This is a genomic window from Lysobacter stagni (assembly GCF_030053425.1).
Lineage (GTDB): Bacteria > Pseudomonadota > Gammaproteobacteria > Xanthomonadales > Xanthomonadaceae > Lysobacter_J > Lysobacter_J stagni.
Map to the genome: position 1 here is coordinate 457,484 of NZ_JASGBI010000001.1, position 53,676 is coordinate 511,159.

Genomic DNA, 53,676 nt, shown 5'->3' on the forward strand with positions numbered 1-53,676 from the left:
CGTCGATCCGGAAGAAGACATCGGCAAGCTGCTGTCCAAGGTCGGAAAGTTGGCCGACAACCTCAATGACGCAAAGCGCTTGTACCCGCAGGCAGTCGCCCCCTAGTCGTTCTTTCGCGCCGAGGCAACCTTCGCGCCGCAAAGCGCTGTTCGATAGCATTCGCCGGTTGGCATTGTCGGGGGGAGAGTGCGCTGATGCTGCTTGGGTTGATAGTGGTGCTTCTGGTGATCTTCGCCGTCGTCTTGCTGGGGCAACAGGATCGGGCGGCCAGTTGGCCCCGGACCCTGGCATCGCAAGCGCTTCTGCGCAGGGCGACCTTCCTCGCGATGCCGTTGTTATTGCTTCCGTTCGCCCTGTCGGTGATCTTCGAGGCTGGCACGCGTCACTTGCCAAACGTGCTCGCAAACATCCTGTTCTTCGCCGGGCGCCTGTTGCTCCCGTTGGCGTACCTTCATACGCAGGATGCGGATGGGCTGGCGCCCATCATTCAATCCGGCACCCATCTGTGGGATGTGATGGCGTGGCTGTCGATGAGCATCGCGTTCGGACACTTCGTTCGGCGCCTGCGCTTCCGTCATGCGCTGGCCCTCGCAGCGCCGACCATCGTCTGTGTCGCCGCGATCGCCCACTTCATTGCGTCGTCCGCCGGACTTGTCTTCTGGGGTTTGCCGTTCCGGGTCGTCGGCTGACGGCACGGACCGGAGGCGGATGTTCGATACCTGCTGGCCCGGCGGGTCACCTGGGACGTGAATCGGTATCAAGCCCGGCAGCAAGCCAAGGGACGACAGCGGTCTGCCTCATCCCCGCGTCACACGCGACGTAGATTGCGCTCCTCAAGTGGGCTGGTCGGACCAGCCACTCCTGAGTGCCGATGTATTCGGCAACGCGTGGTTACTCCACCGTCACCGACTTGGCCAGGTTGCGCGGCTTGTCGACGTCGGTGCCGCGCGCGAGCGCAGCGTGGTACGCCAGCAGCTGCACGGGAATCGCATGCAGCACCGGGGAGAGCACGCCGACATGGCGCGGTGCGCGGATCACGTGCACGCCCTCGGACGGGCCGAACTGGCTGTCCTCGTCGGTGAACACGAACAGCTCGCCGCCACGCGCGCGCACTTCCTGCATGTTCGACTTCACCTTCTCCAGCAGGCTGTCGTTGGGCGCGATGACGACCACCGGCATCGCCGCATCCACCAGCGCCAGCGGGCCGTGCTTCAACTCGCCCGCGGGGTACGCCTCGGCGTGGATGTAGGAGATCTCCTTGAGCTTGAGCGCGCCTTCCAGCGCGATGGGGTAATGCACGCCACGGCCGAGGAACAGCGCGTGCTGCTTCGGCGCGAAACGCTCCGCCCAGCTGACGATCTGCGGTTCCAGGTTCAATGCGTGCTGCACGCTGCCGGGCAGGTAACGCAGGGCGTCCAGGTACGTGCCTTCCTGCTCGACCGTCAGGCGGCCCTGCAGCTTGGCCAGCGTGGCTGCCAGTGTGAACAGCGCGACCAGCTGCGTGGTGAACGCCTTGGTGGATGCGACGCCGATCTCGGCACCGGCGCGGGTGTAGTAGACCAGACGGCTGGCGCGCGGGATCGCGCTCTCGGGCACGTTGCAGATGGACAGCGTGCGGTCGTGGCCCAGCGACTTGGCGTACTTCAGCGCTTCCATCGTGTCGAGCGTTTCGCCCGACTGCGAGATGGTGACGATGAGGTGCTTCGGGTTCGCCACCGCCTTGCGGTAGCGGTATTCGCTTGCGATCTCGACCGAGCACGGCAGGCCGGAAATCGCCTCGATCCAGTAACGCGCGGTCAGGCCGGCGTAGTAGCTGGTGCCGCAGGCGAGGATCTGCACGCCTTCCACGTCGCGCAGCACTTCTTCGGCCTTCGCACCGAACAGCAGCGGGGTGAACGTGTTGGCATCCATCACCGCTTCGATGGTGTCGGCGATCGCGCGCGGCTGCTCGTGGATTTCCTTCTGCATGAAGTGGCGGTACGGGCCCAGCTCCAGCGAGGCCAGCGACACGTCGGAGACATGCACGTCGCGCTCGATGGCCGCGCCGCCGATGTCGAACACGCGCACGCCCTCGCGCGTGATTTCCGCGGTGTCGCCCTCTTCCAGGAAGATCACCTGGCGCGTGGCCTGCACGATGGCGGACACGTCGCTGGCGACGAAGTTCTCGCCTTCGCCCAGGCCGACCAGCAGCGGGCAGCCCATGCGCGCGGCGATCAGGCGACCGGGCTCGTGCTTGCTGACCACGGCGATGGCGTAGGCGCCCACGAGCTCGCGCACCGCGCCCTGCACGGCGGCCAGCAGATCCGCACCCTGCGACTGGTAGTGATGGATGAGGTGCGCGATGACCTCGGTGTCGGTCTGCGACTCGAAGGTGTAACCCTTGGTCTTCAGGTGTTCGCGCTGCTCATCGTGGTTCTCGATGATGCCGTTGTGCACCACGGCCAGTTCGCCGTAGCTGATGTGCGGATGTGCGTTGGCTTCGGTGACACCGCCGTGCGTGGCCCAGCGCGTGTGGCCGATGCCGAGCGTGGCGTGGAACCCCTCGGCCTGGGCGGCCGACTCCATCTCCGAAACGCGGCCGGTGCGGCGCACGCGGCGCACGTCGTCGCCGTCCAGCACGGCGATGCCGGCCGAATCGTAACCGCGGTATTCCAGGCGCTTGAGGCCTTCGATCAGCACCGGAACGACGTCACGACCGGCAATCGCACCAACAATTCCGCACATGGGGGAGGTTGCTCCTTCAGGGTGGTGGACAGTCTAACGGGGAGCTCGGCCTCGGGCGTCCGCGGACACCTGCGCTGTCCGCGCGGACGCCCATCTCGGGCGCGCCATCTCTTTCAAATCAAATGGTTACGAGTGGCACGGTTTCTGCGTCACTGAAGGCAGGCCCAACCACCGTCCGCCCGCATGAGCATCCGCGACACCTCCGCCCAGGACCGCCCGGTCGCCACCGCCGCCCAGCGCCATGACCCGCGCCGGCGTTGGCTCCTCATCGGTGGCGCCGGCGTAGCCGCGCTCGCGCTGGTCGCCTGGCTGGTCTCCGGCTGGAGCGCCGGCGGCCGCTCGTTCGATGGCTCCCGGGTGCGCATCGCCGAAGTGACGCGCGGCGATCTGGTCCGCGACATCGCCGCCGACGGCCGCGTGATCGCCGCCAACAGCCCGGTGCTCTACGCCATCTCCGGCGGCACGGTCACGCTGAAGGTGGTGGCCGGCGACGTGGTGAAGAAAGGCCAGGAACTGGCCGAGATCGACAGCCCCGAGCTGCGCAGCAAACTGGCGCAGGAAGAATCCACGCTGGCCAGCCTGCAGGCCGAAGCCAGCCGCGCCGAACTCGACGCACAACTCGCTCGGTCGGCCGCGACCAAGGCGCTGAACCAGGCCGAGATCGACCGCACCGCTGCGCTGCGCGACCTGGAACGCCAGCAGCGCGGCTTCGACGGCGGCGCGGTGTCGCAGATCGAACTGGCCAAGGCGCAGGACGAACTCAAGAAGGCCGACATCGGCCTGGCCCACAGCCGCCAGGACGCGACGCTGCAGGGTCGCGGTGCCGGCCTGGACACGCGCAACAAGGCGCTGCTCGCCGACCGGCAGAAGGCCGTGGTCACCGAGCTGCGTCGCCAGGTGGACGCCTTGACCCTGCGCGCGCCGTTCGACGGCCAGGTGGGCCAGGTGCAGATCGCGCAGCGCGCCAACGTCGCCGCGAACGCGCCGGTGCTGAGCGTCGTCGACCTCACCGTGTTCGAAGTCGAGATCAAGGTGCCCGAGAGCTTCGCGCGCGACCTGGGCATCGGCATGCCCGCGCAGATCACCAGCGGCAGCGGCCAGGCCTTCGCCGCGCAGGTGTCGGCGGTGTCGCCGGAAGTGGTCAACGGCGAAGTCACCAGCCGCCTGCGCTTCACCGGCAAGCAACCGCCTGGCCTGCGCCAGAACCAGCGTCTGAGCGCCCGCATCGTGCTCGATACGCGCCGCAACGTGCTCATGGTCGAGCGCGGCCCGTTCGTCGAACAGGGCGGCGGCAACCTCGCCTACGTGATGGACGGCAGCACGGCGATCCGCCGCCCCGTCCGCACGGGCGTGAGCAGTCTCAATGCCGTCGAAGTCCTCGACGGTGCCCAGCCCGGCGACCGCATCGTGGTTTCCGGAAGCGATCTGTTCGGCGATGCCGAACGCGTACGCATCTCAGGAGAATGACCATGTCCGCCCGCACTTCCAACCGCTTCCCGCTCACGCACTGGAACGCACAGGAACTGGCCGATGCCGTGCCGCTGCGCCTGTTCGAACTGATCGACTTCGACGCCGATGTCGCCCACGCCGCCAACCACACCGCGCCGACCCGGCCGCAGTGGCGCCAGGGTTTCATCGCCACGGCCGCCCTGCCCGCGCTCGTGCGCGTGCGCTGACCTTCCACTTCTCTCCACGCCACCGGAGCCCGCCATGTTGCACATGCAAGCCGTCACCAAGGTCTACCGCACCGAACTCGTCGAAACGCACGCGCTGCGCTCGCTCGACCTGCACGTCCGCGAGGGCGAGTTCGTCGCGGTCACCGGCCCGTCGGGCTCCGGCAAGACCACCTTCCTCAACATCGCCGGCCTGCTGGAGACCTTCACCGGCGGCACGTACCTGCTCGATGGCGAGGACGTGAAGGGCATGTCGGACGACGACCGTTCGCGCATGCGCAACCGCAAGATCGGCTTCATCTTCCAGGGCTTCAACCTGATTCCCGACCTCAACCTGTTCGACAACGTCGACGTACCGCTGCGCTACCGCGGCATGTCGTCGGCCGAACGCCGCCAGCGCATCGAGGAAGCCCTCTCGCGCGTGGGCCTGGGTTCGCGCATGAAGCACTATCCGGCCGAACTCTCGGGCGGCCAGCAGCAGCGCGCGGCCATCGCGCGTGCACTGGCCGGCAGCCCGCGCCTGCTGCTCGCCGACGAACCCACCGGCAACCTCGACTCGCAGATGGCGCGCGGCGTGATGGAGCTGATGGAGGAGATCAACGCCAGCGGCACCACCATCGTCATGGTCACGCACGACCCGGAGCTCGCCGCACGCGCGCAACGTAATGTGCATATCGTCGACGGCATGGCGACCGATCTTTCGGTCGAGTCGAGCCTGATGCGTGCCCGCCAGCTCGCCGATGCGGCCGAGTCCAACCCGATCGCCTGAGGAACCGCCCATGTTCGGTTACTACTTCGATCTCGCGCTGCGCAGTTTCCGGCGGAACAAGATGCTCACCGCACTGATGGTGGTCGCCATCGCGCTGGGTATCGGAGCGTGCATGACCACGCTGACGGTGTTCCACGTGCTGTCCGGCGATCCGATTCCGCAGAAGAGCAGCCGGCTGTTCTACGTGCAGCTGGACCCTCGCAACATGGATGAATACACGCCTGGGCAGGATCCCAACTTCCAGATGACGCGCTTCGACGGCGAAGCGCTGCTGCGCGAGAAGCGGGCCGATCGCCAGGCGCTGATGACCGCCGGCAGCGTCGCGGTCGAACCGCAGCGCCAGGGCGTGGTGCCGTTCCTGTCGAGCGGTCGCTACACCTCCGCGGATTTCTTCCCCATGTTCGACGTGCCGTTCCAGTACGGCGGCGGCTGGAAGCCTTCTGACGACGAAGGACGCGCGCGCGTGGCGGTGATCTCCCGCGACTTCAACGACCGCGTCTTCGGCGGCGGCAACAGCGTCGGCAAGAGCCTGCACCTGCAGCAGACCGAGTTCCGCGTGATCGGCGTGCTCGACGACTGGAGGCCCTCGCCGCGCTTCTATGACATCACCGGCGACCGCTTCGGCAAGGACGAGGAAGTTTTCATCCCGCTGTCCACGTCGATCGCGCTGAAGATGGGCAACGACGGCGACATGACGTGCTGGGGCGACAGCAACAGCGACGAAGAGGGATCGCACGGCCTGAACGCGCCCTGCGCGTGGCTGCAGTACTGGGTGGAACTGCCGACGTCCGAGAAGGTCGCCGCCTACCGCCAGTACCTGGGCAACTACTCCGACCAGCAGCGCCAGGCCGGCCGCTTCGTCCGCCCGACCAACGTCGCCGTCACCGACGTGATGGGCTGGCTGGAGAAGAACAACGCCGTGCCCAGCGACGTGCGCATGCAACTGTGGCTGGCCATGGGCTTCCTGCTGGTGTGCATCGTCAACACCATCGGCCTGCTGCTGGCGAAATTCCTGCGCCGTTCCGGCGAGATCGGCGTGCGTCGCGCACTGGGTGCGTCGCGTCGCGCGATCTTCGCGCAGTGCCTGGTCGAAGCCGGCACCGTCGGCGTGGTCGGCGGCATCCTCGGCCTGGGACTGGCGATGGTCGGTCTGTGGGCCGTGCGCCAGCAGCCGGTCGGTTACGCCGAACTGGCGCACCTGGATCCCACCATGCTGATCGTCACCTTCGTGATCTCGGTCGGTGCCGCGGTCCTGGCCGGCCTGTTGCCGGCCTGGCGCGCCTGCCAGGTCACGCCCGCCATCCAGCTCAAGAGTCAGTGAGGCCTGCCATGGACATCCGACCCATCCTGACGACGCTGCGTCGCCACAAGACGGCCGCCGCGCTGATCGTGCTCGAGATCGCCCTGAGCTGCGCGATCATCTGCAACGCGATTTTCCTGATCAACCAGCGCGTCGAGCAGATCAACCGCCCCGGCGGCATCGCCACGGACGAGATCGTCCGCGTGCAGCTCACCAGCATCAAGGACGAAAGCGCGGCGGCCACCACGAAGTCCGACCTGGCGGTGCTCCGCGGCCTGCCGGGTGTGAAGGCCGCGACCGCGCTCAACCAGGTGCCGTACAGCAACTCGTCCTGGAACAGCGGCGTCAACCTGGCCCGCGACCAGAAGTTCCCCACGCTCAGCGCCACGACCTACATGCTGCAGGAGCAGGGACTGCAGACCCTTGGCGTGAACCTCGTCGCCGGCCGCGACTTCGGCGCCGACGAGTACATCGAATGGGATCTGCTGAACAAGCCCAACACCAACGTCGCCATTCCCAGCGCCATCGTGACGCGCGCCGTGGCCGAGAAGCTCTTCCCCGGCCAGAACCCCATCGGCAAGTCGTTCTACAGCTGGGGCGACGAGCCGACGAAGATCGTCGGCGTGGTCGAGCACCTCGTGCGTCCGGGCAACCGCGATCACGCGCAATGGGACTACTCGGTGATGTTCCCGATTCGGGTCACCTATGAGGTGGGCGGCAACTATCTGCTGCGCGTGGATTCCTCGCGTCGCGCAGAAGTGCTGAAGGCCGCGGTCGCAGCGCTGGAGAAGAACGGTCCCACCCGCATCATCCTGGACAAGAACACCAAGACGATGGCGGAGATGCGCGAGGACTTCTATCGCCAGCCGCGCACGATGGTGTGGCTGCTGACGGCCGTGTGCGTCGCGCTGCTGGTGGTGACGGCATTGGGCATCGTCGGCCTGGCCAGCTTCTGGGTGCAGCAGCGGACCAAGCAGATCGGCGTGCGCCGTGCGCTGGGTGCGACACGTGGCCAGGTGCTGCGCTACTTCCAGACCGAGAACTTCCTGCTGGCCACGGTCGGCATCGTGATCGGCATGCTGCTGGCCTACGGCATCAACCAGTTGCTGATGGCGCGTTACGAACTGCCGCGTCTTCCGGCCATGTACCTGCCGGTCGGTGCGCTGGCGCTGTGGCTGCTGGGGCAGCTGGCCGTGCTCGGGCCCGCGCGTCGCGCGGCATCCGTGCCGCCGGCCGTCGCGACGCGCAGCGTCTGACTGCTTTAACGCCGGTCGGGCCCGGGACGCTTCCACGGAAGTCCCGGCCCCGGCCGTGCGTCCTCGCGTTGGACGCCTTGCAGGCGCACCGGCAAACTCACCCCGCTGACGCATTTCGACCCCCGCCACCTCGCCGGTCCTTCATGCCCACTGTCCTGGTCATCGACGACAACCCTTCCGTTGGCACTGCCCTGGACGTGCTGTTCGGCCTGCGCGACCTCCGCACGCTGGTCGCGCATTCGCCCGAGGCGGGCCTTGCGGTGCTGGAGCGCGAGGACGTGGATCTGGTTGTGCAGGACATGAACTTCCGCGCAGACACCACCTCCGGTGAGGAAGGTGTGGCGTTGTTCCGTGCGATCCGGGCGCGGCACACGGACCTGCCGGTGATCCTGCTGACCGCGTGGACGCATCTGGACACCGCGGTGGAGCTGGCCAAGGCCGGCGCGGCCGATTACCTGGCCAAGCCGTGGGACGATCGCAAGCTGCTGGCGTCGGTCGAGAACCTGCTGGAGCTGTCGGAAAGCACGCGCGAGGTATCGCGCCTGCACGAGCAACGACGCCGTCTGCATCGCGAGCTGACGGAGCGTTTCGACCTGCGTGGTCTGGTGTTCGCTTCCGACGCGATGGCGCGCGTGATCGAACTGGCCGGCCAGGTAGCGCGTGCCGACGTGCCGGTGCTGATCAATGGCCCCAACGGCGCAGGCAAGGAACGCATCGCCGAGATCATCCAGGCCAACTCGTCGGTGAAGGCCGGACCGTTCGTCACGCTCAACTGCGGCGCGCTGCCGGGCGAGCTGATCGAAGCGGAACTGTTCGGCGCCGACGCGGGCGCCTACACGGGCGCCAACCGCGCGCGAGAGGGCAAGTTCGAAGCGGCCGACGGCGGCACGCTGTTCCTCGACGAGATCGGCAACCTGCCGGCGGCGGGCCAGATGAAGCTGCTGCGCGTCCTGGAAACCGGGCGCTTCGAGCGGTTGGGTTCGAACCGCGAGCGGCAGGTCAAGGTGCGCGTGATCAGCGCGACCAACGCCGACCTGCCGGCAATGATCCGGGACGGACGATTCCGCGAGGACCTGTACTACCGCCTCAACACCATCCAGATCGACATGCCGCCGCTGGCGCAGCGTCGCGACGACATCCTCCCGCTCGCGCGCCACTTCCTCAACGACGGCAAGCGCCTGGGCGAGGATGCCGAACGCGCGCTGCTCGCGCATGCCTGGCCCGGCAACGTGCGCGAACTGCGCAACACGCTGCAACGGGCGATGCTGTTGACGCGCGGCGACGTGATCGGCGCGGCCGATCTGGGCTTGCCATCGGCACCGCACCACGAGCACGCGATCAGCTTCGGCCCGGAGCCCGACCGTGCCGCGATCGAAGCGGCGATCGAACGCAACGGCGGTGTGCTCGCACAGGCCGCCAATGAGCTGGGAATGTCGCGCCAGGCGCTGTACCGCCGGCTCGACCGCCTCGGCATTCGCCGCGACTGAGGGACACCGTCATGCGTCGGCTGCGCCAGATGTCCCTGACCGTGCTGATCTCCGCGCTGGTGCTTGCCTACATGAGCGCGGCGGCAGCACTGGCGGTGTGGCTGGCGACCTTGCTACCGCACGCATGGCACGCCATCGCCATCAGCGCAGGCGTGCTGCTGCCACTGGCGATCTACCACGTGCGACGCACGCTGGCGCCGATGCACTCGCTGTTCCGCGCGCTCGCCGGCACCGTCGCCAGCTACCGCGACGGCGACTACAGCTTCGGCCTGGCCTGGAAGGGCAAGGGCGAGCTGGGCGACCTGGTTGCCGCGCACAACCTGCTGGGCGAAGCGTTGCGTGAGCAGCGGCTGGCGCTGGTGCAACGCGAGCTTCTGCTCGACACGCTGGTGCAGAACACGCCGGTGTCGATGGTGCTGGTCGATCCGGGCCGGCATGTGGTCCTTGCGAACCTGGCCGCACGCAAGATGCTCGGCGACGGCCGCCGCCTGGAAGGCCACGATTTCGACGCACTCGTCGCACAGGCGCCGGAGGAGTTCCGTGACGCGTTCGAACGCGGCGGCGATGGCATGTTCAGTGTCGGCGAGCAGGACCAGGAGGAGATCTACCACCTTGCCCGCCGGCAGTTCCGCCTCAACGGACGTCGCCACGAGCTGATCCTGCTGCGCCAGCTCACCGCCGAACTGCGCCGTCAGGAAGTGCAGACGTGGAAGAAGGTGATCCGCGTGATCAGCCACGAACTCAACAACTCGCTGGCGCCGATCGCCTCGCTTGCGCATTCCGGCGCGGAGCTGCTCAAGCGCGGACAGCATGACAAGCTGCCCACCGCGCTGGCGACGATCGAAGAGCGCGCACGCCATCTGGAAGGCTTCATCCGCGATTACGCACGCTTCGCCAAGCTGCCGGCGCCGCGACTGGAACCGGTCGAGTGGTCGCGCTTCATCGAGCGCCTGCGCGCGCAGGTGGAGTTCCACTACGAGCATCGCGTGGGCGACGGGATCGTGCGCCTCGATACCGCGCAGTTCGAGCAGGCCATGCTGAACCTGATCAAGAATGCGCATGAATCCGGCTCGTCTGCCGAGGAAGTCAGCCTGACCCTGCGGCGCATGCCGGAGGCGTGGCGACTGGAGATCCTCGACCGCGGCAGCGGCATGAACGAGGCGGTGCTCGCCAATGCGCTGCTGCCGTTCTATTCGACCAAGCGCCACGGTACCGGCCTGGGCCTGGCGCTGACGCGCGAGATCATCGAAGCGCACGGCGGCCGCATCGCGCTGCTCAACCGCGTCGGCGGCGGCCTGTGCGTGAGCCTCACGCTGCCCGCGTAACCAAACGCGGGCGTGTCGCCTTATTTCTTCTTCGGACGCTGCCAGCCATCGATGGTGGTCTGTCGCGCGCGAGCGAGCGTGAGCTTCTCGTCCGGAGCGTTGCGCGTGATGACCGAACCGGCGGCGATGGTCGCGCCCTTGCCGATGGTCACCGGGGCCACCAGCGACGAATTGGAACCGATGAACGCGCCGTCACCGATGACGGTGGTCGACTTGTTCACACCGTCGTAGTTGCAGGTGATGGTGCCCGCGCCCACGTTGACGCCCGCGCCGATGACCGCATCGCCCAGGTAGGTGAGGTGGTTGGCCTTGCTGGTGACGCCGATGCGGGCGTTCTTGGTCTCGACGAAATTGCCCACGTGCACGCCGTCGGCGAGCACGGTGCCGGGGCGCAGTCGCGAGTACGGTCCGATCTGCGCGGCGCCTTCCACGACCACGCCATCGAGATCGCAATGCGCGCGCACTTCGGTGCCGGAGCCGAGCGTCACGTCCTTCAGGCGGCAGAACGGACCGATGCGGACGCCATCGCCCAGTTCGACCCTGCCTTCGAACACGACATCGACATCGATCTCCACATCATGCCCGACCGTCACGCTGCCGCGCTGGTCGTAGCGCGCGGGATCGGCCAGGCGTGCGCCCTGCAGGCAAAGCGCGTGTGCGGCACGGCGCTGGTACGCGCGCTCAAGCTGCGCGAGCTGCCACGGGTCGTTGGCGCCTTCGACCTCCATCGCATCGTGCACGTGGACCATCTCGGCGGCGTTGAATTCATCCGCCGCGAAGGCGAACACGTCGGTCAGGTAGTACTCGCCCTGCGCGTTGTCGTTGCCCAGGTGCTGCAGCCAGCGACGCAGCGCTTCGCCGTCGGCGACGAGGATGCCGGTGTTGACCGTGCGGATCTCGCGCTCCTCGTCGCTGGCGTCCTTGTGCTCGACGATGCGTCCGACGCGACCCTGCGAATCGCGCACGATGCGGCCGTAGCCGGTCGGGTTGGCCATGTCGGCCACGAGCACGGCGATGCGCCCCGGTGCCGCGAGCAGGCGCTGCAGCGTGTCGGCGGCGATCAGCGGCACATCGCCGTAGAGGATGAGCACGCGCGCATCCTGCGGAACGGCCGGCATCGCCTGCTGGACCGCATGGCCGGTACCCAGACGCTGCGCCTGCTCGGTCCAGTGCAGATCGGTCTGGTCGGCGAAGGCGCTGCGCACCTGCTCGCCACCATGGCCGTAGACCACATGGATGCCGGCGGCGCCGAGCTGCCGTGCGGTGTCGATGACGTGCGCGAGCATGGGACGACCGGCGACCTTCTGCAGCACCTTCGCGGTGGCCGACTTCATCCGCTTGCCCTCGCCCGCGGCGAGGATCACGACGTGCAACGGGTTCATGCGTTCTTCCTGTCCTGGGTTTGTCTTCCACCGGCGTGGCGGAATCTTAGCAACCGGCTTCATTCCGGGCATCGGGCAACCGGAGACTGAAGGCCATGTTCACGCGGGGGAGCTGTGCCCCGCCATGTTGTCTAGAATTCCCGCATGCGTAGATGGCTCAACGGCTCCCCCCTGATCCGCCAGAGCGGGAGTTACATCGTGGTCGGCGTGGCCCAGCTGCTGGTGGACTGGGCCACGTTCGTGATGCTCAGCGCCTCCGGCCTGCCGGTGGAACCGGCGAACGTCGCCGGCCGCATCAGCGGCGCCACGCTCGGGTTCTGGCTCAATGGTCGCTTCACGTTCGCCGGCGAGGACACCGCGATCGGTCGCCGCCAGCTCGCGCGTTTCCTGGCGATGTGGCTGGTCACCACGGTGGTGAGCACGTGGGCCGTCGGCCATATCGACGACACGGTTGGCCTGCGATGGACCTGGCTCGCCAAGCCCGCGATCGAGCTGGTACTGAGCATCGCAGGCTTCCTGCTCTCACGGCACTGGGTGTATCGCCGCTGAGCCTGGCGTTGCGTTGAAACAGAAACGCCGGCGCGAGGCCGGCGTTTTCGTATCCGAAGGCCTTCGGCCAATGGATGTCAGTGCTTCATGTTCTTGCGCAGACGCTCCAGCGCGCTGAGCTGGGCGATGCTCATGGCCAGCTGCGACTGGGCTTCTTCCATGCTCATCTTCGGATCCTTCTTGGACAGGATCCGCTCGGCTTCTTCCTTGGCGGCGCGGACGGCGGCTTCGTCGATGTCCTGCGCGCGCACGGCGGTGTCGGCCAGCACGGTGACGACGGTGGGCTGCACCTCGAGGATGCCGCCGGAGATCGCGAAGTCCAGCTGCTCGCCGCCCGGCAGGGTCACGACGACCTTGCCCGGCTTGAGGCGGGTGATCAGCGGCGCGTGCTTCGGCGCGATGCCGAGCTCGCCGATCTCACCGGTGGCGACGACCAGCTCGGCCTCACCGTGGAAGATCTCCTGCTCGGCGCTGACGATGTCGCAACGAATCGTGGATGCCATTTAGAAACGCCTTTCAACTTTGTCCCCCTCCCCCGCGAGCGGGAGAGGGCTGGGATCGGGGAGAGGTCGCCTTGCGCCCTCGCCCCGGCGAAGATCAACCGGTGATCTTCTTGGCCTTCTCGACCGCTTCCTCGATGCCGCCGACCATGTAGAACGCCTGCTCCGGCAGGTGGTCGTACTCGCCTTCGACGATGCCCTTGAAGCCGCGGATCGTGTCCTTCAGCGCGACGTACTTGCCCGGCGAACCGGTGAAGACTTCGGCCACGTGGAACGGCTGCGAGAAGAAGCGCTCGATCTTGCGGGCGCGCGACACGGCCTGCTTGTCTTCTTCCGACAGCTCGTCCATGCCCAGGATCGCGATGATGTCCTTGAGCTCCTTGTACTTCTGCAGCGTCGCCTGGACCTTGCGCGCGACGTCGTAGTGCTCGTGGCCGATCACGTTCGGGTCGAGCTGGCGCGAGGTCGAGTCCAGCGGGTCCACGGCCGGGTAGATACCCAGCGAGGCAATGTTTCGCGACAGCACGACGGTGGCGTCGAGGTGGGCGAAGGTGGTCGCCGGCGACGGGTCGGTCAGGTCGTCCGCGGGCACGTACACGGCCTGGATCGAGGTGATCGAACCGGTCTTGGTCGAGGTGATGCGCTCCTGCAGGACGCCCATTTCCTCGGCCAGCGTCGGCTGGTAACCCACGGCCGACGGCATGCGGCCCAGCAGCGCCGACACTTCGGTACCGGCCAGCGTGTAACGGTAGATGTTGTCGACGAACAGCAGCACGTCACGGCCCTTGCCCGAGGCGTCCTTCTCGTCGCGGAAGTACTCGGCCATGGTCAGGCCGGTCAGCGCGACGCGCAGGCGGTTGCCCGGCGGCTCGTTCATCTGGCCGTACACCATCGCCACCTTGTCGAGGACGTTGGAGTCCTTCATCTCGTGGTAGAAGTCGTTGCCCTCGCGGGTACGCTCGCCCACGCCGGCGAACACGGACAGACCCGAGTGCGCCTTGGCGATGTTGTTGATCAGTTCCATCATGTTGACGGTCTTGCCGACGCCGGCGCCGCCGAACAGACCGACCTTGCCGCCCTTCGCGAACGGGCACATCAGGTCGATGACCTTGATGCCGGTTTCCAGCAGGTCGTTGGCCGAGGACTGGTCCTCGTACGACGGAGCGGCGCGATGGATTTCCCAGTGGTCGGAAGCGGCGACGTCGCCGGCTTCGTCGATCGGGCGACCGAGCACGTCCATGATGCGGCCCAGCGTGCCGGCACCGACCGGAACCGAGATGCCCTTGCCGGTGTTGTTGGCGACGAGGTTGCGCTTGAGGCCGTCGGTGGAGCCCAGGGCGATGGTGCGGACGACGCCGTCACCGAGCTGCTGCTGGACTTCGAGCGTGATGGCGGTGTTGTCGACCTTCAGCGCGTCGTACACCTTCGGCACGGACTCGCGCGGGAACTCGACGTCGACGACGGCGCCGATGATCTGAACGATCTTGCCCTGACTCATGGTGGTTTCCTCTAACTTGAATCTGTTGTGCGGTCGCGGATTGGCGCGCCCGCGCGTGTGTGGTTAGACCGCGGCGGCGCCGCCGACGATTTCCGAGATTTCCTGCGTGATCGCCGCCTGGCGGGCCTTGTTGTAGACCAGGTTCAGCGTGCCGATCAGCTTGGTGGCGTTGTCGGACGCGGCCTTCATCGCGACCATGCGCGCGGCATGCTCGGAGGCGACGTTCTCAAGCACCGCCTGGTACACCAGCGACTCGACGTAGCGGTTGAGCACGTGCTCGAGCACGGTCGCCGCGTCGGGTTCGTAGATGTAGTCCCAGTCGTGCTTGGCGACCTGCGTCTCGGCCGGCGGCAGCGGCAGCAGCTGATCGAACGCTGCGCGCTGGGTCATCGTGTTGACGAAGTCGTTGTAGCAGATGAACACGCGGTCCAGGTTGCCGGCGCTGTAGCCGTCCAGCATCACCTTGATGACGCCGACCAGCTGTTCCAGCTTCGGCTGGTCGCCCAGGTGCGTGACCGAGCCGACCATGTTGACCTTGATGCGACGGAAGAACACCGACGCCTTCTGGCCGATGGTGACGACGTCGATCTCGACGCCCTGCTCCTGCCACTTGCGGAACTCGCCCAGCAGCTTGCGGAACAGGTTGTTGTTGAGGCCGCCGGCCAGGCCGCGATCGGACGACACGATGATGTAGCCGACACGCTTCACGTCCTGGCGCTCGACCAGGTACGGATGCTGGTAGTCGGAATTGGCCTGGGCCAGGTGGCCGATGACCTGCTTCATCACGCGTGCGTACGGACGCGAGACCTTCATGCGGTCCTGCGCCTTGCGGATCTTGGAAGCCGAGACCATCTCGAGCGCGCGCGTCACCTTGCGGGTGTTCTGCACGCTCTTGATCTTGGATTTGATTTCGCGTCCGCCTGCCATGCTGCTCTCGTCTGCTTGGATTCAACGGCGCGGACCGGAGTCCGCGCGGATGACCGACTTTTCGTCGCTTACCAGGTGCCGGTCTGCTTGAACTCGGCGATGCCCTTCTTGAAGGTCGCCTCGATCTCGTCGTTCCAGTTGCCGGTGCTGTTGATCTTGCTGATCAGCTCGCCCTGCGTGTTGACGAAGTGGGCGTGCAGGCCCTCTTCGAACGCCAGGATCTTGTTGACCGCGATGTCGTCGAGGTAACCCTCGTTGACGGCGTAGATCGACAGGGCCTGCAGCGCGATCGGCATCGGCGCGTACTGCTTCTGCTTCATCAGCTCGGTGACGCGCTGGCCGCGCTCGAGCTGCTTGCGGGTGGCTTCGTCCAGGTCGGATGCGAACTGCGCGAACGCAGCCAGCTCACGGTACTGGGCGAGCGCGATGCGGATGCCGCCCGACAGCTTCTTGATGATCTTGGTCTGGGCCGCGCCACCGACGCGCGACACCGAGATACCGGCGTTCACGGCCGGGCGGATGCCGGCGTTGAACAGGTCGGTTTCCAGGAAGATCTGGCCGTCGGTGATCGAGATCACGTTGGTCGGCACGAACGCGGACACGTCGCCGGCCTGCGTTTCGATGATCGGCAGCGCGGTCAGCGAACCGGTCTTGCCCTTCACTTCACCGTTGGTGAACTTCTCGACGTACTCCTCGGACACGCGCGCGGCGCGCTCGAGCAGGCGGCTGTGCAGGTAGAACACGTCGCCCGGGTAGGCTTCGCGACCCGGCGGGCGCTTGAGCAGCAGCGAGATCTGGCGGTACGCGACGGCCTGCTTGGACAGATCGTCGTACACGATCAGCGCGTCTTCGCCGCGGTCCATGAAGTACTCGCCCATCGTGCAGCCGGCGTACGCCGAGATGTACTGCATGGCGGCCGACTCGGACGCCGTGGCGGCGACGACGATGGTGTGCGCCAGGGCGCCGTTCTCTTCGAGCTTGCGCACGATGTTCGCGACGGTCGAGGCCTTCTGGCCGATCGCCACGTACACGCACTTGATGCCCGTGCCCTTCTGGTTGATCACCGCGTCGATGGCCAGGGCGGTCTTGCCGGTCTGGCGGTCACCGATGACCAGCTCGCGCTGGCCGCGGCCGATCGGGATCATGGCGTCGACGGTCTTGTAGCCGGTCTGCACCGGCTGGTCGACCGATTTGCGCCAGATCACGCCCGGGGCGACGCGCTCCACCGGAGCCGTCAGCGAGGCGCCGATCGGGCCCTTGCCGTCGATCGGCTCGCCCAGTGCGTTGACGACGCGGCCGAGCAGCTCGCGGCCGACCGGCACTTCGAGGATGCGGCCGGTGGTCTTGGCGACGTCGCCTTCGCGCAGGTGCTCGTAGTCACCCAGGACCACGGCGCCGACCGAGTCGCGCTCCAGGTTCAGCGCGAGCGCGTAGGTGCTGTTCGGCAGCTCGATCATTTCGCCCTGCATCACGTCGGCCAGGCCGTAGATGCGCACGATGCCGTCCGACACCGAGGTCACGGTGCCTTCGTTGCGCGCTTCGGCGGTCAGCTTGACCTTCTCGATGCGGGTCTTGATCAGTTCACTGATTTCGGACGGGTTGAGCGTGGTGGTTGCCATGGGTGAGTCCCTTGATCCGGCGTTACCCGGAATTTGCAGATGAATTCGTTATTGCGAGAGCGTCGACTGGAGGCGTTCGAGCTTGCCCTTCAGCGAGCCGTCGATGACCACGTCGCCCGCGTCGATCACGGCGCCGCCGATCAGCGAGGCGTCGATCGCGGTCTCGATCTCGACGTCGCGGCCGAAGCGCTTCTTCAGCGCGACCTTGATGGCCTCGAGTTCGGCCGCGGGCAGTTCGCTGGCAGCGGTGACCCGAGCCTTGACCACGCGCTCGGCTTCGGCGCGCAGGTCTTCGAACAGGCCGGTGATCTCCGGCAGCAGCGCCAGTCGGCGGTTGTCGGCCAGCAGGCCGAGGAAGCGGGTGAAGGCTTCGTCCGCACCGTCCATCGCCAGCAGACCGACGGCGTCGGCCGGGTTCAGCAGCGGGTGGCTGAGCAGCGTCTGGGCCTGCGGGTCGGCAGCCACGCGCGAAGCGAAGGCGAGCGCCTGCGACCACGCAGCAGTGCGACCACCTTCGCGCGAAAGCGCGAAGGCGGCACGGGCGTACGGTCGGGCGAGGGTCAGGGCCTGGGTCATTTCAGATCATTCCGCTCGATGCACGCGCATGGATCAAAGCTGAGCCGCCAGCTCATCGAGCAGCGCCTTGTGGGCGTTGGCGTCGATTTCGCGCTTGAGCAGCTTCTCGGCACCGGTCACGGCCAGCGTGGACACCTGCTTGCGCAGTTCCTCGCGGGCACGGTTCGAGGCCGCGGAGATCTCGGCTTCGGCCGCCGCCTTCTGGCGGTTGGCTTCGGAGACCGCATCGTTCTTGGCCTGGTCGATGATCTGATTGGCGCGGTGATGCGCCTGTTCAATGATCTCGTTGGCCTTGGTACGCGCGGAGCGCAGCTCGGCATCGACGCTCTGCTGGGCCTGCGCGAGGTTCTTCTGGCTCTGCTCGGCAGCAGCCAGACCCTCGGCAATCTTGTGTTGACGTTCTTCGATCGCCTTGTTCAGCGGCGGCCAAATGAACTTCATCGTGAACCAGATCAACACGATGAACGTGATCGCCTGGCCGAAGAAGGTCATGTTGAGATTCATGACAGCTCCGATGGAACGCTTTTTCTGTCGGGCGGTATGCCCGGGAGAGCCGCCCGGCCTGGGCCGGACGGCTCAACGGTTGCTTGTGCAGCGATTACTGCGCGGCGCCGGCGACGGCGGCCGAAGCGTTCTTCACTTCGCCCAGCAGCGGGTTGCCGAAGGCGAACAGCAGGCCGACGGCCAGCGCGATGATGAACGCGGCGTCGATCAGGCCGGCCAGCAGGAACATACGGCCCTGCAGCATCGGAACCAGCTCCGGCTGACGGGCAGCCGACTCAAGGAACTTCGAGCCCATCAGCGCGATGCCGAGGCACGCGCCGATCGCGCCGAGGCCGACCATCATGCCGATCGCGATAGCGGTCAGGCCCTGCACACTGGCGATGAATTCCATGGTTTTCTCCTACTGAAACGTTTTGGTTTGGACTAACGGGAAGGGTGAAGCGGAAACGGTGACACGAGGTTCTGGAGCAGGCTTAGTGACTCTCGTACGCGCCGGCGATGTAGACGACGGTGAGGATCATGAAGATGAAGGCCTGCAGCAGCACGATCAGGATGTGGAACAGCGCCCAGGCGACGTTGAAGATCACGCCCGGCACGAACATCAGCAGGCCACCGCCCAGCAGGCCGGCGATGAGCATGAAGACCAGCTCGCCACCGTACATGTTGCCGAACAGTCGCATCGCCAGGCTGACCGGCTTGACGAGGTATTCGATGACGTTGAGGCCGAGGTTGGCCGGCGCCAGCGCGATCTTCGGCGCGATGCCGTGCGCGTGGAACGGCGCGGTCAGCAGCTCTTTGCCGAAACCGAAGCCGCCCTTGGCCTTGATGGAGTGGCCGAGGATCAGGAAGAACACCACCGACGACATGGCCAGCGTGGTGTTGAGATCGGCGGTCGGGACCCAGCGGAAATAGGTGTGATGCGCCACTTCCGCACCGGCGGCCAGCTTGATGGCCGTGTACGGAGCATCGAGCGGCAGCAGGTCCATGCAGTTCATCATCACGACCCACACGAAGATGGTCAGCGCCAGCGGCGTGATGGAACGGCGGTCGCCGTGGAAGCTGTCCTTCACCTGGCCGTCGATGAACTCGAGGATGAGCTCCACGAAGGCCTGCCCCTTGCTCGGGACGCCGGAAGTGGCCTTGCGCGCGAAGAACGCGAACCAGCCGATGAAGATCAGGCCAAGCACCAGCGACACCGCCCAGGTATCGACATGGAACGCACCGCCGAACACCTCGATGGTGTTCTGGTGGAGGTGATGCTGGATGTATTCGTTCAGGCCGCCCGAACCGGTCTGTTCGCTCACGAAAGACACCTTATCGTTTCAAAAGATTGGCCAGTACGAATGCGAGCGTTGCCGCAAGCACTCCCACCAGCATCGGCAATGGCGGCAGCTTGAACGCGGCGAGGCCGAGCGTTAAAACTGCAAACACCACTACCCACTTCAACATCACCCCGGCCAGGAGCCGCCCCATCGCCATGCCGGCCGGCTGGATGCCGCCGCCCAAGGCCATGAAGGCCGCCACCAGTCCGCCCGCGACGACCGCACCGCCGCCGACCGCCGCCGCCAGCGCCGAAGGCGCCCCGAGGGGGAGGAAGGCCAGCGCGACCAGCGCTGCCGCGCCGGCCTGCCAGGCAGTCGCGCGCGACGCCAGCCGGCGACCTGCGGACAAGGGATCGTGCACGCGGGACTCGTCGGTCTGGGGCAGGCGCAAAGCGCCCGGTAGAGCCGCAAAAGTATAAAGGGAGCCTTAAGTCCGGGCAACCGGCAAGGGTCATGAATCGGCGGATGCGGGGCATTCGGTGGCCGCCCGCCCGGGCGGCAGTTCGATAGCCTGCGTCAATCGTGACGGCTGGTACGTTCGATTGGACCTCCCACGGGCCGTTCCCCATGATGAGAGCTACTCTCATTTCCAGGGACCCGGCCATGGCCAAGACCTTCAGCTTCGCCGCCGTGCACTTCAGCGTCGCCTTCACCGTCGGCTATCTGATGACCGGCAGCGTGTGGGTGGGCGGCGCATTGGCCCTCGTCGAGCCGGCCTGCAACACGGTCGCCTTCCACTTCCACGAGAAGATCTGGAAGCGCATCGAGACCCGACGCCAGGGTCGGCAAACCGGGACGGACCCGACCGCGATGGCCGTGTGACATCCGACCAGCCGTTGCGGAACCTTTCCGCAATCACCCGGTCCCACCTACCGATCGCCCACCGAGTCTCTCTCCTCGTCAACGGCAAAGCTGCGGTGGGCCCTCCGAAGCCCCGGTCGCCCCGGGGCTTCGTTTTGTCCGCAGTGCGTGCCAGGGTGTGGCACCACTCGCGCACTGGCTGTGCGCGCGCCGTCGGCCCGCTTCACGCGGGCGTGTCGCTCCCGTTCTGACGACACAAACAAAAACAGGCGCGATCGCTCGCGCCTGTTTCGTGGACATCGCCGGAGTTACTTCTTCTTCGGGATGTACAGGTCGGTGATGGTGCCTTCGTACACCTCGGCCGCCATGCCGACGCTTTCGCTCAGCGTCGGGTGCGGATGGATGGTGGCGCCGATGTCGCCCGCCTCCGCGCCCATCTCGATCGCCAGCGCGATCTCGGTGATGAGATCACCCGCGTGCACGCCGACGATGCCGCCGCCGACGATGCGGTGCGTCTTCTCGTCGAAGATGAGCTTGGTGAAGCCCTCGCCGCGGCCGATGCCGACGGCACGCGCCGATGCGGCCCACGGGAACTTGCCCACGCCCACGTGCAGGCCCTTGGCCTTCGCCTCGGTTTCGGTGACGCCCACCCATGCGATTTCCGGATCGGTATAGGCCACCGACGGGATCACGCGCGCGACCCACTCACGCTTCTCGCCCGCGGCGACTTCCGCCGCCAGCTTGCCTTCGTGCGTGGCCTTGTGCGCAAGCATCGGCTGGCCGACGAGATCGCCGATGGCGAAGATGTGCGGCACGTTGGTGCGCATCTGGCGGTCGACCGGAATGAAGCCGCGGTCGGTCACCTGCACGCCGGCCTTGTCGGCGTCGATCCTGTTGCCATTGGGCGCGCGACCTACGGCGACCAGCACGCGGTCCCAGGTGCCCGACTCGATGCCCGGTGCGGCGCCGGCTTCGGCTGCTTCGAACGAGACGGTGATGCCCTTCTTCGACGCCTCGACCTTGGCGGCCTTGGTCTTCAGGTGCACCGCGACGCCCTGCTTCTTGAGGCGATCGGCCAGCGGCTTGACCAGGTCCTTGTCGGCGCCCGGCATCAGCTGGTCCATGAATTCCACGACGGTGACTTCGCTGCCCAGCGCCTTGTACACCGTGGCCATTTCCAGGCCGATGATGCCGCCGCCGACCACCAGCAGCTTGGCCGGCACTTCGGCCAGCTCCAGCGCGTCGGTGGAGTCCATGACGCGCGGGTCGTCCCACGGGAAGTTCGGCAGCTTCACCGCCTGCGAACCGGCCGCGATGATGCACTGCTCGAAACGCAGCAGCTGCGTCTTGCCGTCGTCGCCGGCGATCTCCAGTTCGTTGGGCGAAACGAACCTGCCAACGCCCTGCACCGTGCGCACCTTGCGCTGCTTGGCCATGCCGGCCAGGCCCTTGGTGAACTGGCCGACCACCTTGTTCTGCTTGAAGTCGCGCAGCTTGTCGAGGTCGATCTTCGGCTTGCCGAAGCTCACGCCGATGTCCGCCGAATGCGCGGCTTCCTCGATGAGCGCCGCCGCATGCAGCAGCGCCTTCGACGGAATGCAGCCGACGTTGAGGCACACGCCGCCGAGCGAGGGATAGCGCTCGACCAGCACCGTATCCAGACCAAGATCGGCGGCGCGGAACGCGGCGGTATAGCCGCCCGGGCCGGAACCCAGCACGACGATGCGGCATTCGATGTCGGCCTTGCGGCCGGTGCCCAGCGCAGGCTTGGGTGCTTCGCTCGGCGGCGCGGCCGGAGACGGCGCGACCGGCGGCTTGGCTGTTTCCGCCGCAGGCGCGGCGGCAGGCGCTTCGGCCTTCGCCGGCGCGGCGGCTTCGCCGGCACCTTCCAGGATGGCGATCACGGCGCCTTCGGCGACCTTGTCGCCCACCTTCACCTTGATTTCCTTCACCACGCCTTCGGCCGACGACGGGACTTCCATCGTCGCCTTGTCCGATTCGAGCGTGACCAGGCCCTGGTCCTTCTTCACCGTGTCGCCGACCGCGACCAGCAGTTCGATCACCGGCACGCCGTCGTAATCGCCGATGTCCGGCACCTTGACTTCAATGGTCGCCATTGTGGGGTTCTCCTGCGGCTCAGCCGGTGGCGCCGGCGAGCGTCTGTTCCAGTTCGTCCAGCGATTCCTCGAGTTCGCGCCAACGCTTGAAGCGCTTCTCGTCGCTGCTGTCGGTGGCCTCGATCATCAGGCCCATCTGTTTAATCAACGCCGCGGCCGGGCCGCAACCGGGTACCAGGCCGCTCACGCGAAACGACTGGCCGCTGGCGGCATCGTCCACGACGAACAGCAACACCTCGCCGTCGTGGAATTCGGCCGCGCGATTGGCGGGCACCTGTTCGGTCAGCACGCGTTGCCAGTCGGCGAGCACGCGCCGTGCGAGTGCGGCCGGCATCGGCACCTCGACGACATCGGGCTGCTGCGCCACGCGCAGTTCGCGCTTGCCGGCACTCCACACGTCGATGCGTTCGTCGGCTTCGGTGTAACGCAGGCGCCAGTCGCCTTCGCCTTCTCCGGCGAACAACTGCAGGCCGGTCTCGACGCTGCGCGCCGGCAGGCGCGTCAGGCTGAGCGTGGGCTTGGCACCGGCGAAGAACAGCTGCTCGACCGCGTTGCCGTAGTTCTCGGTCGCCGGCGGCCAGCCGCGACCGAGATCGAGCTTGCACGCATCGTCGGCGGCATGTGCCGACGGCATCGCCAGCCATTGCGCCGCGAGCACGGCCGCGGCCAGGCCCAGGGCGCGCACCGTCACAGCAGCACGCGCCGCATGTCGGCCAGCAACTGCGCCAGCGTGGCGGTGAAACGCGCGGCGGCGGCGCCATCGATGACGCGGTGGTCGTAGCTCAGCGACAACGGCAGGATCAGGCGCGGCACGAACTGCTTGCCGTCCCACACCGGCCGGATCGCCGACTTCGACACGCCCAGGATGGCGACTTCCGGAGCGTTGACGATCGGCGTGAACTTGGTGCCGCCGATCCCGCCCAGTGAGCTGATCGAGAAGCAGCCGCCGCTCATGTCGGCCGGACCGAGCTTGCCGTCGCGCGCCTTCTTCGCCAGCTCGGACGTTTCCTGCGCGATCTGCATCACGCCCTTCTTGTCCACGTCGCGCACGACCGGCACGACCAGTCCGTTGGGCGTGTCGGCGGCGAAGCCGATGTGGAAGTACTTCTTGAGCACCAGGTTCTCGCCGGTCGCGTCGAGCGAGGCGTTGAACGTGGGGTACTTCTGCATCGCGGCGACCGACGCCTTCATCAGGAAAGCGAGCATGGTCAGCTTGACGCCGCTCTTCTCGTTTTCCTTGTTGAGCGCGACGCGCAGCTCTTCCAGGTCGGTGATGTCGGCATCGTCGTGCTGGGTGACGTGCGGGATCATCGCCCAGTTGCGCGCGAGGTTCGCACCCGACAGCTTCTGGATGCGCGACAGCGCCTTCGTCTCGATCTCGCCGAACTTGCTGAAGTCCACCTTCGGCCACGGCAGCAGGTTGAGACCACCGCCACCGGCCACGGGTGCCGCGCCGGCCGACGGAGCAGCACCGCCCTCCATCACCGACTTCACGAACTTCTGCACGTCTTCCTTCGCGATGCGGCCGCCGCGCTCGGAGCCGGTGACCTGCGACAGGTCCACACCCAGCTCGCGCGCGAACAGGCGCACCGCCGGGCTGGCATACGGCACCTTGTCCGGCATCAGCTCATTGGCATCGAAGGTGACCGGCGGCGACTTCGGCGGCATCGCTTCGGGATCCATGCCCGGACGCGAGGCGTCGATCGCGGCCTGGGCGATGCGGTCGGCCTGCTGCGGCACGACGACCGGCTCGACCTTCGCACCGGTCTCGGAGGCTGCAACCTGCTTCGCGGGCGTGGCAGGTTCGGCACGCGGCGGCGCAGCGGGCTGGGCCGGGGCGGCGGCGGGCTTCGACGCTTCGGCCGCAGGCGCGGCATCGGTCGGTTCGATCAACGCGACCACGCTGCCTTCGGCCAGCTCGTCGCCGATCTTCACCTTGATCTCGCGGATCACGCCGGCGAACGGCGCCGGAACCTCCATGGTCGCCTTGTCCGACTCAAGCGTGACCAGACCCTGGTCCTGCTTGACCGTGTCGCCAACCGCGACCAGCAATTCGATCACCGGCACGCCGTCGTAATCCCCGATGTCGGGAACGCGTGCTTCTTTGAGCTCAGCCATGTGTGGGGGTCCCGCAGACGCGAAAACCCTATTGTGCGTTGCAATGGCGACCGCGCCAACCGCGCCTTACATACGTCACGGTATCCACCCGTCACTGCACATCGGTCGACCTGGATTCCGGGGCGGCAGCGGCTTCGGCAGCCGGGTCGTTCCGGTCGGACGGCCGGGCCCGCAGCAGGTCCAGCGGCTGGCCGCCGGAGAGGCGGAATTCGAGCGCGTCGTCGATTCGATCCAGCTCCATCATCCGCTGGCACAGGCTCTGCGCCCGCTGTTCCAGCGCACGGGCACGCGGTTCGACCCGCTGGTCGATCTGCGCGTCCAGGTCCTCCATCTTCTTCAGGCGGCTGCTGTCGCCGCTGAAGGCCGCGCCGATGGCGCCGCTGACGATGTCGCCGATCATGCTCGGGATGACCTCGGCCACCGCCTCGCCGATGCCTTTGCCCAGATCGTTTCCGTTGAAACGAGTTGGGGTGACCGAGCGCGCCAGGCGCGCATCGATCTGCGCACGCGCACGCGCCACCTTGGCGCGCACCGCAGCGGGGTCGCTGCTGAAGCCTTCGGCCACTTCGCCCAGCACGACGAAGGCGATCTCCGCCGCATCGCGCCCGATCGCCTGCGCTTCGGGCATCGCCGCCCGCGCGCCCTTCTCGAACTCGACGATGCGCTGGCGGTCGGCGTCGCTGAGCTCGACCCAGCGGTCGTCGACGAACAACCGGCCCTGGCGCATCACGATCGCTTTCGGTACGCCCGTCGTGCGCGTGAGGATCACGCTGCGCTCGTCGATGCTCAGGTCGTAGTCGCTGTCCATGTTGCAGGACGCGTCGATGTGCACGTCCGCCGCTTCGGCACGTCCGCCGAATGCGGCCACCAGCAACACGCTGTACGCAAGCAGGCGATGCATGGACGACCCCTGGCGGTTTCGACGCACCCATCTTGCCTCGATCCTGCGGGGATTGTCTTCGCCGCGCGTCGACAAGCCGCTTCGCACCGGTGGTCAAGGCAGGTTCATCGCCGCTGTGCGAACGCGCGCACGCCCGCTACCACCGCATTTTCGTGATGTTCCTGAAGCGTTGCCCGCGGGGGCAAGGACGGTTCATGCAGGGGTGGCTACGGTGGCTCCGCCTTCGCGAAAGGCAGCCTCCCCCAAGGCGTCATCAATAACGAGGAGACCACTCCATGATGCATTTCCGTCATTTGACCCTGGCCGTCGTGGCCACTCTGGCCATTGCCCCCGCCGCGTTCGCACAGGACGCCGGCACGACTTCCAGCGCGGGCGGCAAGCGCTTCGCGGTCGTCGGCGGCTACGCGCTGTCGGAGCCGACCAGCAACCCGCAGATCGCCGGCACGCGCACCACGTTCGACGGCGACGGCGCCGCCACGCTCAGCGCGAACTACTACGTGACCGACAACATCGCCGTCGAGGCGTGGGGTTCGGCCGACAAGTTCGGCAACCGCGTGCGCTCGCCCAACGGCAAGATCGCCAGCGTCGATACGCAGCCCTACGCGTTGAGTGCCCAGTACCACTTCGGCACTGCCGACAAGACCGTGCGCCCATTCGTGGGCCTGGGCTACTACGAGGCCAACACCAGCGGCGAGAAGGCCGAGCCCAGCGGTCCGCTTGCGGGCCAGCGCATCGGCGTGGAGACCGCCAAGGGCGCGATGGCCACCGCCGGCGTGGACCTCAACATGACACCGACCTGGTTCGCGCGTGCGGACGTGCGCTACATGCAGGACACCACCGGGCAGCCGAACGTCGCCGTGAACGGCACCAACGTCGGCAAGGCGGAGCTGAATCCGGTCACCGTGGGCGTGGGCGTCGGCGCCCGCTTCTGATCCGCACCACGCTCGGCACGACGGGCCCCGCGAGGGGCCCGTTCCGTTTCATTTCCTTCATGCCCGTCCGGGTTTGCCGGACAGTCGTCACGAAACCCGCTGGGCCCTCTGCCCCACATTCACGCCGCGATAACCGCCTCTCGTTAGGGTCGCGGTGTTTCCCCGGAGGAGTTGCGCATGACCACCAAGCTCGACAAACCCCTGCGTCGCGAGATCGTGATCGAGGAGCGGCCGTACACCCTCACCATCGACGCCGATGGACTGAAGCTCGTGGAGAAAGGGCGCCGCAACGGACAGGAGCTGCGCTGGGCGGACCTGGTCAGCGGCAATGCCGCGTTGAGCGCGGCGCTGACGGCCAGCACGGAACGCTGAGCACGGAGGGCGCCCGAAGGGCCGTCGATCGTCATCCAGCGGGATGAAGGGCGGAACTCCGCGGCGTGTGGTGGAACAGGTGGCCGGCAACCGCCGGCTCGACCTGCAGCGCACGCGCGGTGAGCGCATCACCGCGCTGTGCAGATCCGGTTCCCGGCTTCGCGCTTGCGTTTCATGCCGCCCGACCGCCATCGCATCGATGGTCGCTGCGAAACCGCAACACCTGACCGCTCACCGCGTCAGGGGTGCTCCGCCTCGACGTGAACGCGTTCGCGGCGGATCAGGTAGAGACCGCTGACCACGATGATCGATGCGCCCACCCAGGTGATGGCGTCGGGCAGCACACCCCACAGCGTCATGTCGAACAGCACACCCCATATCAAGGCGGTGTATTCCAAAGGCGCGATCAACGACGCCTCGCCGAGACGGAACGCTTCGGTGATCGCGTACTGGCCCAGCGCGCCAGCAACGCCGATGCCCGCGATCAGCCACAGGTCCTCGCGCTGGATCGGCACCCATTCCGGCCAGGCCATCACGCCCGCGCCCAGCGCGATCATCACCATCAGCCAGACCATCATCGACTGCGTGCTGTCGGTACGGGCGAGGATGCGTACGGTGATCGCGCTGATCGCGTACATCACCGCGGCCACCAGCACCGCGAGCGCCGCGACGCTGATCAGACCTTCGCCGGTGGGACGCAGCAGCACCAGCACGCCGACCAGACCGATCGCGATGGCGATCCAGCGCCGCGGCCCGACCTTCTCGCCCAGCAGGGGCACGGACAGCGCGGTGATCAGCAACGGGGCGACGAAGAAGACCGAGTACGTGGTCGACAACGGCAGCTTCGAAACCGCGTAGACGAAGGTCGCCATCATCGCCACGCCGAGCACGCCACGCAGCAGGTGCAACGACCAGCGCACGCGCAGCAGCGGGCGGATACCGCTGGTAGCCAGCGCCCACGCCAGCACCAGCGGCAACGACGCCGCGCCGCGCAGCGAGGCCACCTGGAAGGGCGGATAGTGCGTGGACAGCTGTTTGAGTCCCGCGTCCATCATCGCGAACATCGCGACCGCCACCAGCATGGTCAGCATGGCGCGGTTCCGGTGGGGATTGCGGGACGTGGGCATGGCGACGGGATGTGCGGGGGAAGCGAACTATGCCATTGATGGCTGGTCGCTACGTTTCACCCTCTCCCCTTGCGGGAGAGGGACAGACCGCGAAGCGGCCAGGGAGAGGGGTATGCGGCGCACGAACGCAACGCACGTGCTGCGCGCGCCCCCTCTTCCGGCGCTGCGCGCCACCTTCTCCCGCAAGGGGAGAAGGGAGAGCCGATGGCCGCTTTGCGGCACGAGCTTCGATGAGGTTGCCTAATGCCATCCCCGGCACTACGTTCTCCCTCTCCCCTTGCGGGAGAGGGACAGACCGCGAAGCGGCCAGGGAGAGGGGTATGCGGCGCACGTACGCAACGCACGCGCTGCGAGCGCCCCCTCTTCGGGCGCTGCGCGCCACCTTCTCCCGCGAAGGAAGAAGTGGGCAGTGCCGCGCACGCACCGTCTTCGATGGCGATGCCGCTGCCATCCATGGCGTCGCGTTGCAGGCTTCGGATTGCCCGGCCCGGCCATCCTGGCCCGGCGTTCGTCGCGAGCGCGCCATGGCGCGCAAACACCGCTCCTCACCCACCCCCACGTCGCAGGCTGTCGATGTCGATCACAAACCGGTACCGCACGTCCGAGCGCAGCATGCGCTCGTAGGCTTCGTTGATCTGCTCGATGCGGATCAGCTCGATGTCCGAGGCGATGCCGTGCTGCGCGCAGAAGTCCAGCATTTCCTGCGTTTCGCGGATGCCGCCGATCATCGAACCGGCCAGGCGGCGGCGCTTGCGGGTCAGGCTGCCGGCGGAAACCACTTCGGGCTCCTCCGGCAGGCCCACCAGCACCATCGTGCCGTCGAGCCTGAGCAGGTTGAGGTAGGCGTTGTAGTCGTGCTTCGCCGAGACCGTGTCGATGATGAAGTCGAAGGTGTTCGCCTTCTCCTTGAACACCGAACCATCGCGTGTGGATGCGAAGTCCTGCGCGCCCAGCGCCTGCGCATCGGCACGCTTGGATTCGGAGGTACTCAGCACCGTGACGTGTGCGCCCATCGCCGCGGCCAGCTTCACCGCCATGTGGCCCAGGCCACCCAACCCCACCACCGCCACGCGATCCCCCGGCTTCACGCCGAAATGCTTCAGCGGCGAGTACGTGGTGATGCCCGCGCACAGCAGCGGTGCGGCACGGTCGAGCGGCAGCGCCTCGGGAACGCGCAGCACGTAGTCCTGGTCGACCGTGATCATCGTGGCGTAGCCGCCGTAGGTCGGCCGGCTCTTGTCGAAGCGGTGCTCGACCGGGTCGCGCTCGTAACTGTTGTAGGTGCCGCTCATGCCGAAGTCGCAGTACTGCTCCTCGCCGTCCCTGCACGACGGGCAGCGCCGGCACGAATCGACGAATACGCCGACACCGACCGCCTCGCCGACCTGGAAACGCTCCACCTGCGAGCCGACCCGCGACACGCGCCCGACGATCTCGTGACCCGGCACCATCGGGAAGACCGAGCCGCCCCAGCCGTCGCGCGCCTGGTGGATGTCGGAATGGCACACGCCGCAATAGAGGATGTCGATCAGCACCTCGCGCGGGCCGGGCTCGCGCCGCTCGATGTTGAACGGAGCCAGGGGCGAGGTCGCGTCGAGCGCGGCGTAGGCAGGCGTCTTGAGCATGGCGGGGTTCCCGATCGAAGGACCGCGCAAGTCTAGTCCCGCGCGGGTGGGTGCGCTGTGCGCATGGCGGTCAACACAGCGTGCCGCGGCTGCGCCTTCGCGCCCGCTGCGCTACCCTTTGCGCCCCCGCACACACGCCGGAGCCGGCCATGCCCTCCTTCGACATCGTCTCCGAAGTCGACCGCCACGAACTCACCAATGCCGTCGACCAGGCCAACCGCGAGCTCGGCACGCGGTTCGACTTCAAGGGCGTGGACGCGAAGTTCGCGCTGGACGAGCAGGTAATTACCCAGTCCGCGCCGAGCGACTTCCAGCTCAAGCAGATGACCGACATCCTGCGTGCGCGCCTGATCGCGCGCAGCATCGACTCGCGCTGCCTGGAGTTCGGCGACGTCGAGACCAACCTGGCCGGTGCGCGACAGAAGATCACGGTCAAGCAGGGCATCGAGCGCGATCTGGCCAAGAAGATCCAGGGCGCGCTCAAGGACGCCAAGCTCAAGGTCGAAAGCCAGATCAACGGCGACAAGCTGCGCGTGACCGGCAAGAAGCGCGACGACCTGCAGGCCGCCATCGCGCTGCTCAAGGCGACCGAGTACGAGCGCCCGCTGCAGTTCGACAACTTCCGCGACTGAAGCCGTGAGCGACGAAGACGTCATCGCCGCGACGCGCCGCTGGCTGGAGCGCGCGGTGATCGGGCTGAACCTGTGCCCGTTCGCCAAGGCGGTGTACGTCAAGCAGCAGGTGCGTTTAGTGGTCAGTGCGGCCACCACGCCCGAGGCGCTGCTCGAGGAACTCACCGCCGAACTGTCGCTGCTGTCCGCCACCGCCGCCGACGTCACCGACACCACGCTGCTGATCCACCCGCACGTGCTGACGGACTTCCTGGACTACAACGACTTCCTGGACCGGGCCGATGCCGCCGTCGCGGCGCTCGACCTCGAGGGCGAGATCCAGGTCGCCAGCTTCCATCCGGACTATCGCTTCGCCGGCACCGCGCCGGACGAGATGGGCAACTTCACCAACCGTTCGCCCTACCCCACTCTGCACCTGCTGCGCGAGGCCAGCATCGACCGCGCGGTCGCGGCGTTCCCGGACCCGGAGGTCATCGTCGAGCGCAACATCGCGGCGCTGGAGCAGCTCGGTGTGGAAGGCTGGCGGAAGCTGATGACGCCCTGAGGGCGCGCTAACCCAATGCGGGCTCGATCAGCGCCCGCGCATGCAGCAGTGAGTCGACGATGCGGTGGCCCAGTGCGCGCACCTCGTCATCCGGCGCCACCAGGTCCGGCACCTGGATGGGTGTCATGCCCGCCGCGAGCGCGGCGCGCACACCGGCCGCCGAATCCTCCAGCACGATGCAGCGTTCCGGCGCTACGCCCAGCTGCTTCGCCGCCAGCAGGTAGATGTCCGGCGCCGGCTTCGAATGTTCGACATCGCTGCCGGTGACGATCGTGTCGAAGTGCGGCAACAGGCCGGCCAGTTCCAACTTCTGCAGCGCGCGCGGGCGACGCGTGGAGGTTCCAACCGCACGCGGTATGCCGCGCTCGTGCAGCAGCGCCAGCAGTTCGAACACACCCGCCTTGATCGGCAGCCCCGCTTCCACGCGTGCGTCGTAACGCACCTGCAGACCGGCCAGCAGCGCCTGGACCTGCGCTTCGGGAAGACGTTCGCGCAGCAGGTCCCGGCAGACGCGATCGGAGTGGCCGACGAACGACAGCCACAACGCATCGTCCAGTTCCAGTTGCAGCTCGGTCGACGCCTCGCGCCAGCATTCCAACAGCGCGCGTTCGCTCTCGATCATCAGCCCGTCCATGTCGAACAGCACCGCGACGGGCGAGAATTCCACTGGCTGCAACAGGCTCACCGGCTTTCTCCGAACATCACGTCAAGGTCCGCCGTATCCAGCGTGCGCCATTGGCCCGGCGCGAGGTCGCCCAGCGCGAGCCCACCGATCCGGCTGCGGTGCAGCGCATCGACATGGTTGCCCACCGCGGCGAACATGCGCCGCACCTGGTGATAACGGCCTTCGGTCAGCGTCAGCGACGCCTGGCGTGGACCGTCCACGCGCAGCGCCGCCGGCGCCAGCGGTGTGGTCTCCGCTTCCAGCAGCAGGGTGCCGCTGGCGAACACCGCGCCCTCGTCGCCGCGCAGGTCCTGCGCCAGCGCGGCCTCGTACACCTTCGGCAACCTTGCCTTGGGCGAGACGATGCGGTGGAGCAGCGCGCCGTCGTCGGTCATCAGCAACAGGCCGCTGGTGTCGCGGTCCAGCCGGCCGACGCTGGACAGCAGCGGCGAACGCAGACGAAAACGCGGCGGCAGCAGGTCGTAAATGACGCGCCCCGGGTCCTTCGTCGAACAGGTGTAGCCCACCGGCTTGTGCAGCATCAGCGTGAGGCCGGCAGGCGGGTCCAGCGGTTGTTCGTCGATGCGGATGGCGTCGTGTTCCACCTTGTCGTCGGCGTACAGCACCTCGCCCTGCGCATCGGTGATGCGACCTTCACGGAACATCGCCATCACGTCCTTGCGGCTGCCATAGCCGAGGTTGGCGATGAGTTTGACCAGCTTCATCGGGAAATCCTGTCGTTGGAACGCACCGCTTCGACCACCTTGAAGCCGCCCTGTTGTGCCACGGTTTTCACCTGGCCGAAACGCGCATCGAGCTCGGCCTCGTACGGGAGATGCCGGTTCGCCACCAACCACAGGCGCCCGCCCGGCTTCAACGCCTGCGCCGCGACGGCGATGAAGCGCCGACCGATGTCGGGACGGTCTGTGCGCCCCTGTGCATGGAACGGCGGGTTGCACACGATCACGTCGTACGCGCCTTCGATGCCGCGCGTCACGTCGTGCCAGTGGAAGGACAGCGCCACGCGCGACTCGAACGCCGCCAGGTTGATGTGCGACAGATCGAGCGCACGCGCTTCGGCCTCATACAGATCCAGCGACACGATGCCGGCACAACGCGTGAGCAGCTCGGTGGAAAGGTATCCGTACCCCGCACCGAGATCCGCCGCGGCGCCCGCGAGGTGTGCAGGCAGATGTTCGGCGAGCAATCGCGACGCCGGATCGATGCGGTCCCACGCGAACACGCCGGGCCGGCTGACGAAGCGGCCGTCGACGATGGCGCGTGGCGCGTCGGCCTGCGCCCATTCGCCGGCGAGGTCGGCATTGACCGGCCCGTCGAGCGGCGCGGTCCAGAACACGCGGCATTTGTGTTTGGACAGGCTGGATACCGGACCGGCAAGGTGTGCCAGATCCGATTCCCCCGACTTCGCCCCTTCGTTGTTTGGGATGCAGGCGACCACACGGCCGCCCGGCGCGCAGCGGGCGATCGCGCGCGCGAACAGCGCACGCGCCTCGTCGCGCTGTCGCGGCGCCAGCACCAGCACCAGCGCGTGGCGCCTGTCGTCGTCGGCGCGACCCAGCGTGGCGCCCGATCGCTCCAGCGCGTCGGCCTCGGGGCGGAAGCTCTGCTCGCACACCAGGCCCGGCCAGGCGCGCTGGTGCAGCGGCCAGCCGTCGCGGGCACGCAGGAACAGGGCGCCGCCTTCGGCCGGCCACGGCAACGAACCGTCGATGAACGGCAGGAACAGGGTTTCGAGTGCGACGTCGCCGTCGTCGGCGCGCATGTGTGGGTCCGGGAATGTGAGCGTGATCAATTCTACGCGGCCGCGCGGGCGCATTTGCGGATCCGGGCGCCCGGGCTTCATGCCGACACAACACGGCGCGGGCGAACATCGATCCAGGTCAGGTAGGAGAAACGCGATGCGCGCCCTCTTCGTCGGCGGTCTGGTGGACAACAGCGAACTCGACATGGACGGCGCCGAGCCGCCCCTGCACTACCCCGAGAACACCGGTGCCGGGCGTCCGCGCTATCGCCTGCACCAGATCGGGCTGCGCGACGGCGAGATCGCCTACGCCGTCTACGGGGCGCCGGACCTGCCCGACAACGAGGTGGAGCGCGTGGCGAAGGAACGCGACTATTCGCGCCGGTTCAGCGCCCAGCCCAAGTCGGTGTTCCAGTAGAAGGCAAGGCGCGCCTCACTCCTGCAACTCACGCAGCGTGACCGACGGCGGCGCATCCAGCACGCGCCGCGTCGCGAACAACCCCGCCAGCAGCGCGGCCAGCACGCCGACCGCGGCGCCGGCGGCCGCGAGGCGCCAGTCGGCTTCCCATGGCAGGTCGAACACGCGCGTGGCGACGACGCCCGCCAGCACGGACGCCGCGATGGCCGCGGTCAGACCCGACAGCAGACCGATCGCCGCGAATTCCGACGCCTGCGCCAGGCGCAGCTGGCGGCGACTGCCGCCGATGGCGCGCATCACGCCGCCTTCGAGCAAACGCTCGTCCTGGCTCGCGCTTACCGCCGCCATCAGTACCAGCAGCCCCGCGGCGAGCGAGAAGTAGAAGACCACTTCCACCACCGTGGACACCTGGTCCGCCGTGCTGCGCACCTGCTTGAGCACCGCGTCGACGTCGATCACCGACAGGTTGGGGAAGCGCTCCACCAGATCGGCCGTGAAGCGCGTGCGCTGTGGTGGCACGCTGACGGCGGTGATGTGACTGGCAGGGAACCCATCGAGCGAGCCCGGCGAGGCGATCACGAAGAAGTTCGGGCGAAAGCTCTCCCAGTCCACGCTGCGCAGACTGGTGATGGTGGCGCTGAACGGCTGGCCTGCGATGTCGAACGACACGCGGTCGCCGATCTTCCAGCCCAGGCGTTCGGCGAAGTCCTCCTCCACCGACACTTCCGGCTTCGCCGGCGTGCGGCCGGTCCAGAACTCGCCGGCGGTGACGCGGTTGTCGTCGCGCAGGCGATCGGTCACGGACAGATTGAACTCGCGTTCGGCCAGTCGCTGTGCGCGCTCGCCCTGTTCCACGTAAACCTTTCCGGTGACGGGCTTGCCGTTGTGCGCGACCAGCCGGCCGCGGATCATCGGGAACAGCGTCGGCGGCGCCACGCCCTGCGCGGCGATGAACGCACGCACGTCGGCGACCTGGTCGTCCTGCACGTTGACGATGAAGCGGTTGGGCGCTTCTTCGGCCAGCGCCAACTGCCAGCGGTCGAGCAGATCGGTACGCACGAAGGTCAACAGCAGCAGCGCCATCAGGCCCAACCCCAGCGCGGACACCTGCGCGATGCTCGCGCCGGCGCGGCGGCTCACGTTCGCCAGGCCATACCGCAGGCTGCCACGCAGCCGCGAACGCGTGCGCCGCACCACCACGATCAGCAACCACGCCAGCAACGCCAGGACCGCCAGCGTCGCGACGATGCCCACCAGCATCGACAGGCCCAGTGCCGCCGAACCGGCCTTCCACCACAGCAGCGCACCCAGCCCGACGAGCCCCGCAATGGCGACCAGCCATGCGCTGGGCTCGGTCGGATCCAGATCGCGGCGCAGCACACGCAACGCAGGCACACGACGCAGCGCCAGCACCGGCGGCGCGCCGAAGGCCATCAGCACCACCAGCCCGACACCGTAGCCCTGAAGCGCGGGCAGCCAGCTGGCCGGCGGAATCGACAGCTTCAGTGCCTGCGCAAGCCAGCCGCCGATGGCCCATTGCAGCGCGAACGCAATGACGACGCCGATCGTGCTGGCGATCACTCCGAGCAAAAGCAACTCGCCCACCTGGATGCCCACCAGCGTGCGCTGCGTCGCTCCCAGGCAGCGCATCACTGCCGTGCCCGACAGGTGCCGCGCACTGTGCCGGCGTGCGGCCATCGCCACGGCCACTGCCGCCAGCACCACCGACACCAACGCCGCCAGGCCGAGGAAGCGCCCGGCGCGATCGAGTGCGGAGCGGATCTCGGGACGTGCATCGGAAATGGTTTCCAGCCGCTGACCGCGCCCCAGTGCCGGCTTGGCCGTCGCAACGAAGTGCTCCACCGCCGCCGCAGGGCCGGCCACGACCAGCCGGTAGCGGATGCGGCTGCCCTCCTGCACGAGCCCGGTTGCGGAAACGTCGGCGAGATTGAGGAATACCTTGGGCGCGACATTGAAGTAGTCGAGCGCCGCATCGGGTTCCTGCACGACCAGTGCGGAAAGACGGAAGCGCGAGTCACCCAGCGCGATCTCGTCGCCGAGCGTCGCACCGAGTGTGTCGGCGCCGGCGCGGCTCATCCAGACGGTGCCACGCTCCGGCACGCGCCCCGCGTCGCGCTCTGCGCCACCCGCATCGACGATGCGGAAGCTGCCGCGCAACGGGAAACCCTCGCCGAGCGCGCGCAGATCGCCGAGCTGCAGGCGTTCACCCACGCGGATCATGGTCTGCAGTTCCATGGTCTCGGTGCGTTGCAGCTGCGGCGCATCGGCCGCCTCGCGCACGGCGCCCGTGATCGGCGTGTCCGCTCGCACGACGGCATCGCCACCGAGCAGGCGATTGGCTTCCATCGCGAGCGCACGTTCCGCGCGATCGGTAACGAAACCCACCGCCGTCACCGCCAGCACCGCCAGCACCAGCGCCGCGATCAGGATGCGCACGTCGCCGGCCGCGAGATCGCGGCGCAGCTGGCGCCAGGCGAGCGTCGCCGTCCTCACGCGTCCACCAGGCGGCCGCTGTCCAGTCGCAGCAGGCGACCGCAACGCGAAGCCAGGTGCTCGTCGTGCGTCACCAGCACCAGCGTCGTGCCGGCTTGCGCGTTGAGTTCGAACAGAAGCTCGATGATCGCCTGCCCCGTGTGCGTGTCCAGGTTACCGGTGGGCTCGTCGGCAAACAGCAGCGAAGGCCGCGTCACGAACGCGCGCGCCAGTGCGACGCGTTGCTGCTCGCCGCCGGAGAGCTGCCGCGGGTAGTGACCCAGGCGCTGACCCAGGCCCACCTTCTCAAGGATGGCGCGAGCCGGCGCATCCACGTCGCGATCGCCGCGCAGCTCCAGCGGCAGCATCACGTTCTCCAGCGCGGTCAGCGACGGCAGCAGCTGGAAGTTCTGGAATACGAAACCGACCTTTTCGCCGCGCACGCGCGCACGCCCATCCTCGTCCAGCGTGGACAGCGTTTCGCCATCCAGCTGCACGCGCCCACTGCTGGGCGTATCCAGGCCGGCCAACAGCGACAACAGCGTGCTCTTGCCCGAACCCGACGCGCCCACGATCGCCACCGAGTCGCCCTTCGCGATATCGAACGCGACGTCGTCCAGGATGATCAGTTCACCGGTCGGCAACATCACGCGCTTGCCGAGCCCGGTCACATGAAGCGCGGTGGAAGCGTGTGCACGCGGCGCGATGGAATCGGCCATGATCGTCCTTATGCTGGTGGGGCGGCCCGGAGGCGGTGGGTTGATCATCGGAAGCGAGGATTAAATGTTTCTTAAAGAACGGGTGGGAGCTGCGCTCCTCACGACATCGAACACCCCGCACCACCGGTATGGGGTATCGCGACACCTTCTGCAATGTGCCATCGGATGGGTGGTGGCGGCGTCACTGATGCTGGCGTGCGCCCTGCCGGCGATGGCGCAGACGGCCGCGAAGGCGGCGACGACGCCGAAGCCTGCACGCACCGTGCTGGTGATGGGCGATTCGCTCTCCGCCGGTTACGGCCTGGCGGCATCGCAGGGTTGGGTGGCACTCACCGCCGATCGCGTGGCGAAGACGAAGCCGGGCTGGCGCGTGGTCAACGCCAGCATCAGCGGCGAAACCACCGCAGGCGGCGCGGCGCGCATCGACGGCGAGATCAAACGCAACAAGCCCGCCGTCGTCGTCATCGAACTCGGTGCGAACGACGGCCTGCGCGGCCTGCCGCTGGCACAGTCGCGCGCCAACCTGGACCGCATGATCCGTGCCTCCAAAGCGTCCGGTGCGAAGGTGTTGCTGATCGGCATGCGCATGCCGCCCAACCTGGGCCGCGAGTACACGCAGGGCTTCAGCGACAACTACGCGGCGCTGGCAAAGCAGCACGGCATCGCACTGCTGCCGTTCCTGCTGGAACCGATCGCGCTGGACCGCAACGCATTCCAGGACGACAACCTGCATCCGATCGCGAGTGCGCAGCCCAAGCTGCGAGACCACGTATGGACGCAACTCGAACCGCTGCTGCGGTGACATCGATGCAATGCATGGGCATTGCATCGACCGTCCATTTCCCGACGAGCGGTCTTGCATTCGTTTTTGCGAATGCGTAACTTGCGCGACCTTCGCAGTCACACCTCTTTCGATCTTCGCAACGCCATGAACCTCATCGCACACATCGCCCTGCACCACGCACTGAAGCCCGTCGGCTTCGGCGCGTACGTGCACGCGCCGCGACTGCGCGACGAAGGCCACCACCGCGACTGATCTCCTGCACACGGGAGGTCGGTCACCCCGACCTCCCGAGGAACGCGAACGCCCTCGGGTCCACCACCCGGGGGCGTTTTGTTTAGGGCGTTCGCAAAGGCACACCCACGATCACAACGCGAGTGCATCGCGCCCTCCCGAAGCATCCGGAACATGCTGGTTTCGAGGAAAGGGAAAGCCATGAAGCGCTTCAAGCGCTGCGCCTGGATGCTTCGGCGCGGGCAACGGGCGAGTGCATCCGCAACAAGGAATTGACGCTTTTCGAAGGCATCGACCTTCGTGAGGCATCCAAGCAGTAAGCTCCGTGCAGGCGGAAGGATCCGCCTGCACGGCTTTCATAAGGAAGGAATCATGAACACGCAATGCAGTTACGAGCTCCTGCACGCACCGGAGGCATCCACGCCGATCAAGGGCTGGGTGCGCGGCGTGCCGGTGGAGGACAAGGCGCAGCAGCAGCTGCGCAACATCACCGCCCTGCCCTTCGTCGGGCCGTGGGTCGCGGTGATGCCCGACGTGCACCTGGGCATCGGCGCGACGGTGGGATCGGTCGTGCCGACCAAGGGCGCGATCATCCCGGCGGCGGTCGGCGTCGACATCGGCTGCGGCATGGCGGCCGTGCGCACCACGCTGCGCGCGAACGACCTGCCGGACGACCTGTCGCTGCTGCGCAACTCGATCGAGCGCAGCATTCCGGTCGGCAACGGGCCCGGCGGCGACCACCGCCGCATTCCCGACAGCGTCGAGACGAAGCTGGAACAGTCGAACCTGATGGCGCGCCTGGCGGTCATCCGCCAGAAGCACCCGAAGATCCGGCCTGACAAGGTCGATCGCCAGATCGGAACGCTCGGCGGCGGCAACCATTTCATCGAGATCTGCCTCGACGAGAGCGATGCGGTGTGGGTGATGCTGCACTCCGGTTCGCGCGGCACCGGCAACCTGATCGGCACCTACTTCATCGAGCTGGCGCGTCGCCAGCTGGAGAAGCGCGTACTGGGGTTCCATGTGCCCGACAAGGACCTCGCGTTCTTCATGGAGGGTGAGGACCTGTTCGCCGACTACGTCGAGGCGGTGTCGTGGGCGCAGGATTACGCTCGCGCGAACCGCGAGGCGATGATGACGCGCGTGCTGCACGAGATGCGCCACCGCCTGCCGAAGTTCCAGACGGACAAGACGGCGGTGAACTGCCACCACAATTACGTGCAGCGCGAGGACCATTTCGGCCAGTCGCTGCTGGTGACGCGAAAGGGCGCGGTCAGCGCACGCGAAGGCGAGCTGGGCATCATTCCCGGCAGCATGGGCGCACGCAGCTTCATCGTGCGCGGCAAGGGCAACGCGGACAGCTTCCACAGCTGCAGCCACGGCGCCGGCCGCGTGATGAGCCGCACCGCCGCGCGTGCGCAGATCACCCTGAAGCAGCACCGCGAGGCCACCGCGCACGTCGAATGCCGCAAGGACGCCGGCGTGATCGACGAGTCGCCCGCCGCGTACAAGGACATCGACGCGGTGATGGCGGCCCAGCGCGAGCTGGTCGATGTGGTGCACACGCTGCGACAAGTGGTGTGCGTTAAGGGGTGAGCGGCCGTGCTTGCGCGCCATGGCGCGCACGGCCGCGAACGCCCGGCCAAGGATGGTCGGGCCGGGCGTTCCGAAGCCGATGCGTGGCGCCATGGATGGCAACGACAACGTGATCGAAGACCTTGCTGACGCGGCACTGCCGCGTGGCCTGCCGAACGCCCGGCCATGGATGGGCTCATCCCACTGCTTGCGCGGCACTGCCGCGCAGTGGGATGAGCGGTCGGCCACGGATGGCCGGCCGGGGCGACCCGAAGCCGATCACGTGCCGCCATGGATGGCTGCGTCGTCGTCGAAGGCGATGCGTGCGCGGCGAGCCGCCCCCTCTCCCTGGCCGCTTCGCGGCCTGTCCCTCTCCCGCAAGGGGAGAGGGAACTGCTCCGCCGCTGCTACCGACGATCCCAGTCGTACACGGAAAACACGACCAGGCCGACGCCAAGGACCACGATCATCAAGCCGCCCACACGGCTCTGCGTCGGCGTGATGCGGTTGCTGCGTTCCGCGGTTCTTCCGGGGTAACTCCCCCTGTAACTGAAGACCGTGTACGTGTCCGTGAACTGCTGGTCGCGCGGATTGAGGACGAGCGAGGCGCCACCCAGCACGAGGACTCCACCGAGGACGACGCCTGTCCACGCGATGCGCTTGTACCAAGGGGTGCGGACGACTGGCATGGTGGGTTCGGCCCGTGTTTTCCGGACCGAACCTATCACGACATGTATCTGCAACGCGCTCCTACAGCTTCAACTGCCCCGCCTCCACCACCGGCTTTCCGTCCAGCGTGACCGACGCACCGGGCAGGAACACGACGATGCCGTAGGGCATGGAGTTCTCACCGCCGGCCCAGGCGTTGCCGCCAGTTCCCACGGTGACCGCGCCGGCGGGCATCCAGTTGCCGACCTGGCTCTTGGCCGGCAGCGTCACGTTCGGATTGATGCCGAAGTCGATGAAGCCGACGAGGTCCTTGCGCGCGTCGTCGACGGCGTCGTACTCGGCCTTGAAGGCGTCGTAACCCGGGCCCGAACCGGCCATCGAGGTGACCTTGCCGCCGCTCACGGTCAATGTGAGGTTGTCGATCGGCTTGCCCTGGTAGAACGAGCGCGTATGCACCAGCTTGCCTTCGGCGGTGCCGGGCACCGGCGTGGTGTAGACCTCGCCTGCAGGCAGGTACGCGGCCAATGCGGGGCCGCCGGCCTTGCGGTCGTCGTCGGAGATGATGCCGTCGCTCACCAGCACCTTGCGTCCTTGCAGACGCATCTTTAGATCGGTGCCATTGGGATGCGTGATGTGGATTTCGTTGCCGGCGGCGATGGCCTTGCGCACCTCTTCGCCGCGCGTCTGCAGTTGGCTGTAATCCAGGTTGACGCCATTCCAGAACGCGCTGGACAGCTCGTCCGGCGTCATGCCGTAGCGCTCGGCGCGCCATGGCGTGGGATACATGTTGTTGCCCACTTCCACCGTACGCACGTTGTGCTTCAGGAACGCCTGCCCGACCGGCTCATCGGCCTTCGCGCGCGCGGCCATGCGCTTGGGGTCGGCACCGTCGAACAGGTTCTCGCTGGACTGGTTGCCCAGGCTGATGACCACATCGACGATGTCGGCCAGCTTCAGCGCCATCGCATCGGATTGCGCGTCGTACTGCGCGGGGACGTCGAAGAACATGCGCTTGGACATGCGATCGCTGCTGTAGGTGACCAGCGGGAAGGCGCCGACCTTGCGCACGTTCACGGCGATGTTCTCGAGCAGTTCGGCGTCGCTCGGTCGTCCCATGATGAGGACGGTTTCGCCCTCGCGCACGCCAGCGGACTGGGTGACCAGACGCTGGGCCAGCTGCTCCAGATCGGTGGGCGCCTTCGCAGCGGGTGGCGCTGGCGCGGCGGCAGGTGCGGCTTCGGGCGCCGCCGCGGTGGCTGGCGCGTTGGAAGCGGACGTACTTGAGGGCTCAGCGGGACGTTGGCAGGCGGCCAGTGCGACGCACAGGGCGATGGACAGACCGGCCGCGAGGGGGAATCGGTTCATGGCGGGGCCTCACCCCCGGTCACGGTCCGGGGTGCCAGAACCAACGTGCATGCACGCCGCGGACGGTCACCGTCCGGCGGGAGGTCCGGTCAGGCCATGTGCAGGGGCCCGGAGGCGCGCATCAGGCGCCCCATCCCCTGCCACAGCGCCGATACGACCAGGCAGGCGACCAGCAACCCACCCCAGCCGCTGGACTGCGCGGACATCGAAGGCCACAGCTCCGCGAACGCCGGCACCCAGTCCGCGCCGTACACCCCGACCGCCACCGCGGCCACGGCCGCCAGCAGCAGGCCCAGTCCGCGCAACAGCCAGAACTCGACGCGCTCGCCGAACTGCTGTGCGCGTTCGACGTGCGCCACGATCTGCGCGGTGAGGTCGAACGGTGGTGGCTCCATCGCTGGCGTGCGCAGCGCGCGCGCGATCAGGCGGTATTCGGCCAGGCGCGCATCTTCCGGGTCCAGCGGCAGACCGCGGCGTTCCTGTTCGATCGCGCGCTCCTGCGCCAGCCACTCGGCGTCCAGGCGCTGCCGGTCGGCGTGCGACAGGGGGCGCTGCGGGAATCGGTCGTTCGGCGTGTTCATGCGATGGCTCCCATCCGGGCCTGCAGGCGTTCGCGCAGACGCGCCCTGGCCCGGAACAGATGGCTCTTGATCGTACCCTCCGCCATGCCCGTGATGCGGGCGATCTCGACGATGGGTACCTCGTCCAGGTGATACAGCGTGAGCAGCGTCCGTTGCATCGGCGGCAGGGCCTCGATCTCCTCGTGCAGCCCGGCGGCGATCTCGGCATCGGCGCAGGCGCCTTCCAGATCGAAGCCGTCGCCGACCTGGTCCAGCAGCGACAGGCCGTCGTCCTCGCTGTCGGCCGGCATTTCGGCGATGGCGATTCGGCGCTTTTCCAGGTGCCGCTTGGCCACCGAATAGGCCACCTGCCCGATCCACGACTTCAGCGCGCTCTCGCCCCGGTACTGGTGCAGGCACTGGTGCACGCGCAGGAAGGTTTCCTGGCACAGCTCGCGGGTGTCCTCCGGGTTGCGCACCATGCGGGCGATGATGTGCCAGCACAGGCCCTGGTACTCGCGCACGAGGCGTTCGAACGCGCCGGGCACGTTGCCCAGCACGGCATCGACCTGCCTGCGGTCATCCTCGGTCACGCGAATTCACCGGTCATGTTCCTGTGGATACGCTCAGGGGCCGGATGGTTGCAACGCCGTCTTCACAAGTCCGGTGCAACCGTCCGGCGGCTCCCGGTATCTGTGTCCACAAACCCGAGGACCCAACCGAGAGACCGACGCCATGGCATTCGAGATCCTGATCCCGATCACCCTGTTCATCTGCATCACCTACGCCATCAAGGTGGTGGTGGATGCCCGCACCCGCGCCAAGCTGATCACCGGCAACGGTTCGGAGGAACTGATCCGCACGATGGTGCAGGCCGAGGCGCTGCAGCGCCGCCACGCCTCTCTGCGCTGGGGCATCCTGCTGCTGGCGCTGGGCATCGGCTTCGGCATGATCGAAGGCTTCGGCTGGCGCGACGTCACGCCGGGCGTGGTCGCCGTGCTGCTGGGCGTGACCGGTGCGGGCAACCTGCTGGCCTACGTGGCCTCGCGCAAGCTGGGCTGACCGCACACCCTCAGCGCCGGTCCAGCGTCGTGCGCAGGACCGGCACCGTGGTGACATCGTCCACGCCCTTGAACGAGACCACGCGTTCGCGCAGGTCGGCCAGCTCCGTGGGCGTGTCCGCCTGCACCAGCACCAGCAGGTCGAGTTCGCCCGCGACGCTGTGGCACAGCTTCACCTGCGGCAACTGCGCGAGCAGTGGCATCACGTCGTCGCAACTGAAACCGTCGGCGTAGCGCAGCATCAACCAGGCCTGCAGCGGGTCGCCGCCGCTACCCAGGCGCACCGTGTACTGCGCGATCACGCCCGCGTTTTCCAGGCGTTGCAGCCGTTCCTGCACGGTGCTGCGGCCCAGTCCCACGGCCTTGGCCAGCGCGACCGTGGACAGGCGCGCATTGTCCTGCAGCAGGGCGATGAGCTGGCGGTCGGTGGCGTCGAGGGTCTTCATGCACGTGGCCATGCCGGCGTGACCGGCATTGTGCCGGGTTGAGACCGGCGCAGGCGAGCGCGCATCGTGACGCCTTTCCACGCAGGACATTCGCATGAACCTCGACGTGCGCACCGCGCTCATTCCCATCGATGTGCAGCAGGGCTTCGACTTCCCGCCGTGGCCGCCGCGCAACAATCCGGCGATGGAAGCCAACGGCCTTCGACTGCTCGACGCATGGCGTCGCGCGCGACTGCCGTTGATCCATGTGCGGCACGATTCAGTCGTGCCCGGCTCCACGCTGGCGCCCGGTCATCCCGGCAATGCGCATCGGCCCGGGTTCGTTCCGCTGGAGGACGAAGCGCTGGTGACCAAGTCGGTCAACGCCGCCTTCATCGGCACCGACCTGGACCTGCGCCTTCGACGGCTTGGCGTGGATACGGTGGTGCTGTTCGGCATCAGCACCGACATGTGCGTGTCCACGACGGCGCGCGTGGCCGCGAACCTGGGCTATCGCACCGTGGTCGTCGGCGATGCCTGCGCGTGTTTCGATCTTGCGGACGCGGACGGCTCGGTGATTCCCGCCGACCAGATCCAGCGTGCGCACCTGGCCACGCTGCGCGCGGAGTTCGCGACGGTGATGGATACCGATGAGGTGATCGGGGTGCTGCCTGAGTGGATCACGACCTGAAAGCGCGCGGCCATCTCCACCAGTGATCTTCCTCGTGGATGCCTGAGTCCCGTTCGTCCTGAGCGTAGGCGCGCAGCGCCGGAGTCGAAGGATGAAGTCGCGACCATCGCATCCCATCCGCCCTTCGACTTCGCTTCGCTACGCTCAGGGTGAACGGTGATCGGCCTGCGGTCGACAAAAGAAAAAGCGGGCTGAACTCGCGTTCCGCCCGCTCTGTCTTCCACCAATCGCCGATGAAACCTTACTTGCGATCAGCCGCCGTCTTGTCGCGCGCGCCGCGGAACTCGCTCGACGCATCCCAGTTCGGCCACGCGTCCGAGTCGGCCAGGTCGCGGCCCACGGTGTAGAGCAGTCCCAGGTCGCGCGCCATGCCGGTGAAGGCCCAGTCGGCTTCCCACTGGTCGGCCGGCTGGTGGTAGCGGTCGGCGACGTAGGCGTCTTCCATCTTCTTGCCGGCTTCCAGGCCGCCGTCGACCAGGTCGTTGCCCGAACCGAACGAGATCGCCGGCACGCCGCGCTTGGCGAACGGGAAGTGGTCAGAGCGGAAGAAGTGGCCCGCTTCCGGCTTCGGATCGGTCACGTAGGCCAGGTTCCACTTCTGCCCGGTGGCCACCAGCTGGTCGAGCAGTTCCTGCTTGGCGCTGCCGGAGGTGGTGAAGTTGCGCGCCGGCCCGTGCGGATCAAGTGCGTCCATGTTGAGCACGGCCACGGTCTTGCCCAGCGGGTACAGCGGCTTGGACGCGTAGTACTCCGAACCCAGCAGGCCCTTTTCCTCCGCGGTGACGGCCAGGAACACGATGGAGCGATCCGGCTTGGGCGCCTTGGCGAACGCGCGACCCAGTTCGATCAGCGCGGCGGTGCCGGTGGCGTTGTCGACGGCGCCGTTGTAGATCTTGTCGCCCTTCGCATCCGGCTGGCCCACGCCGAGATGGTCCCAGTGCGCGGAGTAGATGACGGTCTCGTCCGGACGCTTGGCGCCGTCGAGACGGCCGACGATGTTGTGCGAGGTGATGATCTCGCGGTTGACGTCGTACTTGGCGTTCAGCGTGACGCCCTTGAGCTCGACCGGCTTGAATGCACGCGTCTTCGCCTGCGCCTTCAACGCGTCGAAATCCAGGCCCGCCTGCTTGAACAGGTCCACCGCGAAATCGCGCTGGATCCAGCCTTCCATCCGCGGATGGACCGAGGCCGGCTTGTCGCGCACGACATCGAACATCGTGTTGGTGTTGGAGTTCTTGACCGTGGCCCAGCCGTACGACGCCGGTTCGGTCTCGTGCACGATCAGCAGGCCCAGCGCGCCCTGGCGGGCGGCTTCTTCGTACTTGTAGGTCCAGCGACCGTAGTAGGTCATGGCCTTGCCGCCGAAGTCGCCTTCACCGCCCTCGAAGTCGGGGTCGTTGATCAGCACGACGGCGATCTTGCCCTTCAGGTCCACGCCCTTGAAGTCGTCCCAGTCGCGTTCCGGCGCGTTGACGCCGTACCCGGCGAACACGAGCGGTGCATTGGCGATGTTGATGGCGGTCGCACCGTCCTGCGCGGCGCGCACGGCGATCTGCTCGCCCTGCGTCAGCGGCTGCGGTTTGCCCTTCACCTTCACCGACAGTTGCGGCGTGCCCTTGATCTCCGCGCGTGCCAGCGGCACGGCCTGCGTCCATTCGCGCTTGCCGTCCTTGAGATCGCCGCCCGGCTGCAGGCCCGCGGCCTTCATCTGCGCGACCACGTAATCGACGGTCTTGGTTTCGCCAGCGGTGGCCGGGCCACGGCCTTCGAATTCGTCCGAGGACAGGACCTTCACGTCCTGCGACAGCCGCTGCGGATCGATATCGGGAACGGCGGGCTTGTGGGCGAGCGCCGGTTGGAGGGCGGCGGAAAGGGACAGCGCGAGCAGCGATACGGCCGGTAGCTTCATGGGACACCTGTGCGGGAATGCCGGCCGATAGTAAGGAGCCCCGGGCGCCGCCGCCAGCCAACCGGAGACACCCCCTTCATGAATGTGGAGCCCTCCCGGGAAGGAGGGCTCCACGGACGTCCAGGCTTTGCCGGATGAGGCGCCTGGTCAGTCCTTTTCCTTGCCGATGACCTTGCCCGTGGCGGGATCGAGCTTCAGCTCGACATCCTTGCCAGCGGGGTCGTCGGCTTCGGCGTTCCAGATTCCGTCTTCGAAGTCGACGTCGTGCACGTTGGTGTAGCCGGCGGCGGACAGTCTCGCGCGCACATCGGCTTCGCTGAGGTTGGCGATCTGTTCGTCCGGGTAGACGCGCCCGGTCTTCGCATCCAGGCGCACGTCGACGTGGTTGCCTTCGGCGCTGCGCGCGTCGGCCTTCCACACGCCGTCCTCGAACTTCACGTCGTTGACCCTGGTGTAGCCCTGTTCGGTCAGGCGCGCGCGCACCTGTGCCTCGGTCAACGGTTCCTTCGGCGCTGCAGCCTGCGCGGGCGCCGCGCCGGCGACGAACAGCAGCGCACCCAGCATCACGGAATTCTTCATCGTTGGTCCTCGCTTGTGGCAGGGGACTGGAGTCTTGTGCGCGCGTCGCGAACTGGGAGTGAATCCGGCAACGTGCGCTCGGACGCGGCTCAGCATGGTGATCGCACGGTGAAAGGCGACGGTGGAACCCAGTGTTGTCGCCTCGCGGGTGGTTCATCGCGCGCGAGTGCCGCACACTGCGCAGCGTGCGCATGCTCCCGCGCTGCGCCCCTCCCCCGCATGCTCGCGTCCGTTCCGGGCGCCAACGGAATATTCCCTCATGGATGCCAACGTCGCCCTCGCCGCCCCGCTCGTCCGCCCGTTGTGGCGCGATCGCGCACTGGTGCTCGCGGGCATCGCGATGTCGGCGTTCAACCTGCGTACCGCGGTGACGTCACTGACGCCCCTGCTCGAAAGCCTGGGGCAGACCTTCGGTTTCGGCGCGACCATGACGGGCGTGCTCGGCATGGTGCCGACTGCGGCGTTCGCGCTGTTTGGTGTGGTCACGCCGGCTATCGCGCATCGCCTTGGCCTGGAGCGCACGGCGCTGCTGGCGATGCTGTTGGCCGCACTGGGCCTGCTGGCGCGGGCGTTCGTTGGCGATGTCTCGATGCTGCTGGTGACGTCGGCGCTGGCGTTGTCGGGCATGGGCATGGGCAACGTCGTGCTGCCGCCGCTGGTGAAACGCTACTTCGCCGACCGCATCGGCACCGTCAGCACGATGTACATCGCCGTGCTGCAGCTGGGCACCATCCTTCCCGCACTGCTGGCGGTGCCGCTGGCGCAGAGCGCGGGGTGGCGCGTGTCGCTGGGCGCGTGGTCGCTGCTTGCCGCCGCGGCCGCGATGCCGTGGATCGGCGTGCTGTGGATGGAGCGGCACGGCCGTTCACGACAGGCGCAGGCATTGGCGCACGCGCACGACTGCGCCGTGGTGGCGGGCGACGAGGCGCCCGAGCTTGCCTGCACGCGTCGCGTCGGCCAGGTGTGGCGCTCGCCGGTGGCGTGGGGCCTGACGCTGATGTTCGGCATGACCTCGCTGACGACGTATTCGATGTTCACCTGGCTGCCGAAGCTGCTGACCGAAGCCGGCGGCACGCGCGCGCTGGGCGGCAGCATGGTCGCGCTGTTCTCTACGATGGGCCTGCTGAGCGCGCTGCTGCTGCCGGCGCTGGCGGTGCGCATCGCCAACCCGTTCCCGCTGGTGCTGGGCTGCGTGCTGGCCTATCTGGGCGCATTCGCCGGCCTGCTGACGGCGCCGATGGCCGCGCCGCTGTTGTGGGTCGCGCTGCTCGGACTGGGGCCCAGCACGTTTCCGCTGTCGCTCACGTTGATCAACCTGCGCACGCGCACGCCCGACGGGTCCTCGCGACTGTCCGGCTTCGTGCAGGGCGTGGGTTACAGCCTGAGCTGCCTGGGGCCGCTGCTGTTCGGCTGGCTGCACGAGATCAGCCACGGCTGGTCGTGGCCGTTCGCATTCCTCGCCTTCTGCCTGCTCGTGCTGGCCTGGGGCGGCTGGATGGCGAGCCGTCCGCGCATGCTCGAGGACACCTGGTAGCGCGCATCGCACCGCACGCGACCGGCGCGCCCGGCGGTGAGTGCGGGTAACCTGTCGCCGCCATTCCCTCGCCGCGATCCATGCCCCTGCGCACCATCAACGCCGCCCGCTACGTCACGCCGCTGCGCGAAGGCGGTTCGCTGCCCGCCGTCATCGAGGGCGATGACGATGGGCTGTACGTGCTGAAGTTCCGCGGCGCAGGCCAGGGCCCGAAGGCGCTGGTCGCCGAACTGGTCGCCGGCGAGATCGCGCGCGCGCTCGGCCTGCCGATGCCGGAGCTGGTGTTCGTCGAACTCGACGCCGAACTGGCGCGCACCGAGCCCGATCCGGAAATCCAGGAGCTGATCCGCGCCAGCGAAGGCCTCAACCTCGCCCTCGATTACCTGCCGGGCGCGATCAATTTCGACCCCGTCGCCGAGCAGGTGCCGGGCGCGCTGGCCTCGGAGATCGTGTGGTTCGACGCGTTCGCCAGCAACGTGGACCGCAGCTTCCGCAATCCCAACCTGCTGGTCTGGCACCGCAAGCCGTGGCTGATCGACCACGGCGCCGCGCTGTATTTCCATCATGGCTGGGACGGGTCGCCCACGCACGCCGACAGTGCGTTTCCGATGATCCGCGAACATGTCCTGCTGGCGCAGGCCGACGACATCGCCGGCGCGGATGCGCGCCTGGCACCGACGCTGTCGCGCGGGACGTTCGAATCGATCCTGGCGCAGGTGCCCGACGCCTGGCTGGTCGGCGCCGACACGCCACGCGATCCGGCCGAGCACCGCGCGGCCTACGTCGAACATTTCCTGCAGCGCCTGGCGCATCGCCAGCGCTTCGTCGAGGAGGCGATCCGTGCACGCGCCTGACACGCCCCGCAGCCGCGACACCTACGACTACGCGGTGATCCGCGTGGTGCCGCGCGTGGAGCGCGAGGAATTCGTCAACGTCGGCGTCATCCTGTCGTGCCCCACGGCGAAGTTCCTGGAGGCACGCATCGAAGTGGACGAGGCGCGCCTGCGCGCGATCGATCCCGACATCGACCTGGAGACCGTGCGCCGGCACCTCGCCGCGATCGAGGCGATCTGCGCCGGCGGCCCGGGCAGCGGCCCCATCGGCCTGCTGCCGCAGCGCGCGCGCTTCCACTGGCTCACTGCCAAGCGCAGCTCGATCATCCAGACCTCACCGGTGCACCTGGGACGCTGCACCGCGGCGGGTTCCTCGCTGGAACACCTGATGGACACGATGGTGCGCGTGCGGCGCTGAGGTGGACGCCCTGGCTGTCCGCCTGAAAAAGAAAAAGCCCGGCCGAAGCCGGGCTTTCTCGTGTCGTTCAGCGATCGCTTAGAGCGGCTGCACGGCGTCGGCCTGCAGGCCCTTCTGGCCCTGCACGACGGTGAAGGTCACCTTCTGGCCTTCCTGCAGGCTCTTGAAGCCCGAGCCCTGGATCGAACGGAAGTGGACGAACACGTCGTCTCCGTTCTCACGGCTGATGAAGCCGAAGCCCTTGGCATCGTTGAACCACTTGACGGTACCGGTTTCACGGTTCGACATTTCTTTGCTCCTTGTAACGGATGAATGGGCCGCACGAGGCGGCATAAGCTGGTTGCAAGGAGAAAGCGAGGTGCAACGATGATGGATCGGAATCTACATCGGGTCACGATCACAGTGACCCTTGGCGAACACAGCGTTGCGAACGGTAGACGGTTGTTGCCCCCGATGCAATGGCTGGAGGTACCGCCCGTTCATATTTTCCCCATTCAGGGGTCGCAGGCCCCCCGATGACGCCCCCGGACTGCCCATGACGGTGTACGTCGATGATGCGGTGCACCTTTGGCGCGGCCGCCGCTGGGCCCACCTGATGGCCGACACGCTGGACGAGCTGCACGCCATGGCCGAGCAGCTGGAGATCCCGCGCCGGGCCTTCCAGAACAAGACCTCCGGGGCGCACTACGACGTCCCCGCCGAGCTGCGCGAGCGGGCGATCGCGCTGGGCGCGGTCGCCATCTCCCGCCACCGCGACCGCGAACAGGTGCGCGCCGTGATCCGCGTCGCCCGCCTGCAGGGGCGGGGCGAACATTCCTGACCCCCTCGTGGCGCGCCCGGCGGGATACTGCAGCCCCCGCCCCCAGGACCCTCCTCACATGAAGCTTCGACAGCTCGCCTGTGCCGGCCTGCTCGCCTGCGCTGGCCTGGCGCCGGTCGCCGCGCAGCAACCCGCCGCGCCCGCGGCCGCCACGGCGCCCGCCCGCGACATCGACCCGAACACGCTGGCCAACGCAGGGCTGCAGGTCGCCCAGCTGATCGACACCGCGCGCGCTGGCGAGGTATGGGACGGCGCCTCGGCATTGGCCAAACGCAGCGTGGACCGCAAGACGTTCGTCGACACCATCGCCACGCAGCGCAAGCCGCTGGGTGCGGTGACCTCGCGGCGCTGGACCGCGGTCAGCCGTCACTCCACTCCGGGGGCTGCCAACCTTCCGGCGGGGATGTACGCCAACGTCGAGTTCGAGACCCGCTTCGCCGGCAACCGCACGGGGTATGAGCTGGTCTCCTTCCGCCAGGACGAGGACGGCACCTGGCGTCTGAGCGGCTACGTCCTCAAGTAGGCCGCGCGCCAAAGGCGGTGGGCGCACGTATCCTTATGCGCCCGCCGGCCCGGCCGCGCGGCCCGCAGTCCCGACGGAACCGACCATGACCGACACCCCGCCCGACCGCCTCTCCAACGACCCGCGCAGCCCGCACTACGACGAAGCCACGCTCGAGCGCGGCATCGGCATCCGTTTCAACGGCGTGGAGCGCACCAACGTCGACGAGTACTGCGTCAGCGAAGGCTGGGTCCGCCTGCCCGTGGGCAAGTCACTGGATCGTCGTGGCAATCCAATGACGATGAAGGTCAGCGGTACGGTCGAAGTCTGGTTCAAGACCTGACGCGTCGCCGGGCGACAGCCCGGCCAGATAGCGCTCCGGGTCGACGCGTTCGCCGGCCCGCCGCATCTCGAAGTGCAGGTGCGGCCCGGTCGCGTGTCCGGTGGCCCCCATGCGCGCGATTTCCTGCCCTGCGCGCACGACGTCGCCCTTGTGCACGTCCAGGCGGCTGTTGTGGGCGTACAGCGTGACGCAGCCGTCGCCGTGGTCGACCTGCACCACGTTGCCGTAGTCCGCGCGGAAATCGGCCTCCACCACCACACCGTCGGCGACGGCATGGATCGGCGTACCCACCCGCCCACCGAAATCGATCCCGGTGTGGAAATGCGCGCCTCGATGGAACGGGTCGTGGCGTTCGCCGAATCCGGATGTCACGCGCACCTCATCCACGGGCCAGCGGCTGGGTAGTTCATTCGTCCCGGGTCGCACGTCCTGCCGCGGCATCGTCGAACGCTCCACCGCTGGCAACCGCGGCGGCGAAGGCAGGTGCGGCGCGAACTGCAACGCTGCCGAACGATGGCGCGCGTGCGCGCTGACCGGTACCGCTGACCCACCGCATGCCACGAGCATGGCGACGAACAGCACGCGGGCCACCCGGCGGCGGGCGCATGGGGAAACAAGGAAGGGCATCGCGAAATCTCTGGGCGGGGGAGCGGCGGATTCCCCGAACCGCATTCGCCAGCCCCATGGGATTCCTCCCAAAGCCATGGGTCGCCCGCCGTGAGTCCGATTCAGGTCATCCATTCGTGTGGCCGGGATTCAGGCTTTGACCGCAGCGAACTGGCGGCTGTACGTCGCAAGGCGCCTGCCTTGGCAGTTCGAGCGGCCGGGCGGACAATGCCTTTCATCGGCCACCTGCGGAGCGCGCCATGAACCTGCGGCCTCTCCTTCTTGCTCTCGCACTGCTCGCCGCTGTCGGCGCCGCCGACGCGCGCGTGCGCAACGTCACCGACGCCAACGCCCCACGCGCACTGCCCACCGAAGGGCCGGTCAGCGTGCGCTGGGGAGACCCGGCGAAGTTCAGCGAAGTGCGCTACAGCGGCAATCGCACCGAAGCCGCGCGTGGCAACTGGGTCGAGGAACTGGCGGTCTACCTGCGCGATCGGGCTGCCACTCGATTGCCCGAAGGCCAGCGACTGGACGTCGACATCGTCGACATCCGCCGTGCCGGCGCCTATGAACCCTGGCGCAGTCCGGACCTCCAGTTCACCCGCATCATCCGCGACCTGTATCCGCCACGCATGACGCTCAACGTCACGCTCACCGGCGCGGACGGCCAGGTCATCACGCAGGGCGAACGCACACTGCGCGACTCCGCCTTCCTGATGGGCGATTCGCCCAACGACAGCGATCCGCTGCGTTTCGAGAAGCGCATGATCGACCGCTGGTTGCGCCAGGAGCTTTCGCCCGGCGCGTGAGTGTCGTCAGGCCTTGAGTTTCCATCCGGTGCGGAAGATCCACCACACCACGGCCAGGCACAGGACGAGGAAGCCCAGGATCGCCGCCGCGCTGACGCCGACATTGACGTCGGAGATGCCGTAGAAGCTCCAGCGGAACCCGCTGATCAGATACACGACCGGGTTGAACAGCGCGATCTTCTGCCACACCGGCGGCAGCATGTTGATGGAATAGAACGCGCCGCCCAGGAACGTCAGCGGCGTCACGACCATCAACGGCACCAGCTGCAGGCGCTGGAAGCTGTCGGCCCACAGGCCGATGATGAAGCCGAACAGGCTGAAGGTCAGCGCGGTCAGAACGAGGAAGCACAGCATCCAGAACGGATGCTGGATGCCGTACGGCACGAAGAAGCGCGCGGTGACCAGAATCAGCGTGCCCAGCATCAGCGACTTGGTCGCTGCCGCGCCGACGTAGCCGATCACGATCTCCATCGCCGACACCGGCGCGGACAGCAGCTCGTAGATCGTGCCCGCCCACTTGGGCATGTAGATGCCGAAGGACGCGTTGGAGATGCTTTCGCTCAGCAGCGACAGCATGATCAGGCCGGGGATGATGAAGGCGCCGTAGCTCACGCCGTCCACCTCGCCCATGCGTCCGCCGATCGCCGCGCCGAACACCACGAAATACAGCGACGTGGACAACACCGGCGAGACGATGCTCTCCATCAGCGTGCGGAAGGTGCGGGCCATCTCGAAGCGGTAGATGGCGCGGATCGCGTGGAGGTTCATGCGCGCGCCTCCCGGCCCCTGTGCACCAGGCTGACGAAGATCTCCTCGAGCGAACTCTCGCTGGAGTGCAGGTCCTTGAAGTCGATGCCCTGGTCGTGCAGCCGGCGCAACAGCGCGGCGATGCCGGTCTCTTCCGCCTGCGCGTCGAAGGTGTAGACCAGGGTGGCGCCGTCGCCAGTGAGTTCCAGCGGATACGACGAAAGCCCTTCAGGGATGCGTTCCAGCGGCGCCTGAAGCTGCAGGGTCAGCTGCTTCTTGCCGAGCTTGCGCATCAGCGTGGCCTTGTCCTCGACCAGGATGAGCTCGCCCTTGTTGATCACGCCGATGCGGTGGGCCATGTCCTCGGCCTCCTCGATGTAGTGCGTGGTCAGGATGACGGTGGTGCCGTTCTCGCGCAGTCGCCGCACCATTTCCCACATGTCGTGGCGCAGTTCGACGTCGACGCCGGCGGTCGGTTCGTCCAGGAACAGGATCGAGGGCTCGTGCGCGAGTGCCTTGGCGATCAGCACCCGGCGCTTCATGCCGCCGGACAGCGTCATGATCTTGTTGTCCTTCTT

Annotated in this window: 61 protein-coding genes (2 of these 61 only partly in view); 28 read left to right on the forward strand and 33 right to left on the reverse strand. The window is 67.5% G+C overall.

All coding sequences use genetic code 11. The annotated features are described in order from the left end of the window. Window positions 1–106 carry the 3' portion of a hypothetical protein gene (locus QLQ15_RS02005; RefSeq protein WP_283211189.1) on the forward strand. Its footprint begins 422 nt before the window's first position, so the window shows 106 of its 528 coding nt (coding positions 423–528); the start codon falls outside the window, past its left edge; the stop codon is at window positions 104–106. A gap of 89 nt (window positions 107–195) precedes the next feature. Continuing rightward, entirely contained in the window at window positions 196–690 is a 495-nt protein-coding gene (locus tag QLQ15_RS02010) for a hypothetical protein (protein WP_283211190.1), read from the forward strand. A 202-nt stretch (window positions 691–892) separates the two neighbouring features. Here the strand turns inward: QLQ15_RS02010 and glmS are convergent, their stop codons facing one another. After that, window positions 893–2,725, reverse strand: a complete 1,833-nt coding sequence (glmS, locus tag QLQ15_RS02015) for a glutamine--fructose-6-phosphate transaminase (isomerizing) (RefSeq protein ID WP_283211191.1) — start codon at window positions 2,723–2,725, stop codon at window positions 893–895. Window positions 2,726–2,908: 183 nt separating this feature from the next. On the opposite strand from glmS, the gene QLQ15_RS02020 reads away from it, so the two are divergent. The 7 genes from QLQ15_RS02020 (at window position 2,909) to QLQ15_RS02050 (ending at window position 10,535) form a co-directional block, all read left to right on the forward strand. Continuing rightward, a complete protein-coding gene (locus QLQ15_RS02020; protein WP_283211192.1) occupies window positions 2,909–4,192 on the forward strand; it encodes an efflux RND transporter periplasmic adaptor subunit in 1,284 nt (427 codons plus the stop codon). A gap of 2 nt (window positions 4,193–4,194) precedes the next feature. Further along, window positions 4,195–4,401 (forward strand): hypothetical protein, encoded by a 207-nt coding sequence (locus QLQ15_RS02025; RefSeq protein ID WP_283211193.1) that lies wholly within the window; start codon window positions 4,195–4,197, stop codon window positions 4,399–4,401. Between the two features lie 34 nt (window positions 4,402–4,435). Further along, on the forward strand, window positions 4,436–5,167 hold the full coding sequence (locus QLQ15_RS02030; protein ID WP_283211194.1) for an ABC transporter ATP-binding protein: 732 nt from the start codon (window positions 4,436–4,438) through the stop codon (window positions 5,165–5,167). A gap of 10 nt (window positions 5,168–5,177) precedes the next feature. After that, entirely contained in the window at window positions 5,178–6,488 is a 1,311-nt protein-coding gene (locus QLQ15_RS02035; RefSeq protein WP_283211195.1) for an ABC transporter permease, read from the forward strand. Window positions 6,489–6,496: 8 nt separating this feature from the next. Next, complete coding sequence (locus QLQ15_RS02040) at window positions 6,497–7,723, forward strand: ABC transporter permease (RefSeq protein ID WP_283211196.1); 1,227 nt, start codon at window positions 6,497–6,499, stop codon at window positions 7,721–7,723. Window positions 7,724–7,866: 143 nt separating this feature from the next. Next, complete coding sequence (locus QLQ15_RS02045; RefSeq protein WP_283211197.1) at window positions 7,867–9,210, forward strand: sigma-54-dependent transcriptional regulator; 1,344 nt, start codon at window positions 7,867–7,869, stop codon at window positions 9,208–9,210. A gap of 20 nt (window positions 9,211–9,230) precedes the next feature. Beyond that, complete coding sequence (locus QLQ15_RS02050) at window positions 9,231–10,535, forward strand: sensor histidine kinase (RefSeq protein ID WP_432277835.1); 1,305 nt, start codon at window positions 9,231–9,233, stop codon at window positions 10,533–10,535. 20 nt (window positions 10,536–10,555) lie between these two features. Here the strand turns inward: QLQ15_RS02050 and glmU are convergent, their stop codons facing one another. Further along, complete coding sequence (gene glmU, locus QLQ15_RS02055) at window positions 10,556–11,917, reverse strand: bifunctional UDP-N-acetylglucosamine diphosphorylase/glucosamine-1-phosphate N-acetyltransferase GlmU (RefSeq protein WP_283211199.1); 1,362 nt, start codon at window positions 11,915–11,917, stop codon at window positions 10,556–10,558. 144 nt (window positions 11,918–12,061) lie between these two features. On the opposite strand from glmU, the gene QLQ15_RS02060 reads away from it, so the two are divergent. Next, window positions 12,062–12,466 carry a GtrA family protein gene (locus QLQ15_RS02060; protein WP_283211200.1) on the forward strand — a complete coding sequence of 135 codons (405 nt, stop codon included), beginning with the start codon at window positions 12,062–12,064 and terminating at the stop codon, window positions 12,464–12,466. A gap of 77 nt (window positions 12,467–12,543) precedes the next feature. Here the strand turns inward: QLQ15_RS02060 and QLQ15_RS02065 are convergent, their stop codons facing one another. The 9 genes from QLQ15_RS02065 to QLQ15_RS02105 form a co-directional block, all read right to left on the reverse strand. Next, a complete protein-coding gene (locus QLQ15_RS02065) occupies window positions 12,544–12,969 on the reverse strand; it encodes a F0F1 ATP synthase subunit epsilon (RefSeq protein ID WP_216965805.1) in 426 nt (141 codons plus the stop codon). Window positions 12,970–13,063: 94 nt separating this feature from the next. After that, complete coding sequence (atpD, locus tag QLQ15_RS02070; RefSeq protein WP_283211201.1) at window positions 13,064–14,464, reverse strand: F0F1 ATP synthase subunit beta; 1,401 nt, start codon at window positions 14,462–14,464, stop codon at window positions 13,064–13,066. 63 nt (window positions 14,465–14,527) lie between these two features. After that, on the reverse strand, window positions 14,528–15,391 hold the full coding sequence (atpG, locus tag QLQ15_RS02075) for a F0F1 ATP synthase subunit gamma (RefSeq protein ID WP_283211202.1): 864 nt from the start codon (window positions 15,389–15,391) through the stop codon (window positions 14,528–14,530). 68 nt (window positions 15,392–15,459) lie between these two features. Continuing rightward, window positions 15,460–17,010, reverse strand: coding sequence for a F0F1 ATP synthase subunit alpha (gene atpA / locus QLQ15_RS02080; RefSeq protein ID WP_283211203.1), 1,551 nt, complete (start codon window positions 17,008–17,010; stop codon window positions 15,460–15,462). 48 nt (window positions 17,011–17,058) lie between these two features. Beyond that, entirely contained in the window at window positions 17,059–17,586 is a 528-nt protein-coding gene (locus QLQ15_RS02085; RefSeq protein ID WP_283211204.1) for a F0F1 ATP synthase subunit delta, read from the reverse strand. A 33-nt stretch (window positions 17,587–17,619) separates the two neighbouring features. Next, window positions 17,620–18,090 carry a F0F1 ATP synthase subunit B gene (locus QLQ15_RS02090; protein WP_283211205.1) on the reverse strand — a complete coding sequence of 157 codons (471 nt, stop codon included), beginning with the start codon at window positions 18,088–18,090 and terminating at the stop codon, window positions 17,620–17,622. Between the two features lie 94 nt (window positions 18,091–18,184). After that, window positions 18,185–18,481, reverse strand: coding sequence for a F0F1 ATP synthase subunit C (gene atpE, locus QLQ15_RS02095; protein WP_283211206.1), 297 nt, complete (start codon window positions 18,479–18,481; stop codon window positions 18,185–18,187). A gap of 82 nt (window positions 18,482–18,563) precedes the next feature. Beyond that, complete coding sequence (gene atpB / locus QLQ15_RS02100; RefSeq protein ID WP_283211207.1) at window positions 18,564–19,394, reverse strand: F0F1 ATP synthase subunit A; 831 nt, start codon at window positions 19,392–19,394, stop codon at window positions 18,564–18,566. Between the two features lie 10 nt (window positions 19,395–19,404). Beyond that, window positions 19,405–19,773 (reverse strand): hypothetical protein, encoded by a 369-nt coding sequence (locus QLQ15_RS02105; RefSeq protein ID WP_432277765.1) that lies wholly within the window; start codon window positions 19,771–19,773, stop codon window positions 19,405–19,407. 242 nt (window positions 19,774–20,015) lie between these two features. Between QLQ15_RS02105 and QLQ15_RS02110 the strand changes: the two genes are divergently transcribed. Next, window positions 20,016–20,234 (forward strand): DUF2061 domain-containing protein, encoded by a 219-nt coding sequence (locus tag QLQ15_RS02110; protein WP_283211208.1) that lies wholly within the window; start codon window positions 20,016–20,018, stop codon window positions 20,232–20,234. A gap of 287 nt (window positions 20,235–20,521) precedes the next feature. On the opposite strand, the gene lpdA is transcribed toward QLQ15_RS02110, so the two are convergent. From lpdA to QLQ15_RS02130, 4 genes are all read right to left on the reverse strand, one after another. Beyond that, the gene (lpdA, locus tag QLQ15_RS02115; RefSeq protein ID WP_283211209.1) at window positions 20,522–22,330 is read right to left on the reverse strand and encodes a dihydrolipoyl dehydrogenase; all 1,809 of its coding nucleotides are present in this window, start codon (window positions 22,328–22,330) and stop codon (window positions 20,522–20,524) included. Between the two features lie 19 nt (window positions 22,331–22,349). Further along, window positions 22,350–23,021: a hypothetical protein gene (locus QLQ15_RS02120; RefSeq protein ID WP_283211210.1), complete on the reverse strand. Its 672-nt coding sequence runs from the start codon at window positions 23,019–23,021 to the stop codon at window positions 22,350–22,352. Continuing rightward, a complete protein-coding gene (locus tag QLQ15_RS02125) occupies window positions 23,018–24,448 on the reverse strand; it encodes a dihydrolipoyllysine-residue acetyltransferase (RefSeq protein ID WP_283211211.1) in 1,431 nt (476 codons plus the stop codon). Before QLQ15_RS02125 ends, QLQ15_RS02120 begins: the two co-directional genes overlap by 4 nt. A gap of 91 nt (window positions 24,449–24,539) precedes the next feature. After that, window positions 24,540–25,349 (reverse strand): DUF2884 family protein, encoded by an 810-nt coding sequence (locus tag QLQ15_RS02130; protein ID WP_283211212.1) that lies wholly within the window; start codon window positions 25,347–25,349, stop codon window positions 24,540–24,542. A 275-nt stretch (window positions 25,350–25,624) separates the two neighbouring features. On the opposite strand from QLQ15_RS02130, the gene QLQ15_RS02135 reads away from it, so the two are divergent. Next, the gene (locus QLQ15_RS02135; protein WP_283211213.1) at window positions 25,625–26,281 is read left to right on the forward strand and encodes an OmpW/AlkL family protein; all 657 of its coding nucleotides are present in this window, start codon (window positions 25,625–25,627) and stop codon (window positions 26,279–26,281) included. A gap of 177 nt (window positions 26,282–26,458) precedes the next feature. After that, window positions 26,459–26,653 (forward strand): hypothetical protein, encoded by a 195-nt coding sequence (locus QLQ15_RS02140; protein WP_283211214.1) that lies wholly within the window; start codon window positions 26,459–26,461, stop codon window positions 26,651–26,653. A gap of 239 nt (window positions 26,654–26,892) precedes the next feature. On the opposite strand, the gene QLQ15_RS02145 is transcribed toward QLQ15_RS02140, so the two are convergent. Continuing rightward, on the reverse strand, window positions 26,893–27,780 hold the full coding sequence (locus tag QLQ15_RS02145; RefSeq protein WP_283211215.1) for a DMT family transporter: 888 nt from the start codon (window positions 27,778–27,780) through the stop codon (window positions 26,893–26,895). Between the two features lie 545 nt (window positions 27,781–28,325). Then, on the reverse strand, window positions 28,326–29,405 hold the full coding sequence (locus QLQ15_RS02150) for an NAD(P)-dependent alcohol dehydrogenase (RefSeq protein ID WP_283211216.1): 1,080 nt from the start codon (window positions 29,403–29,405) through the stop codon (window positions 28,326–28,328). Window positions 29,406–29,554: 149 nt separating this feature from the next. Between QLQ15_RS02150 and QLQ15_RS02155 the strand changes: the two genes are divergently transcribed. Together QLQ15_RS02155 and QLQ15_RS02160 are read left to right on the forward strand one after the other, a co-directional pair. Continuing rightward, window positions 29,555–30,037 (forward strand): YajQ family cyclic di-GMP-binding protein, encoded by a 483-nt coding sequence (locus tag QLQ15_RS02155; RefSeq protein ID WP_283211217.1) that lies wholly within the window; start codon window positions 29,555–29,557, stop codon window positions 30,035–30,037. A gap of 4 nt (window positions 30,038–30,041) precedes the next feature. Then, window positions 30,042–30,581, forward strand: a complete 540-nt coding sequence (locus QLQ15_RS02160; protein WP_283211218.1) for a DUF1415 domain-containing protein — start codon at window positions 30,042–30,044, stop codon at window positions 30,579–30,581. A 7-nt stretch (window positions 30,582–30,588) separates the two neighbouring features. On the opposite strand, the gene QLQ15_RS02165 is transcribed toward QLQ15_RS02160, so the two are convergent. The 3 genes from QLQ15_RS02165 to QLQ15_RS02175 are packed head-to-tail and all read right to left on the reverse strand — an operon-like array spanning window position 30,589 to window position 33,028. Beyond that, entirely contained in the window at window positions 30,589–31,266 is a 678-nt protein-coding gene (locus QLQ15_RS02165) for an HAD family hydrolase (RefSeq protein ID WP_283211219.1), read from the reverse strand. After that, entirely contained in the window at window positions 31,263–31,970 is a 708-nt protein-coding gene (locus QLQ15_RS02170) for a pseudouridine synthase (protein WP_283211220.1), read from the reverse strand. The genes QLQ15_RS02165 and QLQ15_RS02170 overlap by 4 nt, the downstream gene beginning before the upstream one ends. After that, window positions 31,967–33,028: a class I SAM-dependent methyltransferase gene (locus QLQ15_RS02175; RefSeq protein ID WP_283211221.1), complete on the reverse strand. Its 1,062-nt coding sequence runs from the start codon at window positions 33,026–33,028 to the stop codon at window positions 31,967–31,969. Before QLQ15_RS02175 ends, QLQ15_RS02170 begins: the two co-directional genes overlap by 4 nt. Before the next feature lie 136 nt (window positions 33,029–33,164). Here QLQ15_RS02175 and QLQ15_RS02180 point away from each other — a divergent pair, with 136 nt between their 5' ends. Beyond that, window positions 33,165–33,425: a hypothetical protein gene (locus QLQ15_RS02180; protein WP_283211222.1), complete on the forward strand. Its 261-nt coding sequence runs from the start codon at window positions 33,165–33,167 to the stop codon at window positions 33,423–33,425. Window positions 33,426–33,440: 15 nt separating this feature from the next. Here the strand turns inward: QLQ15_RS02180 and QLQ15_RS02185 are convergent, their stop codons facing one another. Together QLQ15_RS02185 and QLQ15_RS02190 are read right to left on the reverse strand one after the other, a co-directional pair. After that, window positions 33,441–35,939, reverse strand: a complete 2,499-nt coding sequence (locus QLQ15_RS02185; protein WP_283211223.1) for an ABC transporter permease — start codon at window positions 35,937–35,939, stop codon at window positions 33,441–33,443. Continuing rightward, the gene (locus QLQ15_RS02190; RefSeq protein WP_283211224.1) at window positions 35,936–36,637 is read right to left on the reverse strand and encodes an ABC transporter ATP-binding protein; all 702 of its coding nucleotides are present in this window, start codon (window positions 36,635–36,637) and stop codon (window positions 35,936–35,938) included. The genes QLQ15_RS02185 and QLQ15_RS02190 overlap by 4 nt, the downstream gene beginning before the upstream one ends. A 172-nt stretch (window positions 36,638–36,809) precedes the next feature. Here QLQ15_RS02190 and QLQ15_RS02195 point away from each other — a divergent pair, with 172 nt between their 5' ends. The 3 genes from QLQ15_RS02195 (at window position 36,810) to QLQ15_RS02205 (ending at window position 39,248) form a co-directional block, all read left to right on the forward strand. Then, a complete protein-coding gene (locus tag QLQ15_RS02195) occupies window positions 36,810–37,439 on the forward strand; it encodes an arylesterase (protein WP_283211225.1) in 630 nt (209 codons plus the stop codon). A gap of 356 nt (window positions 37,440–37,795) precedes the next feature. Continuing rightward, complete coding sequence (locus QLQ15_RS02200; protein ID WP_283211226.1) at window positions 37,796–37,972, forward strand: hypothetical protein; 177 nt, start codon at window positions 37,796–37,798, stop codon at window positions 37,970–37,972. A 52-nt stretch (window positions 37,973–38,024) separates the two neighbouring features. Beyond that, window positions 38,025–39,248 (forward strand): RtcB family protein, encoded by a 1,224-nt coding sequence (locus tag QLQ15_RS02205; protein ID WP_283211227.1) that lies wholly within the window; start codon window positions 38,025–38,027, stop codon window positions 39,246–39,248. A 386-nt stretch (window positions 39,249–39,634) separates the two neighbouring features. On the opposite strand, the gene QLQ15_RS02210 is transcribed toward QLQ15_RS02205, so the two are convergent. From QLQ15_RS02210 to QLQ15_RS02225, 4 genes are all read right to left on the reverse strand, one after another. Then, complete coding sequence (locus tag QLQ15_RS02210) at window positions 39,635–39,916, reverse strand: hypothetical protein (RefSeq protein WP_283211228.1); 282 nt, start codon at window positions 39,914–39,916, stop codon at window positions 39,635–39,637. 61 nt (window positions 39,917–39,977) lie between these two features. Further along, on the reverse strand, window positions 39,978–41,261 hold the full coding sequence (locus QLQ15_RS02215; RefSeq protein ID WP_283211229.1) for an aminopeptidase: 1,284 nt from the start codon (window positions 41,259–41,261) through the stop codon (window positions 39,978–39,980). 89 nt (window positions 41,262–41,350) lie between these two features. Next, window positions 41,351–41,842 (reverse strand): hypothetical protein, encoded by a 492-nt coding sequence (locus QLQ15_RS02220; protein ID WP_283211230.1) that lies wholly within the window; start codon window positions 41,840–41,842, stop codon window positions 41,351–41,353. Then, window positions 41,839–42,414: an RNA polymerase sigma factor gene (locus QLQ15_RS02225; protein WP_283211231.1), complete on the reverse strand. Its 576-nt coding sequence runs from the start codon at window positions 42,412–42,414 to the stop codon at window positions 41,839–41,841. The genes QLQ15_RS02220 and QLQ15_RS02225 overlap by 4 nt, the downstream gene beginning before the upstream one ends. Window positions 42,415–42,556: 142 nt before the next feature. Here QLQ15_RS02225 and QLQ15_RS02230 point away from each other — a divergent pair, with 142 nt between their 5' ends. Next, window positions 42,557–42,883, forward strand: coding sequence for a hypothetical protein (locus QLQ15_RS02230; RefSeq protein ID WP_283211232.1), 327 nt, complete (start codon window positions 42,557–42,559; stop codon window positions 42,881–42,883). Window positions 42,884–42,893: 10 nt separating this feature from the next. On the opposite strand, the gene QLQ15_RS02235 is transcribed toward QLQ15_RS02230, so the two are convergent. Continuing rightward, window positions 42,894–43,328, reverse strand: coding sequence for an Lrp/AsnC family transcriptional regulator (locus QLQ15_RS02235; protein WP_283211233.1), 435 nt, complete (start codon window positions 43,326–43,328; stop codon window positions 42,894–42,896). A gap of 94 nt (window positions 43,329–43,422) precedes the next feature. On the opposite strand from QLQ15_RS02235, the gene QLQ15_RS02240 reads away from it, so the two are divergent. Continuing rightward, window positions 43,423–43,998, forward strand: a complete 576-nt coding sequence (locus tag QLQ15_RS02240; protein ID WP_283211234.1) for a cysteine hydrolase family protein — start codon at window positions 43,423–43,425, stop codon at window positions 43,996–43,998. A gap of 241 nt (window positions 43,999–44,239) precedes the next feature. On the opposite strand, the gene QLQ15_RS02245 is transcribed toward QLQ15_RS02240, so the two are convergent. Beyond that, window positions 44,240–45,907 (reverse strand): M28 family metallopeptidase, encoded by a 1,668-nt coding sequence (locus tag QLQ15_RS02245; protein WP_283211235.1) that lies wholly within the window; start codon window positions 45,905–45,907, stop codon window positions 44,240–44,242. A 147-nt stretch (window positions 45,908–46,054) separates the two neighbouring features. Next, the gene (locus QLQ15_RS02250) at window positions 46,055–46,486 is read right to left on the reverse strand and encodes a PepSY domain-containing protein (RefSeq protein ID WP_283211236.1); all 432 of its coding nucleotides are present in this window, start codon (window positions 46,484–46,486) and stop codon (window positions 46,055–46,057) included. Between the two features lie 259 nt (window positions 46,487–46,745). Between QLQ15_RS02250 and QLQ15_RS02255 the strand changes: the two genes are divergently transcribed. The 3 genes from QLQ15_RS02255 (at window position 46,746) to QLQ15_RS02265 (ending at window position 49,271) form a co-directional block, all read left to right on the forward strand. Further along, window positions 46,746–48,020, forward strand: a complete 1,275-nt coding sequence (locus QLQ15_RS02255) for an MFS transporter (RefSeq protein WP_432277766.1) — start codon at window positions 46,746–46,748, stop codon at window positions 48,018–48,020. Window positions 48,021–48,106: 86 nt separating this feature from the next. After that, complete coding sequence (locus QLQ15_RS02260) at window positions 48,107–48,874, forward strand: HipA family kinase (protein ID WP_345782432.1); 768 nt, start codon at window positions 48,107–48,109, stop codon at window positions 48,872–48,874. Further along, entirely contained in the window at window positions 48,861–49,271 is a 411-nt protein-coding gene (locus QLQ15_RS02265; RefSeq protein ID WP_283211238.1) for a DUF3037 domain-containing protein, read from the forward strand. The genes QLQ15_RS02260 and QLQ15_RS02265 overlap by 14 nt, the downstream gene beginning before the upstream one ends. Window positions 49,272–49,349: 78 nt before the next feature. On the opposite strand, the gene QLQ15_RS02270 is transcribed toward QLQ15_RS02265, so the two are convergent. Further along, window positions 49,350–49,559, reverse strand: a complete 210-nt coding sequence (locus tag QLQ15_RS02270) for a cold-shock protein (RefSeq protein ID WP_283211239.1) — start codon at window positions 49,557–49,559, stop codon at window positions 49,350–49,352. Window positions 49,560–49,806: 247 nt separating this feature from the next. Between QLQ15_RS02270 and QLQ15_RS02275 the strand changes: the two genes are divergently transcribed. The 3 genes from QLQ15_RS02275 to QLQ15_RS02285 all read left to right on the forward strand — a co-directional run bounded on the left by QLQ15_RS02275 (window position 49,807) and on the right by QLQ15_RS02285 (window position 50,936). After that, window positions 49,807–50,091, forward strand: coding sequence for a DUF4031 domain-containing protein (locus tag QLQ15_RS02275; RefSeq protein WP_283211240.1), 285 nt, complete (start codon window positions 49,807–49,809; stop codon window positions 50,089–50,091). Window positions 50,092–50,149: 58 nt separating this feature from the next. Beyond that, a complete protein-coding gene (locus QLQ15_RS02280) occupies window positions 50,150–50,614 on the forward strand; it encodes a DUF4019 domain-containing protein (protein ID WP_283211241.1) in 465 nt (154 codons plus the stop codon). An 85-nt stretch (window positions 50,615–50,699) separates the two neighbouring features. Further along, on the forward strand, window positions 50,700–50,936 hold the full coding sequence (locus QLQ15_RS02285) for a DUF3297 family protein (protein WP_283211242.1): 237 nt from the start codon (window positions 50,700–50,702) through the stop codon (window positions 50,934–50,936). On the opposite strand, the gene QLQ15_RS02290 is transcribed toward QLQ15_RS02285, so the two are convergent. Continuing rightward, a complete protein-coding gene (locus QLQ15_RS02290) occupies window positions 50,865–51,308 on the reverse strand; it encodes a M23 family metallopeptidase (protein ID WP_283211243.1) in 444 nt (147 codons plus the stop codon). The genes QLQ15_RS02285 and QLQ15_RS02290 overlap by 72 nt on opposite strands. Before the next feature lie 494 nt (window positions 51,309–51,802). Between QLQ15_RS02290 and QLQ15_RS02295 the strand changes: the two genes are divergently transcribed. Next, window positions 51,803–52,351, forward strand: a complete 549-nt coding sequence (locus tag QLQ15_RS02295; RefSeq protein WP_283211244.1) for a DUF3016 domain-containing protein — start codon at window positions 51,803–51,805, stop codon at window positions 52,349–52,351. Between the two features lie 6 nt (window positions 52,352–52,357). On the opposite strand, the gene QLQ15_RS02300 is transcribed toward QLQ15_RS02295, so the two are convergent. Together QLQ15_RS02300 and QLQ15_RS02305 are read right to left on the reverse strand one after the other, a co-directional pair. Continuing rightward, window positions 52,358–53,119, reverse strand: coding sequence for an ABC transporter permease (locus QLQ15_RS02300; protein ID WP_283211245.1), 762 nt, complete (start codon window positions 53,117–53,119; stop codon window positions 52,358–52,360). After that, on the reverse strand, window positions 53,116–53,676 hold the 3' portion of the coding sequence (locus tag QLQ15_RS02305; RefSeq protein ID WP_283211246.1) for an ABC transporter ATP-binding protein. 405 nt of this gene lie beyond the right edge of the window; the window shows 561 of its 966 coding nt (coding positions 406–966); its start codon lies off the right edge, out of view — the gene reads right to left on this strand; its stop codon occupies window positions 53,116–53,118. The genes QLQ15_RS02300 and QLQ15_RS02305 overlap by 4 nt, the downstream gene beginning before the upstream one ends.

What these genes read in the sequence shown, in the direction of transcription:
- QLQ15_RS02255 (WP_432277766.1), top strand. Translation starts at nt 46,746, where the DNA reads ATGGATGCCAACGTCGCCCTCGCCGCCCCGCTCGTCCGCCCGTTGTGG.
- QLQ15_RS02175 (WP_283211221.1), bottom strand. Translation starts at nt 33,028, where the DNA reads ATGCGCGCCGACGACGGCGACGTCGCACTCGAAACCCTGTTCCTGCCG.
- QLQ15_RS02110 (WP_283211208.1), top strand. Translation starts at nt 20,016, where the DNA reads ATGGCCAAGACCTTCAGCTTCGCCGCCGTGCACTTCAGCGTCGCCTTC.
- lpdA (WP_283211209.1), bottom strand. Translation starts at nt 22,330, where the DNA reads ATGGCGACCATTGAAGTCAAGGTGCCGGACATCGGCGATTACGACGGC.
- QLQ15_RS02040 (WP_283211196.1), top strand. Translation starts at nt 6,497, where the DNA reads ATGGACATCCGACCCATCCTGACGACGCTGCGTCGCCACAAGACGGCC.
- QLQ15_RS02060 (WP_283211200.1), top strand. Translation starts at nt 12,062, where the DNA reads ATGCGTAGATGGCTCAACGGCTCCCCCCTGATCCGCCAGAGCGGGAGT.
- atpG (WP_283211202.1), bottom strand. Translation starts at nt 15,391, where the DNA reads ATGGCAGGCGGACGCGAAATCAAATCCAAGATCAAGAGCGTGCAGAAC.
- QLQ15_RS02250 (WP_283211236.1), bottom strand. Translation starts at nt 46,486, where the DNA reads ATGAAGAATTCCGTGATGCTGGGTGCGCTGCTGTTCGTCGCCGGCGCG.
- QLQ15_RS02025 (WP_283211193.1), top strand. Translation starts at nt 4,195, where the DNA reads ATGTCCGCCCGCACTTCCAACCGCTTCCCGCTCACGCACTGGAACGCA.
- QLQ15_RS02085 (WP_283211204.1), bottom strand. Translation starts at nt 17,586, where the DNA reads ATGACCCAGGCCCTGACCCTCGCCCGACCGTACGCCCGTGCCGCCTTC.
- QLQ15_RS02150 (WP_283211216.1), bottom strand. Translation starts at nt 29,405, where the DNA reads ATGCTCAAGACGCCTGCCTACGCCGCGCTCGACGCGACCTCGCCCCTG.
- QLQ15_RS02010 (WP_283211190.1), top strand. Translation starts at nt 196, where the DNA reads ATGCTGCTTGGGTTGATAGTGGTGCTTCTGGTGATCTTCGCCGTCGTC.
- QLQ15_RS02220 (WP_283211230.1), bottom strand. Translation starts at nt 41,842, where the DNA reads ATGAACACGCCGAACGACCGATTCCCGCAGCGCCCCCTGTCGCACGCC.
- QLQ15_RS02210 (WP_283211228.1), bottom strand. Translation starts at nt 39,916, where the DNA reads ATGCCAGTCGTCCGCACCCCTTGGTACAAGCGCATCGCGTGGACAGGC.
- QLQ15_RS02245 (WP_283211235.1), bottom strand. Translation starts at nt 45,907, where the DNA reads ATGAAGCTACCGGCCGTATCGCTGCTCGCGCTGTCCCTTTCCGCCGCC.
- QLQ15_RS02065 (WP_216965805.1), bottom strand. Translation starts at nt 12,969, where the DNA reads ATGGCATCCACGATTCGTTGCGACATCGTCAGCGCCGAGCAGGAGATC.
- QLQ15_RS02135 (WP_283211213.1), top strand. Translation starts at nt 25,625, where the DNA reads ATGATGCATTTCCGTCATTTGACCCTGGCCGTCGTGGCCACTCTGGCC.
- QLQ15_RS02130 (WP_283211212.1), bottom strand. Translation starts at nt 25,349, where the DNA reads ATGCATCGCCTGCTTGCGTACAGCGTGTTGCTGGTGGCCGCATTCGGC.
- QLQ15_RS02230 (WP_283211232.1), top strand. Translation starts at nt 42,557, where the DNA reads ATGGCATTCGAGATCCTGATCCCGATCACCCTGTTCATCTGCATCACC.
- atpE (WP_283211206.1), bottom strand. Translation starts at nt 18,481, where the DNA reads ATGGAATTCATCGCCAGTGTGCAGGGCCTGACCGCTATCGCGATCGGC.
- QLQ15_RS02215 (WP_283211229.1), bottom strand. Translation starts at nt 41,261, where the DNA reads ATGAACCGATTCCCCCTCGCGGCCGGTCTGTCCATCGCCCTGTGCGTC.
- QLQ15_RS02280 (WP_283211241.1), top strand. Translation starts at nt 50,150, where the DNA reads ATGAAGCTTCGACAGCTCGCCTGTGCCGGCCTGCTCGCCTGCGCTGGC.
- QLQ15_RS02295 (WP_283211244.1), top strand. Translation starts at nt 51,803, where the DNA reads ATGAACCTGCGGCCTCTCCTTCTTGCTCTCGCACTGCTCGCCGCTGTC.
- QLQ15_RS02285 (WP_283211242.1), top strand. Translation starts at nt 50,700, where the DNA reads ATGACCGACACCCCGCCCGACCGCCTCTCCAACGACCCGCGCAGCCCG.
- atpA (WP_283211203.1), bottom strand. Translation starts at nt 17,010, where the DNA reads ATGGCAACCACCACGCTCAACCCGTCCGAAATCAGTGAACTGATCAAG.
- QLQ15_RS02275 (WP_283211240.1), top strand. Translation starts at nt 49,807, where the DNA reads ATGACGGTGTACGTCGATGATGCGGTGCACCTTTGGCGCGGCCGCCGC.
- QLQ15_RS02125 (WP_283211211.1), bottom strand. Translation starts at nt 24,448, where the DNA reads ATGGCTGAGCTCAAAGAAGCACGCGTTCCCGACATCGGGGATTACGAC.
- glmS (WP_283211191.1), bottom strand. Translation starts at nt 2,725, where the DNA reads ATGTGCGGAATTGTTGGTGCGATTGCCGGTCGTGACGTCGTTCCGGTG.
- glmU (WP_283211199.1), bottom strand. Translation starts at nt 11,917, where the DNA reads ATGAACCCGTTGCACGTCGTGATCCTCGCCGCGGGCGAGGGCAAGCGG.
- QLQ15_RS02140 (WP_283211214.1), top strand. Translation starts at nt 26,459, where the DNA reads ATGACCACCAAGCTCGACAAACCCCTGCGTCGCGAGATCGTGATCGAG.
- QLQ15_RS02190 (WP_283211224.1), bottom strand. Translation starts at nt 36,637, where the DNA reads ATGGCCGATTCCATCGCGCCGCGTGCACACGCTTCCACCGCGCTTCAT.
- QLQ15_RS02270 (WP_283211239.1), bottom strand. Translation starts at nt 49,559, where the DNA reads ATGTCGAACCGTGAAACCGGTACCGTCAAGTGGTTCAACGATGCCAAG.
- QLQ15_RS02170 (WP_283211220.1), bottom strand. Translation starts at nt 31,970, where the DNA reads ATGAAGCTGGTCAAACTCATCGCCAACCTCGGCTATGGCAGCCGCAAG.
- QLQ15_RS02155 (WP_283211217.1), top strand. Translation starts at nt 29,555, where the DNA reads ATGCCCTCCTTCGACATCGTCTCCGAAGTCGACCGCCACGAACTCACC.
- QLQ15_RS02235 (WP_283211233.1), bottom strand. Translation starts at nt 43,328, where the DNA reads ATGAAGACCCTCGACGCCACCGACCGCCAGCTCATCGCCCTGCTGCAG.
- QLQ15_RS02180 (WP_283211222.1), top strand. Translation starts at nt 33,165, where the DNA reads ATGCGCGCCCTCTTCGTCGGCGGTCTGGTGGACAACAGCGAACTCGAC.
- QLQ15_RS02145 (WP_283211215.1), bottom strand. Translation starts at nt 27,780, where the DNA reads ATGCCCACGTCCCGCAATCCCCACCGGAACCGCGCCATGCTGACCATG.
- QLQ15_RS02300 (WP_283211245.1), bottom strand. Translation starts at nt 53,119, where the DNA reads ATGAACCTCCACGCGATCCGCGCCATCTACCGCTTCGAGATGGCCCGC.
- atpD (WP_283211201.1), bottom strand. Translation starts at nt 14,464, where the DNA reads ATGAGTCAGGGCAAGATCGTTCAGATCATCGGCGCCGTCGTCGACGTC.
- QLQ15_RS02030 (WP_283211194.1), top strand. Translation starts at nt 4,436, where the DNA reads ATGTTGCACATGCAAGCCGTCACCAAGGTCTACCGCACCGAACTCGTC.
- QLQ15_RS02020 (WP_283211192.1), top strand. Translation starts at nt 2,909, where the DNA reads ATGAGCATCCGCGACACCTCCGCCCAGGACCGCCCGGTCGCCACCGCC.
- QLQ15_RS02045 (WP_283211197.1), top strand. Translation starts at nt 7,867, where the DNA reads ATGCCCACTGTCCTGGTCATCGACGACAACCCTTCCGTTGGCACTGCC.
- QLQ15_RS02240 (WP_283211234.1), top strand. Translation starts at nt 43,423, where the DNA reads ATGAACCTCGACGTGCGCACCGCGCTCATTCCCATCGATGTGCAGCAG.
- QLQ15_RS02090 (WP_283211205.1), bottom strand. Translation starts at nt 18,090, where the DNA reads ATGAATCTCAACATGACCTTCTTCGGCCAGGCGATCACGTTCATCGTG.
- QLQ15_RS02205 (WP_283211227.1), top strand. Translation starts at nt 38,025, where the DNA reads ATGAACACGCAATGCAGTTACGAGCTCCTGCACGCACCGGAGGCATCC.
- QLQ15_RS02035 (WP_283211195.1), top strand. Translation starts at nt 5,178, where the DNA reads ATGTTCGGTTACTACTTCGATCTCGCGCTGCGCAGTTTCCGGCGGAAC.